54 protein-coding genes and 1 tRNA gene (2 of these 55 cut by a window edge) are annotated in these 57050 nt (G+C 42.4%); 22 read left to right on the forward strand and 33 right to left on the reverse strand.

What is annotated here, in order from left to right:
- The 7 genes in view from NTZ93_03970 to NTZ93_04000 are tightly spaced (at most 37 nt apart) and all read left to right on the forward strand, a layout consistent with a single transcriptional unit that may run on beyond the window.
- Positions 1-517: the final stretch of a methionine--tRNA ligase gene (locus NTZ93_03970; GenBank protein MCX6816998.1), read on the forward strand. 899 nt of this gene lie to the left of the window's left edge; the window shows 517 of its 1416 coding nt (coding positions 900-1416); its start codon lies beyond the left edge, outside the window; the stop codon is at positions 515-517.
- A gap of 37 nt (positions 518-554) precedes the next feature.
- Positions 555-1376: a TatD family hydrolase gene (locus NTZ93_03975; GenBank protein ID MCX6816999.1), complete on the forward strand. Its 822-nt coding sequence runs from the start codon at positions 555-557 to the stop codon at positions 1374-1376.
- Positions 1373-2860, forward strand: a complete 1488-nt coding sequence (locus NTZ93_03980) for a glycosyltransferase family 2 protein (GenBank protein ID MCX6817000.1) — start codon at positions 1373-1375, stop codon at positions 2858-2860. Before NTZ93_03975 ends, NTZ93_03980 begins: the two co-directional genes overlap by 4 nt.
- 19 nt (positions 2861-2879) lie before the next feature.
- The gene (locus NTZ93_03985) at positions 2880-4304 is read left to right on the forward strand and encodes a hypothetical protein (GenBank protein MCX6817001.1); all 1425 of its coding nucleotides are present in this window, start codon (positions 2880-2882) and stop codon (positions 4302-4304) included.
- The gene (locus tag NTZ93_03990; protein ID MCX6817002.1) at positions 4301-4684 is read left to right on the forward strand and encodes a hypothetical protein; all 384 of its coding nucleotides are present in this window, start codon (positions 4301-4303) and stop codon (positions 4682-4684) included. The genes NTZ93_03985 and NTZ93_03990 overlap by 4 nt, the downstream gene beginning before the upstream one ends.
- A gap of 3 nt (positions 4685-4687) precedes the next feature.
- On the forward strand, positions 4688-5782 hold the full coding sequence (locus NTZ93_03995) for an MraY family glycosyltransferase (GenBank protein MCX6817003.1): 1095 nt from the start codon (positions 4688-4690) through the stop codon (positions 5780-5782).
- On the forward strand, positions 5728-6654 hold the full coding sequence (locus tag NTZ93_04000) for a UbiA prenyltransferase family protein (GenBank protein ID MCX6817004.1): 927 nt from the start codon (positions 5728-5730) through the stop codon (positions 6652-6654). Before NTZ93_03995 ends, NTZ93_04000 begins: the two co-directional genes overlap by 55 nt.
- A gap of 238 nt (positions 6655-6892) precedes the next feature.
- On the opposite strand, the gene NTZ93_04005 is transcribed toward NTZ93_04000, so the two are convergent.
- Together NTZ93_04005 and NTZ93_04010 are read right to left on the reverse strand one after the other, a co-directional pair.
- Positions 6893-7141, reverse strand: a complete 249-nt coding sequence (locus NTZ93_04005; protein ID MCX6817005.1) for a hypothetical protein — start codon at positions 7139-7141, stop codon at positions 6893-6895.
- A gap of 41 nt (positions 7142-7182) precedes the next feature.
- Positions 7183-8058, reverse strand: a complete 876-nt coding sequence (locus tag NTZ93_04010; GenBank protein ID MCX6817006.1) for a PEGA domain-containing protein — start codon at positions 8056-8058, stop codon at positions 7183-7185.
- 50 nt (positions 8059-8108) lie between these two features.
- On the opposite strand from NTZ93_04010, the gene NTZ93_04015 reads away from it, so the two are divergent.
- Both NTZ93_04015 and NTZ93_04020 read left to right on the forward strand, forming a co-directional pair.
- Positions 8109-8179 (forward strand) — tRNA-Cys (locus NTZ93_04015).
- A gap of 3 nt (positions 8180-8182) precedes the next feature.
- Positions 8183-9364: a glycosyltransferase family 4 protein gene (locus NTZ93_04020; GenBank protein MCX6817007.1), complete on the forward strand. Its 1182-nt coding sequence runs from the start codon at positions 8183-8185 to the stop codon at positions 9362-9364.
- Here the strand turns inward: NTZ93_04020 and NTZ93_04025 are convergent.
- Positions 9351-10526, reverse strand: a complete 1176-nt coding sequence (locus NTZ93_04025) for a glycosyltransferase (GenBank protein ID MCX6817008.1) — start codon at positions 10524-10526, stop codon at positions 9351-9353. The genes NTZ93_04020 and NTZ93_04025 overlap by 14 nt on opposite strands.
- Positions 10523-11536 carry a pesticidal protein Cry7Aa gene (locus NTZ93_04030; protein MCX6817009.1) on the reverse strand — a complete coding sequence of 338 codons (1014 nt, stop codon included), beginning with the start codon at positions 11534-11536 and terminating at the stop codon, positions 10523-10525. Before NTZ93_04030 ends, NTZ93_04025 begins: the two co-directional genes overlap by 4 nt.
- Positions 11537-11570: 34 nt before the next feature.
- Between NTZ93_04030 and NTZ93_04035 the strand changes: the two genes are divergently transcribed.
- Together NTZ93_04035 and NTZ93_04040 are read left to right on the forward strand one after the other, a co-directional pair.
- Positions 11571-12797 (forward strand): glycosyltransferase, encoded by a 1227-nt coding sequence (locus tag NTZ93_04035; GenBank protein ID MCX6817010.1) that lies wholly within the window; start codon positions 11571-11573, stop codon positions 12795-12797.
- 62 nt (positions 12798-12859) lie between these two features.
- Positions 12860-13525, forward strand: coding sequence for a M23 family metallopeptidase (locus tag NTZ93_04040; GenBank protein ID MCX6817011.1), 666 nt, complete (start codon positions 12860-12862; stop codon positions 13523-13525).
- Here NTZ93_04040 and NTZ93_04045 read toward each other — a convergent pair.
- From NTZ93_04045 to NTZ93_04070, 6 genes are all read right to left on the reverse strand, one after another.
- Positions 13522-13662, reverse strand: a complete 141-nt coding sequence (locus NTZ93_04045) for a hypothetical protein (protein MCX6817012.1) — start codon at positions 13660-13662, stop codon at positions 13522-13524. The two genes, NTZ93_04040 and NTZ93_04045, sit on opposite strands and share 4 nt — an antisense overlap.
- Positions 13655-14266, reverse strand: coding sequence for an HIT domain-containing protein (locus NTZ93_04050; protein ID MCX6817013.1), 612 nt, complete (start codon positions 14264-14266; stop codon positions 13655-13657). The genes NTZ93_04045 and NTZ93_04050 overlap by 8 nt, the downstream gene beginning before the upstream one ends.
- A gap of 65 nt (positions 14267-14331) precedes the next feature.
- Complete coding sequence (gene groL / locus NTZ93_04055; protein ID MCX6817014.1) at positions 14332-15960, reverse strand: chaperonin GroEL; 1629 nt, start codon at positions 15958-15960, stop codon at positions 14332-14334.
- A gap of 12 nt (positions 15961-15972) precedes the next feature.
- On the reverse strand, positions 15973-16281 hold the full coding sequence (locus NTZ93_04060; protein ID MCX6817015.1) for a co-chaperone GroES: 309 nt from the start codon (positions 16279-16281) through the stop codon (positions 15973-15975).
- Positions 16282-16382: 101 nt separating this feature from the next.
- A complete protein-coding gene (locus NTZ93_04065; protein ID MCX6817016.1) occupies positions 16383-17627 on the reverse strand; it encodes an adenylyltransferase/cytidyltransferase family protein in 1245 nt (414 codons plus the stop codon).
- Complete coding sequence (locus NTZ93_04070) at positions 17611-19071, reverse strand: extracellular solute-binding protein (GenBank protein ID MCX6817017.1); 1461 nt, start codon at positions 19069-19071, stop codon at positions 17611-17613. Before NTZ93_04070 ends, NTZ93_04065 begins: the two co-directional genes overlap by 17 nt.
- Before the next feature lie 27 nt (positions 19072-19098).
- Between NTZ93_04070 and NTZ93_04075 the strand changes: the two genes are divergently transcribed.
- Positions 19099-20805: a VanW family protein gene (locus NTZ93_04075; protein ID MCX6817018.1), complete on the forward strand. Its 1707-nt coding sequence runs from the start codon at positions 19099-19101 to the stop codon at positions 20803-20805.
- On the opposite strand, the gene ruvB is transcribed toward NTZ93_04075, so the two are convergent.
- Genes ruvB through ruvC form a run of 3 tightly spaced genes read right to left on the reverse strand, consistent with a single transcriptional unit; the run spans position 20802 to position 22862 of the window.
- A complete protein-coding gene (gene ruvB, locus NTZ93_04080) occupies positions 20802-21791 on the reverse strand; it encodes a Holliday junction branch migration DNA helicase RuvB (protein ID MCX6817019.1) in 990 nt (329 codons plus the stop codon). The two genes, NTZ93_04075 and ruvB, sit on opposite strands and share 4 nt — an antisense overlap.
- Before the next feature lie 2 nt (positions 21792-21793).
- Complete coding sequence (gene ruvA / locus NTZ93_04085; GenBank protein ID MCX6817020.1) at positions 21794-22369, reverse strand: Holliday junction branch migration protein RuvA; 576 nt, start codon at positions 22367-22369, stop codon at positions 21794-21796.
- 4 nt (positions 22370-22373) lie between these two features.
- Positions 22374-22862: a crossover junction endodeoxyribonuclease RuvC gene (ruvC, locus tag NTZ93_04090; GenBank protein MCX6817021.1), complete on the reverse strand. Its 489-nt coding sequence runs from the start codon at positions 22860-22862 to the stop codon at positions 22374-22376.
- Positions 22863-22891: 29 nt separating this feature from the next.
- Here ruvC and NTZ93_04095 point away from each other — a divergent pair, with 29 nt between their 5' ends.
- Together NTZ93_04095 and NTZ93_04100 are read left to right on the forward strand one after the other, a co-directional pair.
- Entirely contained in the window at positions 22892-24979 is a 2088-nt protein-coding gene (locus tag NTZ93_04095; protein MCX6817022.1) for a valine--tRNA ligase, read from the forward strand.
- Positions 24967-25419: a hypothetical protein gene (locus NTZ93_04100; GenBank protein ID MCX6817023.1), complete on the forward strand. Its 453-nt coding sequence runs from the start codon at positions 24967-24969 to the stop codon at positions 25417-25419. Before NTZ93_04095 ends, NTZ93_04100 begins: the two co-directional genes overlap by 13 nt.
- Here the strand turns inward: NTZ93_04100 and NTZ93_04105 are convergent.
- The 8 genes from NTZ93_04105 to rpmH all read right to left on the reverse strand — a co-directional run bounded on the left by NTZ93_04105 (position 25400) and on the right by rpmH (position 31911).
- Positions 25400-26143 (reverse strand): 50S ribosomal protein L25, encoded by a 744-nt coding sequence (locus NTZ93_04105; protein ID MCX6817024.1) that lies wholly within the window; start codon positions 26141-26143, stop codon positions 25400-25402. The genes NTZ93_04100 and NTZ93_04105 overlap by 20 nt on opposite strands.
- Positions 26144-26226: 83 nt before the next feature.
- The gene (locus NTZ93_04110) at positions 26227-29292 is read right to left on the reverse strand and encodes a DUF4012 domain-containing protein (GenBank protein ID MCX6817025.1); all 3066 of its coding nucleotides are present in this window, start codon (positions 29290-29292) and stop codon (positions 26227-26229) included.
- 242 nt (positions 29293-29534) lie between these two features.
- Positions 29535-29954 carry a ribonuclease HI family protein gene (locus NTZ93_04115; GenBank protein ID MCX6817026.1) on the reverse strand — a complete coding sequence of 140 codons (420 nt, stop codon included), beginning with the start codon at positions 29952-29954 and terminating at the stop codon, positions 29535-29537.
- Positions 29951-30475, reverse strand: a complete 525-nt coding sequence (locus NTZ93_04120; GenBank protein MCX6817027.1) for a KH domain-containing protein — start codon at positions 30473-30475, stop codon at positions 29951-29953. Before NTZ93_04120 ends, NTZ93_04115 begins: the two co-directional genes overlap by 4 nt.
- Complete coding sequence (locus NTZ93_04125; GenBank protein MCX6817028.1) at positions 30459-31247, reverse strand: YidC/Oxa1 family membrane protein insertase; 789 nt, start codon at positions 31245-31247, stop codon at positions 30459-30461. Before NTZ93_04125 ends, NTZ93_04120 begins: the two co-directional genes overlap by 17 nt.
- Positions 31248-31250: 3 nt before the next feature.
- A complete protein-coding gene (gene yidD / locus NTZ93_04130) occupies positions 31251-31448 on the reverse strand; it encodes a membrane protein insertion efficiency factor YidD (protein MCX6817029.1) in 198 nt (65 codons plus the stop codon).
- Entirely contained in the window at positions 31430-31768 is a 339-nt protein-coding gene (gene rnpA, locus NTZ93_04135) for a ribonuclease P protein component (protein ID MCX6817030.1), read from the reverse strand. The genes yidD and rnpA overlap by 19 nt, the downstream gene beginning before the upstream one ends.
- Positions 31768-31911: a 50S ribosomal protein L34 gene (rpmH, locus tag NTZ93_04140; protein ID MCX6817031.1), complete on the reverse strand. Its 144-nt coding sequence runs from the start codon at positions 31909-31911 to the stop codon at positions 31768-31770. Before rpmH ends, rnpA begins: the two co-directional genes overlap by 1 nt.
- Positions 31912-32020: 109 nt before the next feature.
- On the opposite strand from rpmH, the gene dnaA reads away from it, so the two are divergent.
- The 4 genes from dnaA to NTZ93_04160 all read left to right on the forward strand — a co-directional run bounded on the left by dnaA (position 32021) and on the right by NTZ93_04160 (position 36521).
- Positions 32021-33433, forward strand: coding sequence for a chromosomal replication initiator protein DnaA (gene dnaA / locus NTZ93_04145; GenBank protein MCX6817032.1), 1413 nt, complete (start codon positions 32021-32023; stop codon positions 33431-33433).
- A 164-nt stretch (positions 33434-33597) separates the two neighbouring features.
- Positions 33598-34728, forward strand: coding sequence for a DNA polymerase III subunit beta (gene dnaN, locus NTZ93_04150; protein ID MCX6817033.1), 1131 nt, complete (start codon positions 33598-33600; stop codon positions 34726-34728).
- A 44-nt stretch (positions 34729-34772) separates the two neighbouring features.
- Entirely contained in the window at positions 34773-35804 is a 1032-nt protein-coding gene (locus tag NTZ93_04155) for a hypothetical protein (protein ID MCX6817034.1), read from the forward strand.
- A 45-nt stretch (positions 35805-35849) separates the two neighbouring features.
- The gene (locus tag NTZ93_04160) at positions 35850-36521 is read left to right on the forward strand and encodes a hypothetical protein (GenBank protein MCX6817035.1); all 672 of its coding nucleotides are present in this window, start codon (positions 35850-35852) and stop codon (positions 36519-36521) included.
- Here NTZ93_04160 and NTZ93_04165 read toward each other — a convergent pair.
- Genes NTZ93_04165 through NTZ93_04180 form a run of 4 tightly spaced genes read right to left on the reverse strand, consistent with a single transcriptional unit; the run spans position 36514 to position 40747 of the window.
- The gene (locus NTZ93_04165) at positions 36514-38364 is read right to left on the reverse strand and encodes an ATP-binding protein (GenBank protein MCX6817036.1); all 1851 of its coding nucleotides are present in this window, start codon (positions 38362-38364) and stop codon (positions 36514-36516) included. The genes NTZ93_04160 and NTZ93_04165 overlap by 8 nt on opposite strands.
- The gene (locus tag NTZ93_04170) at positions 38361-39068 is read right to left on the reverse strand and encodes a hypothetical protein (protein MCX6817037.1); all 708 of its coding nucleotides are present in this window, start codon (positions 39066-39068) and stop codon (positions 38361-38363) included. Before NTZ93_04170 ends, NTZ93_04165 begins: the two co-directional genes overlap by 4 nt.
- Complete coding sequence (locus NTZ93_04175; GenBank protein MCX6817038.1) at positions 39065-40147, reverse strand: PrgI family protein; 1083 nt, start codon at positions 40145-40147, stop codon at positions 39065-39067. The genes NTZ93_04170 and NTZ93_04175 overlap by 4 nt, the downstream gene beginning before the upstream one ends.
- Positions 40148-40150: 3 nt before the next feature.
- A complete protein-coding gene (locus NTZ93_04180) occupies positions 40151-40747 on the reverse strand; it encodes a nucleotidyltransferase domain-containing protein (GenBank protein MCX6817039.1) in 597 nt (198 codons plus the stop codon).
- A 152-nt stretch (positions 40748-40899) separates the two neighbouring features.
- On the opposite strand from NTZ93_04180, the gene NTZ93_04185 reads away from it, so the two are divergent.
- Both NTZ93_04185 and NTZ93_04190 read left to right on the forward strand, forming a co-directional pair.
- Positions 40900-45372, forward strand: a complete 4473-nt coding sequence (locus NTZ93_04185) for a hypothetical protein (protein ID MCX6817040.1) — start codon at positions 40900-40902, stop codon at positions 45370-45372.
- Between the two features lie 4 nt (positions 45373-45376).
- Positions 45377-46735, forward strand: a complete 1359-nt coding sequence (locus NTZ93_04190) for a hypothetical protein (protein ID MCX6817041.1) — start codon at positions 45377-45379, stop codon at positions 46733-46735.
- Here the strand turns inward: NTZ93_04190 and NTZ93_04195 are convergent.
- The 3 genes from NTZ93_04195 to NTZ93_04205 are packed head-to-tail and all read right to left on the reverse strand — an operon-like array spanning position 46732 to position 52945.
- On the reverse strand, positions 46732-48153 hold the full coding sequence (locus NTZ93_04195; GenBank protein ID MCX6817042.1) for a hypothetical protein: 1422 nt from the start codon (positions 48151-48153) through the stop codon (positions 46732-46734). The genes NTZ93_04190 and NTZ93_04195 overlap by 4 nt on opposite strands.
- Complete coding sequence (locus tag NTZ93_04200) at positions 48110-49063, reverse strand: Fic family protein (GenBank protein ID MCX6817043.1); 954 nt, start codon at positions 49061-49063, stop codon at positions 48110-48112. The genes NTZ93_04195 and NTZ93_04200 overlap by 44 nt, the downstream gene beginning before the upstream one ends.
- Before the next feature lie 27 nt (positions 49064-49090).
- On the reverse strand, positions 49091-52945 hold the full coding sequence (locus NTZ93_04205; protein ID MCX6817044.1) for a hypothetical protein: 3855 nt from the start codon (positions 52943-52945) through the stop codon (positions 49091-49093).
- Positions 52946-53005: 60 nt separating this feature from the next.
- On the opposite strand from NTZ93_04205, the gene NTZ93_04210 reads away from it, so the two are divergent.
- Positions 53006-53284 carry a type II toxin-antitoxin system HicB family antitoxin gene (locus NTZ93_04210; protein ID MCX6817045.1) on the forward strand — a complete coding sequence of 93 codons (279 nt, stop codon included), beginning with the start codon at positions 53006-53008 and terminating at the stop codon, positions 53282-53284.
- Positions 53281-53502 carry a type II toxin-antitoxin system HicA family toxin gene (locus NTZ93_04215; protein MCX6817046.1) on the forward strand — a complete coding sequence of 74 codons (222 nt, stop codon included), beginning with the start codon at positions 53281-53283 and terminating at the stop codon, positions 53500-53502. The genes NTZ93_04210 and NTZ93_04215 overlap by 4 nt, the downstream gene beginning before the upstream one ends.
- Here the strand turns inward: NTZ93_04215 and NTZ93_04220 are convergent.
- The 5 genes in view from NTZ93_04220 to NTZ93_04240 are tightly spaced (at most 42 nt apart) and all read right to left on the reverse strand, a layout consistent with a single transcriptional unit that may run on beyond the window.
- A complete protein-coding gene (locus tag NTZ93_04220) occupies positions 53490-54107 on the reverse strand; it encodes a hypothetical protein (protein ID MCX6817047.1) in 618 nt (205 codons plus the stop codon). The genes NTZ93_04215 and NTZ93_04220 overlap by 13 nt on opposite strands.
- Positions 54107-54508, reverse strand: a complete 402-nt coding sequence (locus NTZ93_04225; GenBank protein ID MCX6817048.1) for a hypothetical protein — start codon at positions 54506-54508, stop codon at positions 54107-54109. Before NTZ93_04225 ends, NTZ93_04220 begins: the two co-directional genes overlap by 1 nt.
- Positions 54505-56505: an ATP-dependent Clp protease ATP-binding subunit gene (locus tag NTZ93_04230; protein ID MCX6817049.1), complete on the reverse strand. Its 2001-nt coding sequence runs from the start codon at positions 56503-56505 to the stop codon at positions 54505-54507. Before NTZ93_04230 ends, NTZ93_04225 begins: the two co-directional genes overlap by 4 nt.
- On the reverse strand, positions 56502-56747 hold the full coding sequence (locus tag NTZ93_04235) for a hypothetical protein (GenBank protein MCX6817050.1): 246 nt from the start codon (positions 56745-56747) through the stop codon (positions 56502-56504). The genes NTZ93_04230 and NTZ93_04235 overlap by 4 nt, the downstream gene beginning before the upstream one ends.
- A gap of 42 nt (positions 56748-56789) precedes the next feature.
- Positions 56790-57050 carry the 3' portion of a hypothetical protein gene (locus NTZ93_04240; protein MCX6817051.1) on the reverse strand. Its footprint extends 144 nt past the window's final position, so only the last 261 of its 405 coding nucleotides appear in the window; its start codon lies beyond the right edge, outside the window; the stop codon is at positions 56790-56792.

Genomic DNA, 57050 nt, shown 5'->3' on the forward strand with positions numbered 1-57050 from the left:
GGCTAAGTCATTAGGCAATACGATTGATCCGGAAGAGGTTTTAAACCAGTACGGTGTGGATGCTGTTAGGTATTTTTTACTTAAAGAAATTCCCACTCAATCTGACGGCGATTTTACTCACGAAAGATTTAAAGAAATATATAATGCTGATTTGGCTAATGGTTTGGGGAACTTGGTTTCCCGGGTGGCCAAAATGGCGGAAAAAGACGGTTTGAGCGGAATTAAAGATTATGTGAAGAAAATCACTATTAGCGATGACCTTAATCGTTATGAATTTAACCAGGCATTAATTAAATTGTGGGAAGAATTAAGAAGTTTAGACTTAGAAATTTCTCGGTTTGAGCCATGGAAGAAAACGGCTGCCGAGCGAAAAAATAAGTTAATTGAGCACTCCAAAAAGTTATTAAGCTTTTCCTGGCAGCTGCAGATATTTTTGCCGGAAACAGCCAAAAAAATTGAGAAAATATTCAGCGGGAGTAAAATAAAAATAGAAAAAGGTCTTTTTCTAAGGCTATAAAACGAAGTAATTAGGTTAGATAAGATATAATTAAGGCATGTTTGTCGATACGCATTGCCATTTGAATTTTGAGGCGTTTGCCAAAGACTGGCAGAGCGTGGTGGAAGAAGCCAAGCAATCAGGTGTGAGAAAAATGATCCTGGTCGGGACAGATATTAAAACCTGTCAAAAAGCCATCGAGATGGCGAGGGAAACGGCTGAGCTTTACGCCACCATCGGCTTTCATCCCCATCACGTTAAGTCTTTGGTCGGTCTTGCCTACGCCCGAGTCCAAATTTGCCAAATTACTGATCAATTAAAAAAACTGGGGAAAAATAAAAAAGTGGTGGCTATTGGTGAGTGCGGTCTGGATTATCATGTTTATCGGAAAACAAAATATTCTTCGGAGGTAACTGAAGAGGAAAAAACTTTGCAAAAACAATTGTTCGGGATGCAAACCCAGTTGGCAAAAGAGTTAAAATTACCGCTCATTATTCATAACCGCGAGGCCGGGGAGGAAACCCTGGATACTTTAAATCATTTTTGCAAGAATGACGGCAAATACCCCCGGGGTGTATTTCACTGTATCTCCGGCAGTAAAAAGTTGTTGAAAAAAATTCTGGAAATGGGATTTTTTGTTGGCGTGGATGGAAATATTACTTACAGCCAAGAAGTGCAGGAGTTAGCCAAAAATGCGCCCCTGGACAGAATTTTACTGGAAACTGACGCACCATATTTATCGCCCAAACACGACGGCAGCCGGAATTTTCCCCAAAGTGTTAAAATAGTCGCACAGTTTTTAGCGAAACTAAAAGGCACTTCAATTAATCAAATTGAGACGCAAACCACTAAAAACGCAGAAAAACTGTTTAAGTTATGAGGGGTTGGCTAGTAAACCACGAAAAAAAAGTCTTGCGGGCTTTAGAAATGATGCCGGGGTTAATTTCCTGGTCGTTGATTATCTTCCCTATCTGGGGGGCTTTTTTAGTCCCGACTCTGGTCGCATATTATATTATTGCTTTTGATGTTTACTGGCTTTACCGGTCAATTTGGACAGCCATGATGTCACTGTTGGCCCATTTTAGATTAAAAGCAGCTCAGGAATTTGACTGGTTAAAGGAAACCAAGTCGTTTTTGGATTGGCGGAAAGTTCATCACATTGTGGTAATCCCGACTTATAAAGAACCCGGGCATATTTTGGAAAGAACTTTAACGGCTTTGGCCAAACAAACATACCCACGAGAAAATTTAACGGTGGTCATGGCCTTTGAGGAAAGAGAAGGAGAAGAAGCCAGACAAAAAGCAAAACATTTGCAAAGAACTTACGGAAAAGAATTTGGAAATTTTTTAATAACTTTCCATCCGGATATCAGGGGCGAAGTTAAAGGGAAATCTTCCAATACAGCCTGGGGGGCAAAAATAGCCAAAAAAATGTTAGTGGATAAGCAAAAAGCGGACATTGATTATGTGACGATTACTTCCAATGATGCCGACGTCATCCTCCACCGACAATATTTTGCCTACTTAACCTTTAAATTTTTAGATGACCCGAGGCGGTATCAAAAAATCTGGCAATCGGCCATACAGTTTTATAACAATATTTGGCGATTGCCGGCAATCACCCGAGCCTACAACCGGGTGTCCAGCGTGGTTCAGACGGGCGTGTTAATGCGGCGTGACCGGCTGATGAATTTTTCCACCTATTCCATCAGTTTAAAACTGGTGGATAAAGTCGGCTATTGGGATGTGGACGTCATCCCGGAAGATTACCGGATGTTTTTTAAGATTTTTTATGCAATTAGGGGTAAGGTGGAAGTAGATCCAATCTTTTTACCTTCTTTTTGCGACGCGGCCGAATCAACCAGCTGGTGGAAAACAATGGTAAACCAATACGAACAGGTGAAACGCTGGTCTTGGGGGGTCAGCGACGATGCTTACATTATTTATAAATGGCTGACGGTGCCGAAAATGCCTTTTTGGGAAAAAACAATTAGGTCTTTATATGTGATTAAGGATCATATTTTGTGGCCGGTAAACTGGTTCGCGATTACCCTGGGGGCTAATATTCCTCCACTTTTGAATAAAGAGTTTGGGCGAACGATTATCGGGAAAACCTTACCGCAAGTGTCTTCAGGAATATTAACTTTGTCTTTGGTGGCCTTTGCGGCAATATTTTTCGTTGACTGGCAAGAAAAACCAAAAGCCCCCAAAGAATTAGCCTTGTGGAAAAAGATTTTCAGCCCGCTGGAATTTGTTTTGCTGCCGGTGGTGGGATTTTTCTTTACCGCCCTGCCGGGATTAGACGCACATACGCGACTGCTTTTGGGAAGATATCTGGAGTACCGGGTAACAGAAAAAGTGTAGGGGTAATGTACAATAAGCTATGTGGCAGAAGTTTGTTCATTGGATTGAGAAAAATGAGGGCTTAATTTTAATTTTATTGCTGGTGATAATTTTACGGATCCCCTCTTTATACGAACCATATTGGTACGGCGACGAGGGAATTTACCTGACCTTAGGGCAAGCGTTAAGAAAGGGGTTGGTGTGGTACCGGGATATTCACGATAATAAGCCGCCGATGCTTTACCTAGTGGCGGCTATGGCCGGTAATTTATTTTATTTTAGGTTAATTCTGCTGGTTTGGTTTGAGGCAACGGTGGTGGCCTTCTTCAGATTAATGCAGTTAATGCTGCCTGGCAAAAAAGCGGCCTGGTATTGGTCAACTTTGATGATGATTGGCTTAATCACTTTGGTTGAAGGAAATATTGCCAACGCGGAAATTTTTATGGCGTTACCCACAATTATCGGATTGCTGTTGGTTTTTGGGGGAAGACGGTTGTTAGCGGCAGGCTGTTTTTTCTCAATGGCGTTTTTATTTAAAGTGCCGGCAGGATTTGATTTTGGGGCGGTTTGGCTCTGGCTAATAATACTTGAAAAAAACAGACTTAAAAATGTTTTCCGGCTGTCACTGGGATTTATTTTGCCAATTTTGGGGACGATGGGGTATTACGCAATTGCCGGCGGCTTGGAGCCTTATGTCCGTTCGGCGCTCTTTCAAAATATCGGCTATTTAAGTTCCTGGAACAATAGCCAATCCGGTCTGGGCGGGCGGGCACTAATCCTGATCGTTTTGCTGGGGATAATCTTTATTTTAGCTAAAAAATTCAAACTAAAGACCAAGCTTAGCCTCACAATGATGTGGACGGTGATGGCTTTATTTGGGGCATTATTATCAGCCAGACCATATCCACATTACTTAATTCAACCAGCTATACCGGGAGCAATTTTAATCAGTTGGTTTATTTTTAGCCAAAAGAGGGTTGTCAGGCTGATGATTTTGGGCTTGGCTGGTGTCACGATTTTGGCATATTGGCAAATCCATTTTTGGGGTTACCCGATTTTGGCCTATTATAAAAATTTCGGTAATTACGTTTTAAAGAAAAAATCAACCGAGGATTATCGGAATTGGTTTGATGCAAAAGTTAATCAGAATTATAAAGTGGCAGCAGAGATAAAGGAAAAAACCTTAAAAGAAGAGCGCATTTTTATTTGGGGAGACGAACCGGGGATTTACGCCTTAGCGGAAAGGCTGCCCATTGGCCGCTACACGGTTGCCTATCATATAATTGATTTTAACGGCTTTAAAGAAACCATAGAGGCATGGGATAAACAACCGCCGAAAGTGGTGGTGGTAATGGAATATGAAAGCAAAAAATTTCCGGAAATGGATAGCCGACTAAGCACTAATTATGTTTTAACTAGTGAAATTAACCAGGCATTAATTTACCGCCGAGTCGAAACAAAATGAAAACACTGAAGCTGGATTTCAAGACAGTAAAAAAACAAGTGGATACTTTGGCTTCCGACAAGGCTGCAAAAAATGGTTTAAGGCTGCTTTTTGCGGCTCTGGGGGTGAGTTGGTTATGGCTAGGGGGCTGGTGGCATAAATTACCGCCGGAAGTGCCGTTGTTTTATAGCCTGGCTTATGGTGAGGGCCGGCTGGCCGACAGATGGGAATTATGGTTGTTGCCGGCCTTGATGCTCTTAGTTGATTTAATCTCGATTAAAGCAGCAGGAAATTTAATTGAAAAAGACAAATTACTGGCGCAAATATTAGTGTGGATAGCGGCAATCATAACGACCATGATGTTAATTGCTTTGGTAAAAATAGTTTTTTTAATTACCTGATTTATGCCCCTGATTCAATTAATTAAACCGTTAATTGTGGCTGTAATTTTAAGTTGGCTAAGTACCGGGGCAGTAATTAAAATTTATAAAAAATTGAATTGGCTGGATGATCCCAAAAAACAAAAACACCCTAAGGTGGTGCATCAATATCCGGTGCCAAGGGGTGGCGGTTTAGCTATTGCTTTGGCCATTATTAGCTGCAGTTTATTATTTCTGCCCTTAGATAAACATTTGACCGGTATTCTTTTGGGAACAGTGGTTTTGGCAGTCTTGGGGACAATTGACGATGTAAAAAACTTAAATCCATATAAACGGTTACTTTGGGGTTTCGTCGCGGCCGGCATAGTGGTAGCGGCCGGCATTGGCGTACCTTATATTTCCAACCCCTTGAAGGCCGGGGCAGTGATTGATTTATCCCAACCACAAGTCCAGGTTTTCTTTTTCGGAAAATTAAGAACCATCTGGGTTTTAGCTGACATCATGGCTTTAATCTGGATTGTAGGAACAATGAATTTTGTCAATTGGGCTAAGGGGGTAGACGGACAGTTGCCGGGAATTGTGGTGATCGCCGGAATTATTGTCGGTTTGTTAAGCTTAAAGTTTGCCGGGGATGTGACCCAATGGCCGGTAATTGTTTTGGCTTTGATTTTGGCCGGAGCTTATTTAGGATTTTTAGTTTGGAATTTTTATCCGCAGAAGATTATGCCGGGGTACGGCGGCGGGGCTTTGGCCGGTTATTTTTTGGCAGTGTTGGCGATTTTATCAGGAGCAAAAGTGGCCACGGCAATTTTGGTTTTAGGCGTACCGATGATTGATGCGATTTACAGTGTTTTAAGGCGGGTTTTGGCCGGAAAATCTCCGGTTTGGGGCGACCGGGGACACTTGCACCACAAATTAATGGATTTAGGTTGGGGGAAAAGGCGAATTGCTGTATTTTATTGGCTGGTATCCGGGGTTTTGGGTTGGTTAGCCCTGAAATTGAATAGTCAATATAAACTCTATACAATGATTTTATTAGGAGTAATTATCGGAGGAGCGCTTTTATGGTTGAATATGGCTACCTACTTCTTAAAGAAGCCCGGCCAAGACAAATCCTGAAAAATTTAGCCTTGTTCACCGGTTTAATATTTTCCGGATGGCTGTTTATCGCGGAAAAGTTTTGGATAGTGGCCATGTCTTTTGTAGTTTTTTCAATTCTGACCGGGTCGATTTATATTTTCAACGACATTATTGATATTAAGGCTGATAAAAACCATCCGTTTAAAAAATTCCGGCCCTTGGCGAGCGGTAAACTGCCGATTCCCATCGCCTTATTTTTTAGTCTGGCGGGAATATTAATCAGCCTAACCTTGGGTTGGTCACTGTCTTATTTTTTATTTTTAATTATGATCGGCTATATAGGATTGCAGCTACTATATACTTTGAGTTTTAAACATAAGCCTATTCTTGACGTGATGACGATTGCGATGGGGTTTGTGATCAGGGTTTACGGCGGCGCCCTGGTGATCAGCGCCCATTTGAATGTATGGCTGCTCTTATGTATTATTTCTTTCTCATTATTTTTGGCGATCGGAAAGAGGCGAAGTGAATTGACTTTATTACAAGGGCAGTCGGCCAGCCGCCTGGTTTTAGGACGATACCCAGAGAAACTACTGGATTTGTATACGGCGATGTTCGCCAATACCACCTGGTTGACTTACGCTCTATTTACTTTTATGTTTCCGGCGTTTGAATTTAAGGGCAGAGTCCTAACTTTGTTATCAACCCTACCCCACACTTTCCGCTCAGAAAAATGGCTAATGGCCACAATTCCTCTGGTAATTTACGGAGTTATGCGTTATTTGCAATTGATTTACGAGCGTAATGAAGGCGAATCGCCGGAAAAAATTCTCACTTCAGACAAAGGAATGTTAATCACGGTAGTGATTTGGGGATTGATGACAATCGGAATTCTTTACGGGTTAGGATAAAGATTTATTGATTAAATCGAAATGAATCTTCGACGGATTGAATCACGACCTCCCATGCATTTAAGTCATCTAAAGATATTCTGCTGAGTGATTTTGGTGAGTCAGGATTATTTATCTCATCTTGAGTGATAGATTTTTCTCCTTTTAGGGCTAAGCTTTTCCCAGAGACCGGAATTGAAACAATTATAGGAGTTGCCTCTTCTTCTATGCCAGCAATGGAAAATATTTGTACTTCTATTCAATCTATCTGTCTACTAATTTGTTTATGCTGTCTACTAATTTGTTTATGAAGGAGGGGGTATTTGGCTCTAGCAACTGGTGACAGCAACCCGTATAGCAGTTTATCCCCAAAATTCCGTTCATCAGGGATGGGTTGACCATGATCTAGTAATAACTTTCTGGCTTGCGCGGTAAGAGCCGTTATTTTCTCAACTTTTGGTTGATTTTCCTGATTGAAAGCCTTAGCTTCCTCTAGTAATAATCCCATACTATTCTCCTTGGGCAGGAAAATTAATAAATCGTGTTTTCTTACTCGTATTTTTCGGCGTACTTGCCGGAAATCCAGCCTTCTTTACCGGTAGCATATTCGATTTTGTACCAACCGGATTGGCTATCAACTAAAGGAAATTTCTGGCCATGGTCAACTTTGGTTAGTTCTTCGCCGCTGGTTGACGGCTCGCTTCTGACCCTTACCCAACCGGTATCAGGAGCGTTAATCTGAACGTAGGGCCGGGCCAGTTCAGCTGAACCGGTGGCGGTTTTGGGCGAGGGCTTGGGGGTGGCTTTAGGCGAGGCCGCCGGGGTGGCTTCAGGTATTTCTTCCTGAGGAGCAATCTCCGCCAAACGAGCTAACTGAACAGAAGCAATTAATTTATTCCCTTTAACGGTTTTGGCTTTAATAGTTTTATCCTTAAACCCAGGTGAGGAAATTAATAAAACGTGGTCACCTTCGGAAATTTTATCTAAAGAAATCGGGGCAAAGCCACGGGGTTCGCCGTCCAGATTAACCACGGCGCCGTCGGGAGTAGTCACGACAGAGATGGAACTAGAACTTTTATCGGCAATTGGTTCAAAAGACAAAATTTCGCCGGAAGACAAGTCGGCAGTTAAGGCTAATTCGCGATCAACCACAGTGAGAATGCCCGGGCTTAAAGTAACCCGTCCTTCCCAAGGATTCAGGGCTTGTCCGGAAGACTCAGGCACAATTTTTAAAACATAGTCGCCGGATTTTAATTTTTCGTTATAATAAGGCGTTTGGCCTAAATGCTGGCCGTCAAGAAAAACAGTCGCCTGGGGAGTAGTAGAAACAGAAAGGGCAGCCTGTTTCCGGCCGGGGAAAGTACAACCGGAGAAAAAAACTATAAACAGCAATAAGCAAGTAGTAAGTAGTGATTTTTTCAGCATCGGGAAAATTTTAACAATAAATCTGATAAAATACAAATAAGGTTTGTTATGGCCTGGTGTCCGAATAGCTAGGAAGCGGTCTGCAAAACCGCGTACGTGGGTGCAAATCCCGCCCAGGCCTCTTATGCATATTGTTCAAATTTGTCAACGTTTCTATTATGGTCATGGACAAGAGATACATGTATATAATCTCTCTAATGAGTTAGCTCGACTGGGGCATAAAATTACTATTGTTACTTCTGATATCAATGCTTCTGATATTTTCAAAAAAGACCTAAAATTACATGAAAATATTAATATCATGATTAGTAAAGCCATAAAGATAAAATATCCAACAAACCAACTATTGTTCCCAAATTTAGGAGAAGAGTTACTACAAATGAATAATGTCGACATTATTCATGCTCATGGGGCAATGTGTTATTCGTCTCTTGTTGGTTTGACTATTGCTAAGACTAAGAAAATTCCTTTTGTCTTTACACCACACTTTCACCCATGGAGATTCTTTGAACAAAGGCCATACCGTTATATACGAGAGGCTTACGAAAAAACTTTTACTATTCCAATTATGCGGGAATCATCGGCAGTGATTGCAGTTTCTCCATTTGAAAAAAATTATTTAGTTGTGCGTCGTAAGCTTTCTCAGGAAAAAATTCATGTCGTTGCCAATGGAATTAACGCTTTTTACTACCCCTCTGTTGTGTCGCGACGAGCGGTTCGCCAGCACCATGATATTCCAGAAAATAAACGATATCTTATCGCTTTTGGTACAAAAACTGATCCTCGAAAAGGAGTTGATCGTACACTCCAGGTTTTTGACCTAATCAATAAAAAAATTCCTGAAACACAACTTATAATCGTTGGCTGGAAGTATAAAAAGAAGGCTGACCACATTGCAAATCTAATGGATGCCTTGCCTTGTAAAAAAAACGTCACAACCCTTGGTTATGTATCTGAGGATGAAAAAGTGGCATTAATAAAAATGAGTGACGTCCTCATTTCCCCCACAAGCTATGAAGCTTTTGGAATTATTCTTGGAGAAGCGATGATGTTAAAAGTTCCAGTCGTAGTGACCAGAGTTGGCGGGACACCCTTTATTGTTCGACATCGAAAAACTGGACTTACCGTCGGTAGATATAATAGCATTAATAAATTTGCACAATATACACTAGAATTACTCCGAGATAACAAGCTACGTGAGCGTATGGGAGAAGAAGGAAAACGACTGGTTAAAAAATACTTTACGTGGAAAAAAATTACAAAGGATGTTAATCGAGTATATTTAAGTGTACTTAAAAAGCAATAAGTGCCTTATGGCGATTGATTATCAGCTTAAACAGATTAAGGTGCTGAAGAGCAACGTTAGGCCAAGTCATTAACCGACCAAGACTATAAGCATTCTTCTCTATTTCCTGCCTTTGTTTTGGATTTTGCCAATAATAAATTACTTTCTGGGCCAGTGCCTGATAATTACGAAAAGGAACTAAGATCCCCCGGTTATGGGAAAGAACTTCTCGGGCATAAAGATAAGGCGTGGAAATGCAAAATTTCCCGGCTCCAAGCGCATAACTTAAGGCTCCGGAGGCAGATTGTTGAGGCGATAAATAAGGTGTGACATAAATATCGATTGTTCTTAACCATAAAATTAACTTCTCGAGGGAAAGATATTGATTGATAAATTTAACATTATCTCTAATGCCTAATTGTTTAATCATTTTTTTAAGGGATTGGCGATAAGCTTCGCCGTCACGCTGAAGGACAACAGGATGGGTTTTCCCGATAACCAGGTATAAAACCTGAGGAAGGTGCTGTTTGATGATGGCGACCGCTTTTAAAGAATATTCAATTCCTTTGCTTTGAGTAATCAGATTGATGTTGCCTAAAATTAAACGCTTGGCCAATTTCTTTTTTCGTTTATATTTGTCTGTGGAGCAGTAAGCTAAGTCCGGAATACCATGAGGAATAACCACAATTTTTTGTGTCGGGATGCCATAATCTTTAACTAATTTTTGCCGGCTTTGATTGATCATGACCGTAACCGCTTGTGATTTGGCAATGATCTTTTTCAGAATCAGGCCGTGGCGAGACCGAGGGTCATCGGAAAGGCTGTGAATAGTGGTGACGAGAGGTAATTTTAAAGCATTAATAAATGGCAGTAAATAATCACCACATTGGCCACCGAAAAGGCCAAATTCATGCTGAAGAGAAACTAAGTCTGCCCCGGAATGATTAATGAACTCGGCCGCTTTAAGATAGTCGTGGGGCTGAAGGTGGTTTAAAACAAACTTAACCTCTTTGGGATAATCCAGACTTTCTTGTCCCCGGTTGACAGCAATAATTTTAGCTAAGTGATAAGGATTTAAGAGATTAACGGCATTAGTCAGGTTTTTAGTATAAGTGGCAATGCCACAGTGCCGAGGAATATACGAGGATACATAAATAATCCGCTTGGCTAAATTTTTTATCATGATTTTTTTATGGCGGCCACAAGAGAGGCAAGCTTGACTGATTTGGCACCAATACGGTTGTCAGCGGCGCCATAATAAATATAAAGAGTCCCGTCTTTGACGACTGCACCGGTGGGAAAGACAACGTTATTGACAGTGCCGGTTTTTTCCCAATAAATGCGGGGTGAAAACAGAGGTTCTTTTAATCGACCGAGAACTTTAGTGGGATTTTTAAGATCAAGCAAGGCGGCGCCGGCGTGATAAATCTTCCCCAAGGGTGTATCTTCAACCGCATGATAGATAATTAACCAACCGTCTTTTGTTTTAATCGGCGGACAGCCGCCGCCAACATTGCGGCTTTCATACCAAAAAAGAGGCTCAAGGACAATAAAATTGCCTAAATTTTTTAAATAATGACGCCAGAAATGTTCTGATAACTTCGAAAAATCTTTAAAGTAAATTATTTGAATTCCAGGCAGAATCCGATGAAGCATGGCAAATTTATGATGGAATTTTTGGGGAAAAAGAGAGGCGTCTTTTTCATAAAGTAAAACATCTTGCCCTTTTTTTTCTTTGTAGAACATCTCGAACATGCGATACCGCTCTTTAATTTTTGACTCACGGAAAATGTCTTCGGCCTTATCATAAGAGATTGCCGGCGAAATCAGGCCGTGTTTAGCAAAATGAATAAGGTCCTGACTGGTAGCATAAGCAATGCGGGCGTTTTGGCCATCATAAGCAGTATAGAAAAGATAATATGTTCCTTGAAAAAAGGTAATCCGGGGATCTTCCACGCCTTTTTTTTCGTATTCGTTTTCAGGAAAGAGAATTGGCTTGGGTAGTCTTTTAACAACCTTGTTGTTGACCAACTGGCAGTAGCCAATGGAAGAAATGTCATTTTGGTTGATTGCCCGATAAAACATGTGGGTAACGTCATTAACCTGAATGCAGGCCGGATTGAGAACAGCTTTGGCTTCAAATTCCCGATGGGTTTTCTCTAAAATTATTCCCTCGTCTTTAATTTTTAACATTACTAATTATAGCTTATCTGATAAAATACAGGTTATGCTAAAACAAATTGCGATGATTTCCTACCATACCTGCCCTTTAGCAGCCGAGGAAGGTAAAGAAACCGGCGGAATGAATGTTTATGTGCTGGAGTTATCAAAAGAACTGGCGAAACAGGGGTGGAAAGTGGATATTTTTACCAGAGCGCAAGGTTTAAATTGCAGTAAAATCGTTAATTTCCGGCCAAACCTAAGGGTAATTCACTTAAGCGCCGGGGTTCGAGGGTATATTTCTAAAAAAGAGCTGCCCCGCTACATTGATGAATTTACCCAAAAAGTGATTAATTTTATCCACAAAGAAAAAATCAGCTACCGTGTTTTACACGCTCACTATTTTATGTCCGGTTTAATCGGGGCGAATTTAATCAAAGAAGCGTTCCCGAATTTACCTTTAATCATGCACTTCCACACCCTGGCATTAATGAAAAATCTGGTGGCCAGAGACGAAGGCGAAAGAGAGTCAGAATACCGGGTAAAAAGTGAGTTTAAACTGGTTAAAATAGCGGATAAAATTATTGCCTCTAGTCTAAACGACAAAACCTTTATCAGTACGCTTTATAACTGCCCGGATGAAAAAATCAGAGTGATTGCTCCGGGCGTAGACATAAAGTTATTCCACCCGATAGCCAGAGAAAAAGCCCTGAAATTTATTAAAGAACCGGAAACAAGTAAGATTATTCTTTTTGTTGGCCGGGTGGAGCCGCTAAAAGGAGTGGATGTGTTAATGTATGCTTTGAAAATCTGTTTAAAAAAACGGCCGACAGTCAATTTCCGCCTGTTAATTGTCGGGGGGAATAACCGAAGCCGGTATTTTAACTGTAAGGAGTTAAAAAGACTGAAGTCTTTACAAGAAACTTTAGGTTTGGGTTCAATTGTCAAGTTTGTTTCCCAGCAGAAACAGAAAGAGCTGCCTTTTTATTACAACGCCGCCGATCTGGTAGTGATGCCGTCATATTACGAAACTTTCGGCATGACTGCCCTGGAGGCAATGGCCTGCGGCGCGCCGGTGATTACCACCGATACTTCGGGGGCGTCGGAAATTATCGGCAAACAGCGCAATTTAATTATCCCTGTCAGCAATCCTTTAACCCTGGCATCAGAGATAATATTCAGTTTAAAGCAGAAAAAGAACTTACAGACGCAAAAACAAATGTTAAGTAAAGTCAGATATTTATCCTGGAAAAAAGTGGCCCAAGAAACGGCTAAATTATACCGGGAGCTCTAACTTGACTTATAGGCCTAAAGTGCTATAATGCGTCTATTCCTCCAAGTATTGGAGGATTTTTTATGATTTTAAAAAGGCTGATTTTGCTGTGCTGGTCAATGCTCCTGATGGCATTAATGCTACCCTATCAGATATTTAGGGTGTTTGTGCCGGCTACCAGGAGAGGACGGCCGGGCAGCCACCCAATCTCCAAGTTTTTTAGGCATACATTTGAGAACAAAAAAACCAGGCAGGTGGTCGGGGCGGGTTTGACCATAATCCTCATGTTTTCCGGGTTAATGAGTAATATTGCGGCGGCTAATGAACCCTTAAAAACAGACGAAACGGTGATGGTCAGTCCTGATAGCCAGATTGAAACTAAAACGTCTTTACAACACCCAATTAAGGGGGTACTTGCTCAAGGCTTTCATGGTCTGCACAAGGGTATAGATATTTTAGCACCGCTTGGGACGGAAATTAGGCCAATTAATAGCGGCCAGGTGATTGAGATTAGTTTTGGCCGGATTGGCTGGGGCAATACGGTGGTAGTGGAACATGAACAGGGATTGAAGTCACGTTATGCCCATATGAGAGATATCAACGTTGTTGAAGGACAAGCTGTTGATAAAGAAGTGGTTTTAGGAACTGTCGGTATGACCGGCTGGACGACTGGGCCCCATCTGCATTTGGAAACCTACCAATATGATAAAGCGATTGATCCGCAAAGCGTGCTGCCGGAATTTCCTTAGAAAATTACCTTAATACCGACGGCTTGTTGGTTGGCGGAAATTAAAGAGATGGCCAAAACCGCCAAAGCGATCAGGAAAAAAACAATGGAAGCCAGAGCGGATAAAAGATATTGCTGGAGTTTGGAAAGTTTAAGCATATAAATTTTTCCATTTCTTTTCGAGCTTAATTATATCCTCTTGCGCTTGTTTCATAATTTCCTGGTTCTGCTCCATTTGTTTCCAATCCCCGCGTTCTGGTGTTCCCAGCGCCCGGGCAAATCTGTCACGGAAAAAGCGCGGAACGCCTAAACTAGTTTGAACCAGCCACATTTTTCTGTCGATAGAAAAAAACAAATATTTTCCCTCTTTTTTAAAGGTTTTAAGTAAGCTGGCTAATTGGATTATCGGTATCAAATTGGTTTGACCCTCTGGAACAATTATCTCCGGCTCTCCCTGAAAAGGTAGCAGGTGAACATGGGAGTGAAAAACGGTTTGGCCAATCACCCCATGCTCAAAACTACTCATGACTTGATATTCTTTTTTTAGAAAGGCGGAGGCCTTATGATACAAGTTTAAAAATTCTTCAAATAGTTTTTGAGGGTAGGCGCCAACGCAGGGAAAATGGTCTTTAGGAATAATCAAAATGTGACCTTCTACTAAAGGGTGAATGTCACAAACAACATAAAAGTTTTTGGTAGTTTTTAAAAGATGACTTAGGGCTGATGAATGAGGATCGCAGTGAGGGCAATCTTTAACAAACATAGTTTATTCTACCAAAAACCCCGGCGGAAAACCGGGGTTTGGAGTTTAATATTAAAAAGCGTACATTACATCCCCATACCGCCCATGTCGCCCATGCCCGGAGTGGTATTTTTCTTGTCCTCACTGGGTTTGTCACAAATCAGACACTCGGTGGTCAGAATCATGCTGGCGACCGAGGCGGCGTTTTGCAAAGCCGTCCGGGTAACTTTGGCCGGATCCAGAATTCCCTGGGCCAACATGGAACCGAATTCCAGGGTGAGGGTGTTAAAGCCAAAATCGGCCTTGCCTTCTTCGACTTTTTTAACCACCCAGCCGGCATCAACGCCGGAGTTTTCGGCTAATAGTCGAACCGGTTGCTTTAAGGCATACCTTAAGATATCCAGACCGATTTTTTCATCGTCGTTGATTGTCTTAACGCTATCCAGGACTTTAGCGGCCCGAAGCAGGGTAATCCCGCCACCGGGAACAATACCCTCTTCCACAGCGGCTTTGGTGGCCTCAACGGCGTCTTTGACACGTTCCTGAGTTTCTTTCAGCTCAATTTCCGTGGCCGCACCGACATTAATGACGGCGACCCCGCCGGAAAGTTTAGCCAGACGCTCCTGCAATTTTTCTTTATCAAAGTCCGAAGTAGTCCGGTCGACTTCTTTTTTAATCGAAGCAATCCGGGCCTGAATCGCGGCTTTGATGCCTTTACCGCCGATAATCCGGCAATTGTCTTTATCAGCCCAGACTTTATCCGCCCGACCGCAGTCTTCAACCGTAACGCTGTCTAATTTCCGGCCGGTATCTTCGGAAATCACGGAACCGCCGGTCAAAATCGCAATGTCTTCCAACATGGCTTTTCTCCGATCGCCGAAGCCCGGGGCCTTAACGGCCAGTAAATTAAAGGCGCCGCGCAATTTATTAACGACTAGGGTCGCTAGGGCTTCGCCTTCAATTTCGTCGGCAATAATCACAATGTTTTTGGTGACTTTGACCGCGCCTTCCAAAAAAGGTAAAAGGTCGGCAATCGCGGTGACTTTTTTGTCGGTAATTAAGATAACCGGGTCATCAATTTCCGCCTCCATTTTGTCGGCATTGCTGACAAAATAGGGAGAAACATAACCATTGTCAAACTCCATACCTTCTTTGTGATCAATGGTCATCTCAAAGCCCTTAGATTCTTCGACTTCGACCACGCCGTCGCGGCCGGCCATTTTTAACGCTTCGGCGATTTTGGCGCCGATGTTGGCATCAGAAGCAGAAATAGTGGCCACCTGTTTAATTTCCTGGTCGGTTTTAACCGGCTTGCTGATCTTTTTAACTTCGGCGACAATGGCTTCCACACCCTTATCAATGCCTTTTTTAATGAGCATCGGGTTGGCGCCGGCAGTGACATTTTTCATTCCCTGGGACACAATTGCCTGAGCTAAAAGTGTCGACGTGGTGGTGCCGTCACCGGCAACATCGTTGGTTTTGCTGGCTGCTTCTTTAATTAACTGAGCGCCCATATTTTCAAATGGGTCTTCCAGCTCAATTTCTTTGGCAACGGTGACGCCGTCATGAACAATATTGGGAGCGCCCCATTTTTTGTCCAAAGCGACGTTGCGGCCTTTGGGGCCCAAGGTGATAACCACAGCCTTAGATAAAATGTTGACACCCTTTAAAAGTTTTTGGCGGGCATCATCGGAAAAAATAAGTTGTTTTGACATACTTCGACTCCTTTATTTGACGATTATGGCTAATACGTCTTTAAATTCAATAAATAAGATTTCGTCTTTGTCAGTGAGGCCTAATTTAACTTCGTTGCCGCCCCATTTTTTGTAGATAATGGTGTCGTTGACTTTACAAGGCGCGGGGCGCTTAGCGCCGGAGTCGGTTACTTCTTCGGGTCCAATCGCCAAAACTTTGGCTTGCTGGGGTTTTTCGTCGTGGGAATCGGGTAGATAAATACCGGAAGCGGTTTTTTTCTGTTGAGCGACCGGTTCAACTAAAATATAGCCGGCAGTGGGCTGAAAATTGGGCTTAGCCATAAAAATCCTCCTTAAATCCGCCAGCTGGCGGATTATCACTCTATTATAACAAGTGCTATTTTAAGGGCGTAAAGATTTCTTGTCAAGGGCAGTTTCCAATATTATTGAGATTTTATTATTTTGGTGGTGGAGATTTGGGGGTTGTGAGGCAGGACGATGACGACGCGGCCGCCGGAGCACTGCATAGTCCGGCGCTTGACGGCAAGGTTTGGAGTGCTACTAGAAACAGCCAAAATATCCGGCTTAATTTGATTAATTAAAGCGCTATGGTCTTCGTCAGAATCGAATTTTTCCGGAAGAGGAAAAACTTCATCGCTAAGCTTTAATTTTTGTAAATTTTTTATTCTTACTTCTAATTTATTAATTGGCCGGCCGGGACCTTTAAGCTGGCGAACACGCTGGTCGGCTTCGACGCCAACTAATAAAATACCGCCTTGGTTTTTTGCGGCCAAAAGCAGTTTTTTATGCTCAATGTGTAAGATGTCGAAAACGCCGGTAACGAGAATTATTTTTGTAGCCTTATGATATTTTTTTAAAACAATCTCTCCGGTCGGCCGGGGATGAAAAAAAGCAAAGTGACGGCCGATTTTTTCGTGGGTAATTTTTCGCTTCATGTAAAAGTATTGAAATTTAAAAGCTAAAGATTCAAAAAAATCCATTAATAATCCAATAAGGTCCGACCTTTTTTCAGATTTGTCTTTTAAGGTCGGACCTTGAGGAAAGGAGGGGCCTTGGAAAAAGTTGGGTAAGTATTGTTTGTACCATGAGTTGGCTGTTAAAAAATTTTGATAGGCTTGGTCACGATTATACAGCGGTTTTAATTGGCAAAGCTCATGGGCGGTATATAGGTTTTGTTGGGCTAAGATTAAAGCGGATTCGTCCAAAAAAAGATTGAGACAAAAACGGTTGTTAATTTTGTGGCCGCGGCGAAGACGAAAAAATAATAAAGCAGTTAATAATAAACGAGCTAACCAAAGACGGTTTTTACTAGTAATAATTAATAAATCAATGTCGTCATTTTCAATGCTATTATTCATGCTTAAAGCGCCGGTAACACCAACTAATTTTATCCAGGGAATCAGGGAAAAAAGCCACTTAATTTGCTTAAGTTTCTGCCACTTTAATTGACTAAAGTGCCAACGTTTTTTTCTTAAACTCACCAGTTTTTGCCGACCGGGAAGATGAAAATAGGAAGAAGTTGTCCAATAAGGAGACACCTTCGCATTCGCAAAGGAGTCTCCTTTAATGGGGGAAAATTTAATGACTTCTTCTCTGGTTAAGGGATAGTCAAAAATATCGGCATAGGCAACGGGGGCTAAAATTCCCCGATTAGTTAGCCACGCCATATTGCGACAACACCTGGGAAACTCCTTGAGATAAGTTTTTGGTAATATCGGTTTCGGACTGGTTTTTAAGATAACCATTAATGGCGTCTTCATAATATTTAATCAGTTTAGTGTCCAAACCGTTATCAGAAGTGTTAGCAGCCATCGGCCAAGATTGGGCGGTTAAGCCAGTAGCAACAATTGCCCCCAAATACGGGTCGGCTTGAAGCTGGCTGGCCATGTCCTGACGAGGATAGGGTTCACCGAAAAGCCTAGATTGAGAAGCAGAGTTATAGAGTTTAATTAATGCCTCACGGGAGCTTAAATATTTAACAAAATCCCAGGCGGCAGCCTGATTAGCGGATTTTTTGGAAACTCCTTCAAGCCAATAGGTGGCCCAATTAACATTAGTGCCGGGCAGTTGAGGAACAGGATAAAGTTTAAAATTTAATTTGGGATTGGTCTGTTTAATTTCCAGGGCGCGCCAGGACGGGGCAATTATCATGGCCACCTTACCCGTAGCAAAAGCCAGGGTAGAGTTGGGCAAGGCGTCACTCCAAGAACGATCCTGGGTGACAAAAAGGGTATAAAATTTTAAGGCAGAGGTGACGGCTTCTGTATCGGCCTTACCGGGATTGCCGCCGTTTTGCAAAATCATCAGGCCTAAAATATCGGAAAAATTATCCACGTTGCTGGCAGCGCCTAAGGCGACGCCGGCCCGGGTGGGAATCCCCCGGGCATCTCTAGTGGTTAAATTAAAAGCGGTTTGGCGCAAGTTATCCCAGGTGGCCGGCACCTTTAAAGAGGAATCCTGACTAAAAATATCTTCATTAACATATAAGGCCAAAGCATCAAACATTAAAGGGACGCCGTAGTAATGTCCGTTAAAGAAAACGTCTTTTTTAACCACCGGGTAAAAAGTCGTGTCAAATTCATTAGGAGAATAAATGGTGTCCGGGATCGGGGACAAGTCAGTTTTAAACATCGGCAGCCAAGTATTGTGCCAGCGGAAAATATCCGGGCCGCCGCCTTTAGCCAGGCTGGACTGCAACCGTTCGCGGTAGTCCTGAGACGATTGAAGCAGGTACTGAATGGTGACGTTGGGGTGAGTGGATTGATAGTCGCTGATAATGGAGGCCATTAAATTTTCCGGCTCCCAGAGACCCCAATATTGCAAGGTAATTGTCTCCGGAACTTTGGGTTTTTGAAATTTTGGCAAAATCACCTTGGTGACTAAAAGAAAGAGTAAAAATAAGAGGGCAGCACCGATTAATAACGGGAAAATGTGCTTGAAAAACGGCTCGGAAACCTGATTAGGGGCGGCCGGCTCGCCTGGTGGCGGGGTGGACGGCACTCCTTCGCCAGAGGTTTCGACGGGCAAGGCCGGGGCGGTTAACGAACCTCCTTCGCCAGGAGCTTCGGCGGTTGAGATCGGAAAGGGTGGTTCAACAACGTCGCTAGACATTATGTTATCATCTTAACAAGAGCGATTATGAGAAGCAAATTAGTTTATGTCTGGGCGGGAATATTAATTGGTTTAAGCGGCATTATTTCTTTATATCATTTGGCTTACCTGAATAAAATTTACCCTTACGTCTCAGTCGGCTTAGTAAATATTTCTAACTTAACTTTGGACCAGGCAGAAAAAAGACTGGCCAGTTTTTCCCCTTCAAAAATACCCGTGATTAAGTTAACTTTTGGCAACCAGGAATGGCCGATAAATTTGGCGGAGACGCAAATTAAATATGATCCAAAGGCCACAGCAGAAGAAGCGTTTTTAAGAGGTAGGGGTCAAGGAATTGTTAAAGATTCGACAGTAAAATGGCAACAGTGGTTTAAGCCGAAAAACTTAACCATGAATTATTCAGTTGACGAACAAAAGTTACAAGAATTAATCGACGTGGTCACCCAAGCCGTGGAAGAAAAACCAATAATGCCGGCATTAACCTTAAACAACGATGGAAAAATTAGTTTAGTCCCGGGCAAGAATGGCCGCTTGGTGGAAAAAGATATTTTGGAACAAACAATTTTAAATCAAATCGGGCGGTTAAATTTTAATAACGTGGCCATCCCGATCAAGTTAATTACAATCGATGTTTCCGGAGAAGAATTAAGCCAAGCGCAAATAAAAGCAGAGGCAATAAAAGATAAAACCTTAACCTTAAAATATGCCGACTTTTCCAGAGAGATCAAGGGACAAGAGCTAATTAATTTAATCAGCTGGCATAACGACTGGGATGAAGAAAAAATAACAGAGATAATTAATAGTTTGGGGCAGGATATAAACCGTGAGGCACAAAACGCGATGTTTCAGTTTGCCAACAACCGGGTGACAGAGTTTAAGCCAGCGCTACCCGGACTGAAAGTTAACGAAGCAGAAACACGGAAACGAATTATTGATAGTTTAAACACTTGGCAGCCGGTAGAGGTGGCGGTCGAGACAGAGGAGCCGAAAATCAAAACAGAACAAGCTAATGACCTGGGGATTAAAGAATTAATCGGCAAGGGTGAATCGTATTTTTATCATTCGATTCCCGGCCGCATCCACAATATCGCTTTGACCGCTGCCAAATTAAACGGGGTTTTAGTCGCGCCGGGAGAAACTTTTTCTTTTAACCAAACCGTGGGTGATATTTCCGCGGCGACCGGTTACGAAGCGGCTTACATTATTAAAGAAGGCCGGACAGTGCTGGGCGATGGCGGCGGAGTTTGTCAGGACTCAACTACCCTCTTCAGGGCGGTTTTGAATGCTGGACTGGAGATTGTCGAGCGCCGGGCCCATGCTTACCGGGTTGGTTATTATGAAAATAACTCCGCTCCGGGATTTGACGCCACTGTTTTCGCTCCATCGCCGGACTTTAAATTTACCAATGATACCGGGGCGTATGTTTTAATTCAAACCACGACGGATACGGAGAAACTGTATTTAAAAATGGAACTGTACGGCACCAATGACGGCCGGACAGTCACCATCAGCAACATCAGATTGTGGGACCAAACGCCGCCGCCGCAACCGCTTTATCAAGATGACCCGACGTTACCGGCCGGGCAAGTAAAACAAGTGGACTTTGCCGCCTGGGGAGCGAAAGCGGCGTTTGACTGGAAAGTGGCAAGAAATGGCGAAACCTTGCGCCAAAAAACTTTTTATTCTGTTTACCAACCCTGGCAGGCAGTGTATTTAAGAGGGACAAAAATTTAAATTAGCTTTTGCTGTTCTAGACTGGCCGGTGGGTTTTTGCCAAAATGGGAATAGGCTTTGGGGGTGGCAAAACGGCCGCGGGGGGAACGCTTTAAAAATCCAATCTGCATTAAATAGGGCTCTATTACCTCTTCGATGGTTTCTTTATCTTCACTAATAATCGCGGCTAAAGTTTCCAGGCCAACCGGACCGCCTTGATATTTATCAATTAAAGCCCTTAAAAGCCGACGGTCGTTGGCATCCAAGCCCATTTCATCAACTTCCAAAAGCGCCAAAGATTCATCTAAAACCGCTTTGGTAATCCCCGATTCGCCTTGAATTTGGGCGAGGTCACGACAACGCTTTAAAAGTTTTAAAGCAATCCGAGGGGTACCTCTGGCCCGGCGGGCTAAACTCTCGGCTGCGGCCGAATCGAGATTAATTTTGAGTTTGTGACTGGCGTTTTTAAGCACCTGCATTAAGTCTTCGGGCTCATAAAAAGTTAAGCGGTGAACAATACCAAAGCGGTCACGCAAGGGAGCGGCAATTAAACCGATCCGGGTGGTGGCGCCGATAAGGGTAAACTTGGGTAAATCCAGTTTTAAAGTTCGGGCGGACGGACCCTGGCCGACGATAATATCCAAGTGATAATCCTCCATCGCCGGATAAAGCGTTTCTTCAACGATTTTGGGTAAACGATGGACTTCGTCAATAAAGAAAATGTCACCTTGGTTTAAGTTGGTTAAAATTGAGGCCAAGTCCCCGGCCCGCTCCAAAGCCGGCCCGGAAGAAGCACGAATATTAACATTTAATTCTTTAGCAATTAAGTGAGCCAGGGAGGTTTTGCCCAAACCGGGCGGGCCGTAAAGCAAGATATGCTCAACCGGCTCTTTTCTTTTTTTGGCGGCAGATAAAGCCACCCGTAAAGCTTTTTTAATTTTCCCCTGGCCAACAAAAGTATCCCAGGAGTCGACCCGGAGATTGGGAAATAAATCTTGTTTATCCATAATTATTTTTTGCCTAATAATTTAATGGCTTGAGAAATCTTCGCCTCTAAGGTGGGTTGGTCGCTAACCTGATTCAAGGCTTCGCGGGCTTCTTGCCGGGAAAAGCCCAGGCTGGTTAAAGCATTAACCACGTCTTTAGTGACGCTGGTATCGCTGGTTAAGTCCAGCTCTTTTAAGCTACCGAGCTTGGATTTTAATTCAATAATAATTTTTTGGCTATTTTTGCGGCCCAGGCGAGGCACAGTGGTAAAAAAATCAACGTCGGCCTGATTAACCGCCTGAGTAATGGCGTTGACACCTTTGTCCATAATATGAATGCCAGTTTTGGGGCCGACACCGGAAACAGAAATAATTAATTTAAATAATTGAAGTTCGTCTTTGGTGGCAAAACCATAAAGATCCAGAGCATCATCACGAACATGGGTGTAGATAAATAAAGTGCGGGGTTCGGAGTACGGAGCGCGGAGTGATTCAAGAAGTTTTTGAATGACAAAAACTTTATAACCAACACCGTTAACGTCAAGAATAATCGATTCGCTGTCTAAAATTTCCGCTTTGCCGGTAAGTTTGGCGATCATTAACTTATTTTATCTTATTTCCCAACTTATTACTAAAGGCGTGGGTGAGAGCAATCGCCAGAGCATCGGCGACGTCATCGGGTTGAGGAATAGTATTTAATTTTAAAATTGATTTAACCATTTGCTGGACCTGAGTTTTTTCGGCGCGGCCATAACCGGTGACAGCCATTTTTACCTGCAGAGGAGTGTAAGAAAAGATTGGCATATTAAGCTTTTCTGCCGCAAGCAAGATAACCCCCCTAGCCTGCGCTACCTTAATGACCGTAGTTTGATTTTTAAAGAAAAACAGGCTTTCGACGGCCACGGCAGCGGGTTTAATTTTACTTAGTATTTTGGTAAAGCCGGCAAATAATTTTAAGAGCCGTTGAGATTCGGACAATTTAAGGCTGGTTTCCAAACAGCCGTAATCGCCTACCTGACAGTCGTTGTTTTTTTCGGACACGACTCCCCAACCGATTCTGGCTGTACCGGGATCAACACCTAAAATAAGCATAAGATAATTATAATGGTAAAATAGAATTTATGGATAAACAGTATCAGCCGAAAGAGTTTGAGGCAAAAATTTACCAGATGTGGGAAAAGTCAGGCGCGTTTAAACCGACAGCGAAGGGTAAGCCGTACACGATTATTATGCCACCGCCGAATGCGAATGATCCGTTACACGTAGGCCACGCAATGTTCGTGACAATTGAAGATATTTTTATCCGTTATCATCGGATGTTGGGTGAAGCAACTTTGTGGCTGCCGGGAACCGATCATGCCGGAATTGAAACTCAATATGTGTTTGAAAAGAAACTGAAAAAAGAAGGCAAAAGCCGCTTTGATTTTGACCGGGAAACTTTATACCAAATGATTTGGGATTACGTGCAGAAAAATAAAACTACAGCAATTGATCAAATGAAAAAATTGGGGGCAAGCGCTGATTGGACCAAGCTAAAATTTACTTTAGATAAAGATATTGTCGATCAGGCATTGGACGCATTTATTAAATTATATAAAGACGGGTTGGTTTACAGAGGCTTGAGGCTCGTTAATTATTGTACCGGATGCGGAACAGGTTTTTCTAATTTAGAAATAAATCACATCGAGAGAACTGAACCACTTTATTACTTAAAATACGGCCCATTTACTTTGGCAACAACCAGACCGGAAACTAAATTTGGGGATACGGCGGTAGCAGTTAACCCAAAAGACAAGCGTTATCAAAAATGGATTGGTAAACAAATTGAGGTCGAGGGACTAGCGGGAAAATTTAAATTAAAAGTAATTAGTGATAATTATGTCGACATGAAGTTTGGCACAGGAGTAGTAAAAATTACGCCAGCCCATGATTTTAATGATTATGAGGTGTGGCAAAGACATAAAAACGAAATTCCTCAACCAAAACAAGTAATCGACTTTAATGGCAAGCTAAATGCTTTAGCCGGCAAGTATCAAGGGATGAAAATTAATGAGGTTAGAAAAGTGATTGTTGAAGATCTAAAACAAAAAGGATTGATGGTAAAAATTGATGAAAATTATCAGCATGCTCTGGCTGTGTGTTACCGCTGCGGCCGAACAATTGAACCATTGCCCATGGCCCAGTTTTTCATTAAAGTTAAGCCTTTAACCAAAAAAGTCTTGGCTTCCTTGAATAAGGGTGAGGTAAAAATTTATGGATCAGGCAGGGAAAAAATTCTTCGTCACTGGTTGGCTATTTTAGACGACTGGAATATCTCCCGACAAATTGTTTGGGGTATTACTATTCCAGTTTGGTACTGTAATAAAAAGACTAATGATCCGGGTCAGTGTTTTGTGGTTAGTCAAACAAGGCCAAAAAAGTGTCCCAAGTGTGGGGCGACTGAATTCGAAGCGGAAACTGACACTTTTGACACCTGGTTTTCCTCTTCTCAATGGCCCTTCCTTACACTTAGGGCAAGTCCTGACAAGAATGATTTTGAACGTTTCTATCCAACCAGCTTAATGGAGACAGGTTATGATATTTTGCCGATTTGGGTAATGCGAATGTTAATGATGGGTTTGCATTTAACCGAAAAAGTGCCATTTAAACAAGTTTATTTACATGGCTTGGTAAGAGATGAAAAAGGACAAAAGATGAGTAAAAGTAAAGGGAATGCGATGAATCCGCTGGATGTGGTAGAAAAATACGGAGCCGATGCCTTAAGAATGGCTTTAGTGATGAGCACGACAGCCGGACAAGATAGCACCGTAGGTGAAGGAAAAATCCGGGGAATGCGAAATTTAACAAATAAGATCTGGAATGCAACAAGATATGTGCTTAATATGCCTGAGCAAAAAGGACAATCGAAATACGAAAAAGAATTGAAAGAAAATTTAAAAATAAATATTAAAACTGTTACTGGTAGATTAAACAAGTTAAAACCTGGACAGGCCGCAGAGTGGATTTATGATTGGTTTTGGCATACTTATTGCGACCGTTATATTGAGTTGGCAAAAAAAGGGCTAATCGGGAAAAAATTAATGATTGAGGTTCTGCAAACAAATTTAAAACTCCTCCACCCGTTTGTGCCGTTTGTGACCGAAGCGGTTTGGCAACAATTGCCGGGAAATAAAGAAAAGTTGTTAATAAATTCAAGATGGCCAAAATAAATTCCAATAAGGAGACACCTTCGCATTCGCAAAGGAGTCTCCTTTTAAAATATTTAATAACTCTAGGCAAAAGTGTTTACCGGCCGGTAAAACCGATCCGCCAGCTGGCGGATCCCCTGTTGAAAAAAATAAAAATTGTTTATTTGTTGGTGGTTTTGTTAATTGTCGGAATGATCGGCAACTATCAATATTGGCAGGAGAAAAGAGCGTTCCAGGCCAGCCAAAAACAAAAAACTGTAATTCAGCAGGAAATTGTTTCATTGGAAAAAGAGCTAGAAAAAAAACCGGAATACCGGGATGTTTTATTAAAATTAGCGCTATTAAATTACCAGATTTTGGAGACGGAAAAAGCAAAAGAGTACTGGAATCGGGCAAATTATCTAGATCCAAATAATTTAGAAGTGCAAAAAATCGGAGAGGTTATTTCTTCTCAGCTTTAGGCTCGGACTTAGTTTCAGGCTTGGCAGCTTCTTTTTTAGGCTCAGGTTTGACACCAGGCTTAGGCTCCTTCGCCAAGGCTTCGGCGCCCGAAGCGGGTTTGGCTTCACCTTCAGCCGGAACAGCGGCTTCGACAACTGGCGCGGCAACGACTTCTTCTTTGGTCGGCTCTTCAATCTTAACTACCAACTCATCTAAGTTCTCGGACATTATTTTAACTTTGGCGGTATCGACCTTAATATCTTTCAAACTAATCCCCTGGCCGATTTCTGCCAATTTAGAAACGTCAATCATGAATTTTTCCGGTAAGTCCCGGGGTAGGGCTTCAACTTCTGTCTCATGAATTAGCTGAATGAGAACGCCGCCCTTGGTGGTGGCCGGGGCAATGCCGCTAACCTCAACCGGAATGGCGACAACAACTTTCTTGGTCAGGTCAACCTGGTGAAAGTCCGCGTGTAAAATTTCGTCAGTAACCGGATGTTGTTGAACTGAATGAATTAAGACCGGGCGTGGCTTTGCTTCTTTGATTATTTCCAGGTCTAAAATGGCGGTTTCTCCGGCTTTGGCGAAAACCGCCTTAAATTCTTTGGCAGGAATTTGAATGGATAAAGATTTAACATCTTTACCATAAATATTGGCGGGAATAATCCCCTGGCGGCGGAGTTGTTTAACCTTACGGCCGGAAATTTTTCTTGGTTCAGCTTTTAATTTCAGATTGTTTGGCATAACGAGGATAATAACATAATAAATACAAAAATTCCATTAAGGTGACGCCTTCACATTCGTAAAGGAGTCACCTTTCCCATTTTTTACCTCTCGGTAAAGTCGACGGTAAAAATGCGGTCCAGGCTCATGTCGGATTTAAAAGTAACCACCTGGGGAGAAATTTGCCCGACCGGATTAATGCTCGTAACTGACAAAAAGCTGGGGTAGTTAATGATGGCTTCCAGCTGATCATCAATAATCCCCGGCTGTTTCGGGATAACGAGAGCGAGCCGGCCCTGACGATTAGTTAAATTAAGCGGTTGGGTTAAACGATAAGTTATTTCCACTTTTAAAGAGTTTTTAACCGGCACGGTAACCGGAAAGCCAATAACAAATTTATCATTAATTGTTTCCTGGTCAACGTCTTTCAGATTTAATTTATTATCGCCCATTTTAACGGAGATGAGGACTGTCCCCTGAGGCAAGTATTCCCGCAAGTAGCTGCGGTAAATTCCACCAGGCCAAGCATCGGCCGGACTTTGATTTTGATAATCAATACTGGTGACGGCTAATATTTCTTTGGTTTTTAAAATAGTTAATTCCTGCCGGATTAACCGTTTAAGAAAATAATTGGCCTTATTAATGCCTAAGTTTGCCTCGACTAAGTAGGAGTAGTCGCTGGTCACCGGCAATTTTGTGGCTAAATTTAGCTGAGGAGAATAAAGCGCGCCGGACCAATTTTCTTGCAGCAACAGCTTTTGGCTATCAGCATCGTGAAGATAAATTAATAATTGCTTTTGGGCCAAAGAGTTTTCAAATGCCTGGCTAAATTTAAGCAAATCTTGGGGAGAAGAATTTTTCATGCGAGTAAAAATTTCCCGGGCCAGGGCGCCTAAAAAGTCTTTTTTCTGAGTCGAGCCGGGGAAAAAATCAATTTCCGAGTGATATTCGGCCCGCTCAAAAAGATTGTCAGCAGTCACCTCTTCGTTGTAGTCAGGGAGGGTAATCGGACCAGTGGCCCGAAGCATTTCTTTGACTGCCGGAAGATTGACGGCAATAACGCCGTCAACGTTACGATTAGTGGTTTTACCTAAAAACCATTCGGCTCTTTGGGCAGAAATCGGAAAATCCGGATCCCAGTTAGAATCACGGAAATACCAGGTGTTTTGGCCTAAAAATTTAGCAATCGGCTGGGGCGGTTGAACATACCCCTTTAACTGGCCATCGGCACTGTAAATATCTTCAACCACAAAGTCCAAAAGTTTGCCTTTTTCAAAAGTTAATAACCCGTAAGAGCCAATAAAGCCGCCGGTGGGCCGCAATTCGCTGGAGTTTTGAAAAAGCAAAAGATAAACTTTTTTAGAATCCTGGGCAATAAAACCCGGAATTAAAGGTAAAAGTGTCCGTCCCTGATTAATTTGATCGCGAATAGATGGCAGGCTGGTAGTTAAGGTTTGAAGTTTAAGCGTCAGCGGGGTTAATAAGGCTGAGGCTGATTCTCTGCCTGACTGTAGCTCTGATTCAACAAAGGAAAATTCCGTATATGCCTGATCAAGATTGAGCTGAATGTCTTTAAGGGCTTGGCTGATGTTGCCATCCTGATGTTGAAAAATGATTTGCGCTAAAATCGTCCCGGCTTCGCCGGTTTTGGCTAAATGAACGGCCCCCTGACTAAGTTTGCTGCCGATAAACAATAGGCCGTCAAGGTTGGAGATTAATTTTGGGCCGCCAATAATTGAAGCCAGCAACCGGGAATGGCTTAGATAACTGCGGCTGGCGTCAAAGTTTTTTTGGGCCCGGAGACTTAATTTAGTCATTTGGTTTACCTGACTGAAGTCTGGCAGGGCGGCAATTTGTTTCAAGCTGGAGGCGGCCCTCGTTCCGGAAATAAGCAAAAGAGTTGGCGGGGCAAAAAAATACAACACAAGGAGAACAATAAATAATAATAAATATTTATGGCGGCGAGAAAGATGAATCGGATGAGGCCGTAAAGACAATTTGATGGCTTTCTTAGGACGAAAAAAATTAAAGTTAATTTTGGGGAAAGTAATTTTAGGAAATTTAAAAGGCGGTTTGACAGGCTTAGTTTTAGTGGGGGGCGGAGCGGGCTTAATCCCCAACTCTTCGGGAGTATAAAGCGGCTCAGGGGAAATTGTTTCTTCGGAGGATTTTTGTTTTTCCGCCTGAAAGGCTTGACCGCCTTCCAACCATTTAATGGTAGCTAAAATGCCTTGGTCAAAACTGACTTTAGGCGTCCAACCAAGTTCTTCCTGAGACTCCAAAATTTCCGGCGATAAATTGACGTCAGTTTCCTCTTGGTGGGCCGGAACAAATTCAATCGACAGGTTTTTATCGGGCAAGACTTGTTTTAATTTGTAAGTTAAATTTAAAACGGTGGTTTTTTGGGGATTAATTAAAGTAAAAATTCTAGCCTGAGAGCTTTGAGAAAACATGGCCTTGGTCAGGCCGTAAACAATATCAGTGATGTAGGTCGGGTAAAGCGATTGAAGGCCCTGGCCAAAAATTTTTAATGGGCCGGCTTGCTTAACGGCCAAAAGCAGGCGGTTAATTTCACCGTCAGCAGTTAAGTTCATCCCCGGTCCGTAAGCAAAGCCCAGACGGACAATCCGAGCATCAAGCTGGTAACGATTAAGATATTCAAAAACAAGGGCCTCGGAAAACCGTTTGGCTTCGTGATGAGAATAAATTTCTTCATTGGTTTGGTTAGATCCAAAATAATGAGCTAAGTCGGTTGAAGAAAGAAAGCCGGAAAAAAGATCGGCATTAGAAACAAGTAAAAATTTACTGGATTGTTTTTTAGCAATTTCCAGCAGCTCCCGCGTACCAAGCGAGTTAACTAAAAGAGTTTCCAGACTGAGGTCACGACCGGAGACATAGGCTTCAAACCCTGCCAAATGAAAAATATAATCCACTTTGGGAATGGTGGCAGAAAACGGTTTGTCTAAATCTTGTTCTAAAAAAATAAAGTTGGGTTGATGAAAAAGATTTTTAAGATTGGCCTTTTTACCACTAATCCAGTTATCAACAGCATAGACCCGACAGTTTTGGGCTAATAAAGTTTCGCAAAGTTGGGAACCGATAAAACCAGCGGCACCGGCAACTAAGGCCGAGGGAAGATGAGGAACTGACTGAAGTTTTTGTTTAGGCATAGGCAGGATAAAACTTCTTTCTTTCATGTTAGCGGATAATTGCCCCAAGAACAAGGTGCTATTTGCGGAGAATCGTTTTAACCTATTCGGTTAGTACTTTTTTCTAGGACTGCTTTACAGGCTAAATTTGTTTTTAGTGATTAGTCTGTTAACTAAATATTTTTTCGTTAGCACTCTTTTACATGAAATCTTCTTGAGTCAAAAAAGTTAGTTTTAAAAAACTAAACAAGGAGAAAAAGGGTCTAGATTAGGTGGTCGAGGGCAAGGTTGACTAGGCGGTCGGCGGCGGTGTTTTTTTCGCGGGGAATGTGGGCGTATTTAATTGAACCGCCAACTTTAGCTTCCAGCTCGCGGAGAAAAATAATTTTTTGACGCAACTGGGTGTCTTTAATTTTCCATAAACCGTTCAGTTGGTTAACCACAAGTTGCGAGTCGAGGTGAAAAACGATTTCTGATTGATGATTAACGAATTCTGATTTTTCAGAAAGCCACTCCAGGGCGACAATAACGGCTTGGTATTCAGCCAAATTGTTGGTGGCAATTCCGATAGTTTTACCAAAAGAGTGAATAATTGTTCCAGAAGCGTTTTTAATGACAAAGCCTACGGCTGCCGGGCCAGGATTGCCCCGACTGCCCCCGTCGGTATAAATATTGAGAGTCATTCTTGTTTGGGCCCCACTTCGCTAGAAGGGGCCTCCTTCGCTGAAGCTACGGCGGCCGAAGCAGGTTTAACAATTAAGTGGCGATTGCGGCCTTCGCCTTCGGATTCAGTGGCCACCTTAGGATCGGTGCTTAAAAAGGCGTGAATCGTGTGCCGCTCAAAAGGATTTAAATTAAATAAAGCCATGGGCTGACCGGAAAACTTAACCCGTTGGGCAGTGTCTTGGGCCAGCTTAATCAAGGTTTCTTCGCGTTTTTGGCGATAGTCCCCGATGTTCACCACCAACTTGCACCACTCGCCTTTTTGCCGATACAACAACAGATTTAACATTAGCTGTAGAGCGCTGATGGTGTCGCCGTGATAGCCAATCAGCATACCCATTTCCTGATCAGCCAACTCTAAGTCTAGTAAGTAGCTGTCCGGCTCAGGAGAAGAAATGGTAATTTTGGTTGGTTCAACCCCCAACTGACTTAAAAGTTGTTTGGTTAGTTTGGCAATATTTTTTTCAGTGCTTTTTTCCATAATTTAAGGTTAGTTGCTGAACCAGCATAATAAGAGAGAAAACCAACCAATAAAGCACCAACCCTGAAGGAAATTTAAAACCAATAAAAATTGTCATTAACGGAAACAAATAAAGCATTTGCGTCTGCATGGCAGTGGCCATGTCGTCGGCTTGTCCGGGGGTTTTTTGAGCAACAACGGCATTTTTTTTGGCAGCCGGCATCATTAATTTGGAAGAAAGAAACTGGACAACGGCGGCGGCAATTAAGAAAATGCCGGGAAATTTGTCAATGGTCAGGCCAAGGATTTTAATGGCGGGAATAGAAAATAAGTCCGGCTGGGTGAGGTTAAGATATAAAAACCGGGAATTTAAAGAAAAATCCAGGGGAAGTTTTAAGACAGGATAAAGAATATTATTAAGATTAGTAACGAGGTCTCCCCGACTTTGCAAAACCTGATTAAAGGCCTGATAAAGAGCAATTAAAACGACAATCTGAATAATTTGGGGCAGGCAGCCGGCGGCTGGGTTAAGACCGTGGCTTTGAAAAAGCTCTAGTTGTTTTTTAGCAAACACTTGTTTGTCTTTGCCATATTTTTCTTTAAGTTTCGCCAGCTCGGGTTGAAGTTCTTTCATTTTTTGGCCGGTTTTCAAAGAAGGAAGAGTGAGGGGGGTTAAGACCAGCCGGATTAAAACAGTCAAACCAATAATGGCCAAGCCAAGATTGTGGCCCAGTAATTCGTATAAAAAAATCAAGGCGTTAACTAAAGGATGATAAAAAAAGGTGTTCCACATAGTTTAATTCAAGGGGTCGTAACCACCCTTTGACCAGGGGTGACACTTAATAATTCTTTTAAGGCTCAAAAAGCCACCTTTTAATATACCATATTTGGCAATAGCCTCGTAGGAATATTGAGAACAGGTAGGAATAAAACGGCAGGAGCGGGTCCGCCAGCTGGCGGATTGGTAAAAACGGATTAATTTAAGAGCGAGCATGATTGTAGCAACTGCAAAAGATCGGCCTGAATGACAGAAAGCGGCCGGTTAAGAATTGTGGTGTTGGCTAAAAATAATAGTTCTGTGTTGGGCTTAAGCTTGGTTAAATATGGCCTAATGGCTTCACGAACCAGGCGTTTGTGGCGGTTGCGAACAACGGCCAGGCGGCTGACCTTGACGGGAACAATAATACCAATTAAGGGTTGGTTGTTTTTTCGAGAATTAATTTTTAAAGTAAAGAATTGAGAAGAAAAGCTTTGTTTAGATTTAAGTAAAATCGGGAGGCGGTGGCCTGGTAGGCGATAAGCGTGAGAAAACATTAAACAGCCAATTTCTGGCGGCCTTTAAGCCGGCGGCGCTTGAGAACTTTACGACCAGAAAAAGTTTTTAATCGCTCACGGAAGCCGTGCGTCCGACGCCGGCGGATTTTAGAGGGTTGATAGGTGCGTTTAGTCTTAGCCATTAGGTTAAGAATAATATATTTTGATGAATTTGGCAATCTGGTTTGTATCTTTCGGGTTATCTTGGTGTTGACAGGGTGTGGATAACTTTATATCTTTAGTCAGACGACTATGGACAAGGGTTTTTTGTGGACGGCGATTTTATCAGAGATGGAGCTTAATTTGTCTCCGGGAAATTTTGCGACCTGGATCGGGCCGATTCGTTGTTTAGGTTTAAAAGAAATTAATAAAAACGGGTTTTGCCTGGAATTGGGTTGCCCATCGGTATTTCATAAAAACCAGGTGGGAGAAAGATATTTAGGCCAAATTCAGGCAATGGCGGAAAAAAATCTGGGAAAAAGGTGCGAGATTAAGCTGAATATTGAGCAAAAAGAGGAAAAAAAAGTCAAGAGAGAAACAAATGACTTGTTCTCCGTAGATGCAGCGAAACTGGCGGACGAGGCCTACCGGCGGACAGCGGCAAAAGCCGGATTGACGTTGGGATTTACTTTTGAAAACTTTGCGGTTTCTTCCTCAAACGAAGTGGCTTACGCGGCAGCCAAAACCGCAGCCAACAAGCCCGGGGAAATTTACCATTTAATTTTTATTTTCGGGGGGGTGGGGGTGGGAAAAACCCACTTAATGCAGGCGGTGGGACATGAGATTTTGAAAAAAAATCCGGACACCTCTTTGGTTTACTGCACCGGAGAAGAGTTTACCAACGAAATTATTGAGGCAATCCGGAATAAAACCACGGCCTTGTTCCGGCAGAAATACCGTAAGGCTAAGATGTTGTTTTTAGACGATGTCCAGTTTATTGCCGGCAAAGAAAAGGTCCAGGAAGAATTTTTTCATACTTTTAATGCCGTGCAAAAAGAGGGGGGGCAAATAATTTTAACCTCTGACCGCCTGCCAACAGAGATTTCCGGACTGGAAGACCGCCTAAGGTCAAGGTTTGAGGGGGGATTAACCGTAGATATCCAAAAGCCGGAGTTTGAATTAAGAACAGCGATTTTATTAATCAAGGCCCAGCAGAAAAAAATTGAGCTGCCAATGAGAGTGGCCCAGGTGGTGGCCGCCAACGTCGAGTCTGTCCGGGGACTAGAAGGAATATTAATGCGACTGTACGGCGAACAACAGACAAGAAAAGAGCCCTTAACTGAAGAGTTGGCCATGGCTTTGTTAAACAGGATCAACGGGGAGGCAAAACAACTCAAAAACAGACTGAACCCGAAACAGATTTTAGGGGCCGTTTCTGATTATTACCAGGTAAAACCGATGGATTTAAGGGGGGAAAGCCGGCTAAGGGCGTTGGTTTTAGCCCGCCAGGTGGCGATGTATTTATTAAGAAGGGAGTTGTTCTTACCGCAAACTGCCGTAGGGGCGCTTTTGGGTGGAAGAGACCACACCACTATTATTCACGGAGAGGGGAAGATTGCTAAAGATTTGGGAACAAACGAACAGCTGAGGCTGGACGTTACCAACATCAGAAAAAATATTTATAAACAAAGTGGACAACAAGGAGGGTTATCAACCAACCAATAGGTTTATCCACAGTTTATCAACAAAAAAATCCACCGAAAAAGACGGGGTTGTCAACCGGTATTTTTAGCAGTGAAATAAGGGGAAAAATCGATTATAATACACTTATCAACAAAGACTATTAATATTACTACTATTTTTAATTCTAATTAGTAATAAGGAGAGATATGAAAGTTTCTTTACTGCAGGAGAATTTAGCCAAAGGAGTGGGGGTAGTCAGTCGGGCAGTAGCCACAAAAACACAATTGCCGGTATTGGCAAATATTTTAATAACAACTGATCAAGGGAAGCTAAAATTAACCACAACAAACTTAGAAACAGGAATAAATCTATGGCTAGGCGGAAAAGTAGAAAAAGAAGGGAAAATAACGATCCCGGCCAGGATTTTAAACGAAGCAATCAGCTCATTGCCTGCCGGGACAGTGGAGTTGATAGCCGAGGCAGATAAGTTAAAAATTAGCTGTGGGAAATACAAGGCGGAAATTAACGGAATTAACGCGGAAGAATTCCCGGCGGTGCCGAGTTTAAAAAACAAAAAAACCAGCGGGCAAGGGATTAAAATCGACAGGGAAATAATTGAGACAGGAATAAATCAGGTGGCGGTGGCAGCGGCAACGGACGAAGGCCGCCCGGTGTTTACGGGAGTAAAAATGGAATTAGGAGAAGGGGGTTTACGTTTAGCGGCAACAGATGGATACCGCTTAAGCGTTAAAACAATCAGCGGACTGAAGGGGATAAAAAAGAAAAAAGAAATGATTGTGCCGGCGCGAGCATTAATGGAATTAATCAGGGTTTTAGGGGCGGCGGAAACGGAAGTAAAAGAGGTAATTTTTGAGGCAACAGAAGAAGAAAAACAACTGATTTTGTCTTTTGGTGAAGGCGAGGTGGTAACGAGGCTGTTAGAGGGGGAATTCCCGGACTTTGACAAAATTGTACCGCAGACACACACGACCACAATTGAATTAAATACCGAAGAATTAACCCAGGCGGTGAGGGCGGCGGCGGTGTTTGCCAAAGACAGCGCCAATATTGTGAAGTTTAAAATTACTGACGGCGGGCTATTGATTTCAGCCAATACGCCTCAAGTGGGAGGCAATGAAGTCGAAGTGGCGGGCAAAAAAACCGGAGAGACGGGGGAAATTGCTTTTAACAGCCGCTATTTAATTGAGATGCTGAATGCGATTGGGGCGAAAGAACTAAAATTAGAAATTTCCGGGCCATTAAATCCGGGAGTGTTTAAGCCGTTAGGCGACAACAGCTTTTTGCATATTATTATGCCGGTGAGAGTTCAGGCGTAGTAAAAACTTGACTTGGGGCCTATAATAGCTTTTGGATTTTAAATATGACTGGTATTCCGGAAATTCTCCAGTCTGCCCCGCAAATTAGCCAAAAGGCTCAGGAAATTGGTTCATTGGGAAATATGGTTCATTTGGCGCTTGAAACAAGAAAGGCCCTAGCTGACCCAAATCTTTTTAGTTTTCTTAAAGATTCGGGTCACCCATATGGATTGTTATTGCTAAATCAAGCTGGTTCTGCCCCCATTGGATGGTCTATTGTATTGTCAAGTTCTTATGCGATGAGTCAGACATGGCCTGGTTTAATGGATGAGCGGAGTGGGAAAGCTTCTTCTGTGGCGAGCGAAATTGCAATTCCCAACCCGACAATAAGGGGGGCTGTCTCTTTATTTCTTTCAAGTAGCGTAATCGCTTGGTCGTCGTTGGATGGCACTAATAGTGGGAGGGAAAGCAACTCTGAGGATAGTTCTGAAATGAGTTCTTCCTCGTCTCATCCTTTAGAGTTTTCGGATGGCCTAAGCGGGGCTGTAAAAGGCGAAACTAAAATAGGTAAAAGAGGCATTAGTCTTGGGGCGGTAGGGATAAATTTAACGAAATTTTCTGGGCAAGAACCATATGGGATTAAAAATTCTCAGGGAGAGCAATTGGCGGAAATTAAGCCTCAGGACTCTTTAGCCTTTATTCATGTAAATAGAGAGTCAAAAGAATTAAGCAAAATGTCGCCATTGGAAAGAGTTCAAAAAATAAAACAGGATTTAATTGGACTTTTTGGATTAATGGATAATGAAGAATTATTTAATGGTCTAAAACCGGAACAACAAGCGGTTTTAACTGCGGCGCAATCGGCAGTAATTGTGGGAATTAGCCATTTGGTGCCAATGTTTAGGAGAAAAACCGGTTTGCCGTTTTGGAAGTTGGATGTTTTACCTCAAGCAGTACAACAATTTCATTGTTTAGATTCACAAATGGTATCGGATAAATTTGGCGGGTCGAGAAAAGTTAAACCCGAGGACGTGGAGATGATGGTGCTGACGCCGGAGATGAGGCGAAAACTAGTGGCAGCGCGGGGGCAAATTTGACAGACGTAGATTAAAACCCTATAATATTTATACTGCCTAAAATATATGTTTAATAAAGAATCATTATTAGAAGCTGCAAGGCAACGTTTGGCAAAAAAGGAAGATGTTCAAAAAGAACGCGACGATAGAATAAATGAACTTTTTGAAAAAGAGGTTGGGGAATTTTTTGAAAGAAAAAAAACCGCATTATTAAATGAAAGTCTCCCGGCGGTATTTACTCCATTAATTACAGAAACTAGGAATACGATTGAGCAAAGGGAGGGCCTTCAGCTTGATGAAAATTGGAGATATTACTTATATATTTCCGAGGGGGGTAAAAATAAGCGCGATAAGGTATATGACCCTGGCTATGGTTATCCCAAAAAGCATTATCAATATGGAAGCGGTCATTCTAGGGATGTTCTTTATCAAGCTTGGGTTTTTGGAAATCTTGGTAAAAAAGTAAAAATGGGAATTACCATTGAACTAACAAAATACGACTATAGTAAACTCGAAGGAATATTTGTAAGTTTTGACTACGACGAAACCTCTGGTCATATAGTGTTTGTTGCTGGAAGTCCCTATGATGGGATAAAGAGCGCACAGAGAGAATGGGATGGAAAAGCAAAGACATTTAATGAATTTACTGAGAATTTAACAACTGCCTTAGATGAAAGAAATTATGCTTACTTTTTTATGGCGGAATCAGGATCAAAGAAATTTGTTCATTCTATTTAATTCTATCTTTTGAAAGTGGAGATGATGGTGTTGACACCGGAGATGTGGCGGGCACTGGTGGCGGCACAGGCGTAGATTTTTCCAGAAGCTCGGCGGGGTTGGAGGTAATCAGACTGTGTTCATTGGGGGAGGCAACGACTTTTAAGGCAACGTGATTTTGGCCGGCAAAAATCAGGCCATGGCCGACAGCGGCGGCCAGCAAAAGGTGCTTTTCGCCCTCGGAAAGAAAAAAAACAGAGCCAAGTTTTTCAATCGAGGCCGTAGACTGTTTCATTAAAATTTGAATAGAAGAATTGGTAACAATCGCCTTGCCGTAATCGGAACCCAAGAAGTCCTCGACATCTTGGGTAACGGTGGTTAAACCTAAATAATACTTACGGGCGCGCTTGGCCATGGAGTACAGAAAGCTGGCCGAGTCAGGATATTTCATCATGTACCAGGCCTCGTCCACAATTAACAAGCGTTTTTTTAAGTCCTTTTTAATCTTGGTCCAGACGAAATCGAGAACCATAAACATGGCGACCGGGCGGAGGGCGTCTTCCAGTTCTTTGAGGGAAAAAACAGTGAAAGTATTTTGTAGATTAATATTAGTGTGCTGGTCAAAAATCCCCCGGAAAGAACCTTTGACAAATTTTTCCAAACGGGCGGCGAGGTTTTCAGCGGCTGACTCTTCCATGCCGATTAAAACTTTGTATAAATCTTCCAAAAGGGGTGGTTCATTTTTCTGGGTGCCGGGGTCGGGGGTAATGTTTTTTTGCTTGTAGGTTAAAATAATCGCCCGATCCAAAAGGGCTTCTTCCTGGGGGGAAAGTTGGCCCATAATGACTTTAAAAAGCGAGTGTAGAGATAAAACTTTTTGGCTGAGTTCGTTTTGACCCTCTTCATAAATTTGGGATAAATCAAAGGGATTAATTTTAGCCTTGGAGTTAAAAGAAAAATCAATGTATTCGCCGCCGACGGCAGAGCAGAGTTTTTGATATTCGTTTTCCGGGTCGATAATAATAATTTCGGTTTCAAACATCAGGCTGCGCAGAGCCTCGAGTTTAACCAGATAAGATTTGCCGGCACCGGACTTGGCAAAAATAACTGAGTTGGCATTTTCCAAAGAAAACCGGTCAAGAATAATTAGGGAACCGTTGTGCTCATTAATGCCGTAAAGCACGCCCTGGTTTTGGGTTAATTCCGAGGAAGTAAAAGGAAAGGTGGTGGCTAAAGAAGTCGTGTCCATGTTGCGGGTAATCATCAGGCGGTCGTGGGCCAAAGGGAGGGTGGTTTGGAAGGCGGCTTCCATTTGCAGGCTGGCGGACTTGGCAATAATTAACAACGAGCCGAGAGTGGATTGAACGGATTGGGTGATTTTGTTTAATTCATCCAGGGTTTTGGCGGAGACAGTGACATAAAGGCCAAACTGAAAAAAGCGCTCGGCGCCTTTGGCTAGTTGCTCCTCCAGTTTTTTGGCGTCTTCCAACTTAACTTTGGTGCCGATTTGGGCAATCCGGCCGCGTTCGACATCCGACTGAACTTCAGCCTCCATTTCACCAATTTTCCGGCGCAAGTTGTCCATAATATCTTTGCCTTCAACCGGATAGATGTACATGGAAATATCCAAGGAGTGCTCAAAATTAATTAAAGGGGCCAACCAGTTGGCGTTAACAAATCTTGGGTATCCGGAAACAAACAAGGTGCGAAAATAAGTGTTGGCGATCTTAAGGTGATTAAAGTCAACTTCCAGGGCGCCGGGGGCAATAATGTCTTTAACGGTAGTGATGCCCTGGGAGAATTTATCTTGCGGGCTGACGGTTGGCGGGGTAGGTGGTTTTTTTTTGCCAAAACTTAGTTTCATTTGGCACCATCCTTCTTAATAACTTCAGGATTGACGTTGGCGCTAATAATCGGAGCGTCGTAGCCGGCGTTTTCAGGAAAATCGACTGAGCCGGAATCGGGGTTGTAGCTTAGATAAAACAACTTGATTAATTCCGGGGTGGTGAGTTGGCGGGCTTTTAACCCCAAGCGGGTGAGTTGGGAAATTAAGTGATCGCGCTTGGGAATAAGGCTGGTGCGGGCTTTTTGCAGAATATAGTCTTTGGGCAGAGTGGGGCTGGCTTTTTTTGAGCGCAAGACAGAACCAAGAGCGGAAGAAAGGCCCAACTCCAGGCTGGAAAAAGGAATCACTAAATAAAACTTTTTATCCAGGACTTCATTTTCCGAGACGGTTTTTTTAACAAATTCGTAATACTGGTCCAGCTGGTTTTTCAAAAGCGGGTTGGAAATTTTTTGTTTTTGGCTGTTAAGCAAAACCAGGTAGGCATTAATGTCTTTTTTCTGACTTTTAATCACTAGCTGAATTGGGAAGGTGAGGGAATTTAATAAACCGGCATAGGCATAGATAGTGGCGTCCTGTTCGGTTTCGGACAAAAGGGAAAAATTAACGGCGGTGGTTTGGAGAATGACACAACAGGAGCCATCTTTTAACAGCACCAAATTATCCCGGATATCTTCAATATCCAGATGGTCTTGGGTGCTACCGACATTAGGGGCAGAGATCATATGGCCTGAATTTTTAAAGGCGGAATAATTTCGCCTTTAGCTTCGAGTTTAATTATAGCGAACTTTTGGTTGTCTTGTTCGGCCTGAATTTGGTAAACGCCGTCAGTAAGGGGAGTGGCAATAAAAAACTGGCCGAGTTTATTAGATTTAAAAGCGCGAACAGGGAGATTTTGCTTGTCGCGGATTTCAATAATCACGTTGGCCACAATTTTTCCGGCTTTGTCTAAAGTAATGCCGGCAATCAGGTTGGGTTTATCAGGTACATGGGGTAAAACTATGCCGGTGGCAAAAGTTGGCCCCACTTCACTGACTGTTTTGTTGCGAGGGAGTACGGGCTTAACAAAGGGCCGGGCGGCAACTTTAGGTGCCTTCGCCAAGGCTTCGGCGCCCGAAGGGGGTGTAATAATCTTAGCCTTAATAGGCATGGGTTTAACGGTTCCCGAAGGAATAGCAGCCTGTTTGGTTTCTTGGGGGGCAGTAAAAATAACGGCGTGGGGCAAAAGACACATTTGCGGAGTTAATAATTTACGGACACGGATGCCTTTAACCGGGGATTTAAAAGGCGCAGAGGGTTGAGGCCGATCATCAATAACGAGAGCGGTGGGGGAGAAACCCAGGGCGCCAAAAAGGCTGGTGACGTGCTCCAGATAGCGGGACTCCGCCAGGTCAAAGGCGGTGGTGGGAGAAGACGGGAGAGTTTTAAGATATTCGGCCACATCGCCGGGTTGGCTGGTTTTAAGATTAGGTTCCGGCGGAGGCGGAGGATTGGGAGAGAAAATGTCTAAGGGCCGGCTTTGGAGGCGGTAGATAAATTGGGTGGGGCGGAAAAGAGCGGTAAAAAAATTTAACAGCCACAGATCAAGGGGCCGGTCTTCAAAGGGGACAAAGGCCAGAGCAAAACCAAACAAAGCAAAAAACGGGGCGAGAGTCCATTTAAACAAAAAATTTATCTGGGAAGAAAAAATCAGCCAGGCAAGCAGCAGGCCAAAGGCTAATTCCAGAAATTGTTTTAAAGTCATGTCGCCGACGAGGCGGAACTTGTAAGTGGTAATGGACTGAGGAACAGCGTGTTGTTGCATAGGTTAACTATAATGTTTTTTTATTTTATTTTCAGGTTCATAAAATGGACGATTAACATTAATAATATTTATGATTGGTTGAGTTAAAACGCGCTTTAAAAATCCAGCCTTTTTCTTTTCAGAAAGAAATTCCTCGGGGGAGTAAAACGTATAATTAATTTCCCGGCCAAGGACTTTTTCAAGATGATTAAAGGATTTATTTAAGCGATCGATATTAGGAGAGCCAACAATGATAAGGTCAATGTCGCTGGCAGCGGTTAGTTTATTTTTTGCGGCGGAGCCATAAATACAGGAGTAAACAATGTTGGGAGTTTTATTAACCACCTCTTGAATTAATTTGGTTGGGCCAAATTGCTTGATTGCCAGATTTTGCAAGTCAATAAGATAAGGGTGGAAGTGATTTAAAGAATAAATTTTTAAATTGCCTTTAATGGAAAAATTTAAGATTTCCCAACAAGCCAGTTGGTTTAATAAGCGGCTAATGGTTGAAGCCGGCCAAGAAAGCTTTTTGGCAAGCTCTCGAACATAAAAAGGCTTTTTCTCTAGAAAAAAGACGCTTAAAATTCGATAATGTTTATTGGACAAATTTAATTGTTTCATGTTATGAAACAATTGTACCAAAAAATAGAATACCTGTCAATGCAGTGTGTATTTTTGCATTTCAACTGCAAATTTACATAAAAACGATTAGGTTTTTAAACCCTTTGTTTATAGTTGAAAACAGGCGGTGATTAAAATAGAATGAAAGAGATATGAATGACAAAGGAATAGAAACAAGTGAGGTAATTAAAGGCGCAGCAAAACATTTAAAAGAAGCAACCCTTCCGACGGGAATAAAGAAAGAAACAGAAACCGGAGAAGTTAAGTTTGAGGAAACCAGGCAAGAGGGGGAAATTTTTGACAGGGCATTTAATAATGAACCTTTGACTGTGGCGGACGTAAGGTCTTACTTGAAAGCTTCTAAAAAAGAGTTGGCGGTTTTGGAAAAAATACCGGATTCAGTGAAGTTTAGTTTGGGGCCAGACGTGGCAGGGCAAAATAAAAGAAAAGAGCAGTTAAGAGAAATATTAAAAATAATCGGAGTCGAAGAGGTTCAGGTTGAGGGAGAAAATTTTACAGCAGATGAAATATGGGATGCGGTTTGTTATGAGTTTCGATCGGAACATAATTTTAGCGGCAAAAAAGACGAGGCGAAAGATTTATTAGGGGATGTTAGGGGGGCAGTAATTAAAAAACAGGCGAAGAAGATTATTGATAAGACGGGGAACAATAATGCGGAAAATATTTTAAACATTGCGACGAGTTTGGTAGTAGAAGAGGTTGATCCACTGTCTTTGAGAGAAAAAAATTTACGGAGACCATTTAAAGAAACTTTATTTACACCACACGAAAAACAGAAAATACCAAATGTGGCAGAGGCAATTGTTAGAGACGTGATTGTAACGAAAAAAAATTTGGAACGGTGGCAGGTAGTTAATACTTTTTTAACCCAAATAGCTGAAGGGAGAACGGGGCAAATAAAGGAACCAGAGCCGGGAGATCGGCAATTACCATATCAATTAAGTTTTGACGAGTCCAGAAAAAGAATGGTGATTGATCATTTGCCAGATAAAGACGTAGACGAGATTTGTGAGGTGTTAAAAGATACAGACATGATGGTGGGGAGGGCACAAGATCAGGTGATGCAGGGGGTTCAGGGGTATTGGGGTTGGACGGCTGAGGTAGTGATTAGGCGGGCGCATGAAATTTGGTCAGAAACATCAAAATCAATTCAAAAAGACCTAAGCGGGATGATGACCCATCTTTCGGAAGTAGGACACGGGCATTTTATTGCCGCTGCCCTAGAAATACCAGATGTGGGTAAAATTTTAGCCATGCTGGATTGGTACCAGCAACGCGATTCGGCAACCAATAGGCCTTTGCCGATGCCCGAAGTAACAGATGTTGTAAAAAATGTTAAGAAAAAAGCTAAACTATTGGGAATTCCCTCCAGTAAGGTTGATTTAGCCTTTTTCTTAACCCAACTATTACAAACCGGGCACTGGATTGGGAAAGTTGGTTTAAAGCATAGAAATATTTTGGAAAGATACGGTTTGGAAGAAGAGGCAACGGGTTTGCCGATCGGAACGTTTGATAAAATTTTACCGCAAGTTGGTGGTCGGGTACGAGAAGATATGCCTAAAATAGATATGGAGGATATGTCGAGAGAGGAGAGAATTAATTTTGAGTTGCAAGTGCGGGATTTTAGTGAAACCGTGGTGGGAACCTGTTTGGATTGGAGTGCGGAACACCTAAAGAGAATACCCGATGCTGCTTTACAAGAAGATGTTTTATACAGAATGAAGGTGGGGGAGCCGCCGCTTTATAGGCCACCAGAAGAGATTGATGAAAGAATTGTAGCGGCAATTCATGAAAAACAAATGTTGTTTAAAGAGGATCCGAAAAAACCCTTAGCAAAAACAAAAGAATTGTTAGAAGAAAGTTATTTGCACCGGGAGCAATACCGGTGGCTGTTTGTCTGGGCAAGCTTCGGCGGACTATATAACGAATGGAAGGGAAAGACAGGGGTTGAAGGAAATTGGGCGCGGCGACTAGGGAAACAAGCAGTGGAAAAACAATATTTAAATCCAATAAAACAAGAAGACAGGCAAGCCTTAATTGATTGGTTGCAAAACAAGGATTTTGCCAAAGCAACCTTGGCAGAAGCAGGAATGGACCCAGGCTGGATTACTGATGAGGTGATAGTGGAACTCTTTACGGATGACAACATGAGGCGAGTGAACGAATTCAGACAAGGAATTATGGAGAGCCAAAATGAAAAAGTGAAACTATCGGATTTAAAGAAAGAAATTGAAGTATTTAGTAGGCCGGGAAATAGGCTAACCCCAGAAGAAAGAAATAAGTTTTTGGCTACAGCATTGGAGTTTGTGTTAAGGGATAAAAGGACCTGGAATGTGGATATGGGGATAAATAACAGTAGGTTTAGCGATCCGAATTTAAATTTAGCCAGAGAAGTTAGAGAAAAGAGTGAATTTGGGGCAAACGAGGCCCATATATTAGTAACGATGGAAGATTTCCGTCAACAAATCCACAACACTTTTGGGAAAATCTTAGGGAACATGGCCTTAATTCATTTGGAGCAGGAATTCCCGGATGTTAAAAAGTATATGGCAGAGTTAACCAATGCTTATGGAGACGATGGTTTGACCAGGCAGGGGACATTAACCGGCCCCTGGATGGCAATGGAAACGTCTTTAAGTACCAGGGCGGGGAATATGATTACGGATTATTATTTGTTGGGGTACGAGGCAACAGGAGGAGATTGGGTAACAAGCCAGCAGCATCTTTACGACAGGTTTGATATCAACAGAATTTTCCACGAACATTTTCATCCGGTGGTGGGAACGGCGCGAAGAATTTATGGAATACAGACATATGAAAACTGGATTGACGATATTTTAGCAAAACAAAGGGCGGTACCGTCTAATGCGTTGGATACAAGATGGGAACGACTTTTTATAAGCATGCCGGATTTGCAGAAAATAATTACACTGTTAATTATTGGAGGAGAGGGAAAGGGGATGTATTCACATTGTGTAAAAAGAATTTTGAAAAATGGAGGGGAAGGAGAAATTATTTTACGAGATGAATCTGATTATTGGTTGGCAAGAACAGAAAGAGAAGCGGCAAAACTTTATCATCCGGCAACAATAGCAACACTAAGGCAATTGATTGAACAAGCCAGTCATGGGGATACGGATGTGGATAAAGTAAAAAAGGCCATGGATAGTTATGTGGCAGCGGGATTTTTAAGACGCATTGAAAATGATAAGTTTGAAAAAATTGGCTTAGGCGATTTGTTTTCTGTGGAGTTTGATACTTATTATGTTGATGCAAAAAGAACAGTTATGCAAAGACAGAGATTCCCAATTGATTTTATGATTGATTTTGGTCAGCAAGTGAGAGGCGTGTCCGTGGAATTTGCCGCCGCCAATGAATATCCTTATCCAACAATGTTTTGGGTTCATGCTAAAACCCCCGGCTTTTGGGATAAAGAAATTGAGAATCTAGAAAGAACAATTAAAGATTTAGACAAAAAACAACCGAATTATCAAGAAACGTTAAATGAATTGGAAAAAACCTTAAAAGACTATGGGAAAAATAAGAAACAATGTGATGAATTATGGGAAGGAATTGAAGAACAATTGGTTGATGGCAAAAAGATTGAAAAAAAGATGGGGTTTAGGGAGATGATGTTGACTGGTTGGTTAATCGATCCGGAGACGCCTGAGAGTGAGATGCCAAAAACTTATTGGCAATGGAGAAACAACGCTTTGTCTTATTTTGGTTTAGACGAGGAAGGATTAGCAAAAAAGTATGAAGGGGGATTTAGTGAGTACTTGAGTGACTATTTTGATAAACTTAAGATTAGAATTGCTGAAACAGGCGATCAATTCTTGGGAAGAGAGTTGGAATTAAGAGAAAGAGTGTTACGAAGAGAGGGACGGAAAATGGCAAAAAAATTAAAAGATGATCCAGCGCCAAAAGTGTTGGAGCAGGTGTTGAGAGCTTATAGCGAGTGGTTGCTTGAAGATATTGGTGAGAAAATAGGGAGATGGAAAGAAAAAGGGGTATTTTTAAGCGATAAACTTAAATTAAGAGCATCAGTTGAACAGCATCATATTGATGGGAAAATTACAAAAGATGTTAGAGACAAGATTTTACAAGAAATTTTAAGCATTCCTTATCGGGATATAAAGGGTGGGATTAGTTTGAATTATGCAGTGAATAAAGATTGGTTTTCACTACCTGCCACTGTTATAGATTTTGTTGCAGGGCTTTTTGATAAACAAAATAAACGGGCTAATAATACGAGCTATCAGTATTTTCTGACAGCCATAAAAGGAACTCCGGCCGGTTATGGTTTAAGTTTAAGCATGCTTCCGGCAGCAACGAAAATTATAAGTAGTGCCGTTAGTACTCTTCCGACTATTTTATCTTCACATTCAATAAACATTGGGGTAAAAATTTTAGCAGTTACGAATCCGGCCTGGAGTCTTTTTTGGCAGGTTCAATTGGTATCAATAGGATTTGCACTGGGAGTAAAAGGGATTAATTGGTTGACAGGTTGGCGACGAGACGAAACAACTAATAAATGGATACATGGACCGTGTGTGGCTGATTCTGACTCAACTATTTATTGTAAAGAAAGATTAGGACACTAAAAATATGCCCGGAGAATCAAGAATAGAGGGAATAATAAGAAAGCAAGAAACAGAGAAAGCTGAGAGAGTTCTGCCACGAGAGGTTAGGGAACGACAGGAACCCAAGCAGGCGAATTTAATTACAGCCTTTAAAGAAGCGGCTGATGTTTTGAGTGATGATGAAGCCATGAGAAAATTGGCAGAGAACCCTAGATTTTTTACCAAAGACTGGTTTCATAACAATAAAATTAAGGCTAAGTTTATATTGAAAGCGGCCGGTTTAGGGGTACAAAAATTTTTAGAACAAGAGCAGGATAATATTAAAGCAGATTGGAGGGGGATTAAAGAAAAGACTGCTGGTGCTAAAAAAGAGGCCGGTGAGGTTTGGACAGAAGAAAAAGAAAAGAAAAAAAGAGGACTTTCTCCTGAAGAGAAGAGGAAAAGAAAAATAATGATTGCCGGGATGATCCTTTTAGGAGTTGGAGTGGTGGGGTGCTTAATAAATGCGTACGGGGCGGGGTTGCTGATACATCATAACGACGGGAATAAGGGCGGAACAGGAAACGAAAACCCAACACCTACTTTAAAACCAGAATATAAGCCATATTTTGACGCGGCCCAAGGGGAGTTGGCAAAATATAGGCAACAAGGACCGATTATTGGTCATATGCTTGATCCAATGGCGATTGATGATTCGGAAACGAGATTAATAACAGCTTTTATTCCTGGTTGGTTTTGTCAACCAGAACAAATAAAAATCTGTCAAGAAATGTTAGGAGTAGACTTACACAGTTATGGTTTGACTGATAGTAAGGCTGACCAATTATTGTTTTTTTCAAAAATGACTCAGGATTGGGATCAAAAATGGCTACCACTGCTTGAGGCGAATCCCAATTTATCCCAGGCGGTTAAAGATTTTTACAAACCAGAAAATAGAGACTTTTTAAAACAATGGTATTTAGACCACTTTCCGTCTAAGTCTCCGGCGTTTTTAAATCAGCAAAGAACAGTAGCGGACAATATGTTTGCCAGATTTTTGGAAACAGGAAAACTTATCCCAAGAAATTTTTCAATGTTAACGTACAGTCATTTAGCTGGAGCGTTTGTAGCTAATCTTTATGAAGGAGCAATGATGATTCAAATGCCCTTTTTTAAAAATGGGTTTATTCCGGCGCCAGAAGTGACTAGTCCGGGATTTTATCCGGCGCAGGTCCGTGAGGCGATGGCGAAGATGGAAAAAATAACAAAAAGAGACGACTATACCTTGAGCGAGATTGAGCCTTACTGGAGGGTTATAAATACCTTTTATGCAGAAGAAGAGGAAAAAGTTGAGAAAAGAGAGGGTTTAGTAAATAAGCCTGGAGCTTTATTGGGAAGAATTTAGCCAAGTAAGCCACCAATGAGTGGAATTTTTCTTAAGGCACCACCAACTTGTTCACCAGTGCCAGCACCTAGGGGAGATTCTGCCTTGAGAGCCTGATTAATTATTTGTGGAATTTGTGCCGCTGTCATGAGAACTCCTAGAGATAAAAGGCTGGCTAAAGAGGCCATGGCAATTTGAGGATTAGTTGAAAGGAAGGTGGTAATCCTAAAAGGATCAATGTCTTTAAAATTAGTCCCAGCGATACCAGCATAAGCAGAAAAGAACAGGGCTAGATTGGTCATAAAATAAGTGGCGGGAAAGATTAAGGCCGAAGACAAGATTGATTTAAAAATATTAAAAGGAGATTGATTGCCAGCGGGAATAGCGCCAGTTAATAAGGCAAACGGAGAGACTATGGTGATTAATAAGAGGGCGATATAAGCAGTAAGCATATTGAAAAAAATCTTAAAACTAACAGATAAAACAGTAATGGCAATGACCAGGTTAAGCAATAAAGCAGGACCGCTAGTGGATATATGCAGTAAGGCATCAAAGGCCGTTGTTAAATTAGAGCCAAATCCAGCCGCAGAAATAAGATTAACAGGAGTGGCATCACCATTCCAAAAAGGACTGGCTGCCGGGTTAATGGCAGAGATAATAGCAACAAGTTTGTCGTGGAAGATGCTATAGATTAAGTTATTGCCAAGATAGGCAACGTCAACAATAAAACCACAGATGGCGAAGCTAAAAGTAACTAAGATTAAACTGATAATAATTTTGGGTAGGGCTAATTGAATAGAGATGACAGTTTGGGGGTTTAATTTGCTGCGAAACATAATCATAAAGCCTATAATAACAAAAATAACCACAAAGAAAAGATAGGCAATGTTGCGGCAAATGACCCAAATTTCAATAATTGGTTTAATAAAATCGAAGCCGCCGCCTTGAGCATAAGCCGGGGTGGCAAGATTGAGTCGATTGCCATAATAGGCCAGGTAGTCTTTTGAAGAAACAGCCGGTCGTTGATACATTTGATCCATTAAGGTAAATAGGTTACCAGTTGCCCCTTGGGAAATAATTTTTCCATCTTTGTCTCTGGCGCCTACCGCCAAAACTGTTACCCCATTGATTAGAGTAGAAATCATTCCTTGAGTTCCACCTGGCATAATAACGTCTTCACCAATAATATATTTCTGGAGATTCATGCCGGGAGCGGTCATGGCATCAATAAATTGAGAAGAAGCCCGGGCGGGAGTGGGGGAAAGAAAACGAAAAATGAAAAACGAAAAAATTAAAATAAAAGCGAGAGAAATTTTTTTGAGAGGAGTAGGCATTAAAATTAGATTAGCAGAAAGAAAAAGGGTTGGCAAGAGATTAAGGGGAAGGAGAAAATATCTATCTTTTTCTTTCCCTTGTTGCAAGGTAGCGTTTAATTGCATCTAGTGAGGTTAACCAGTTTCGTTTTTCTTTGTGGGCCTCGAGTTTTCCCTGGCGGGCTAATAAATTCAGATATTTTGCGGAAAAATGGGTTTTGGCGGCAATTTCTGTCAAAGGGGAAAATTTTTCCCGCTTTTGAGTAATGGGCGTTAAAGTTTTAAGATAAATATCCAAAGACCGTTCAACTGCTTGGGCGACAAAACGAATCAGGGGTTGATAATTATCCTTGTCCGCTTGTTGTAAAACCTGATAATATTTTTTCCGGTCGTTTTTCAAAATAACAGCCAGAGGGTAGCCTTTTCTCATTAAAACGACATTCATTAATAATCTGGCGGTACGGCCGTTGCCGTCTAAAAATGGATGGATAAAGACTAACTGATGATGTAGTTTGGCAGCCAGCTCAATCGGATGCAGGCGGTGGCGATTGGCCCGAAACCAGTTAATAAATTTGTTCATGGCAGAGGGAATGATGTTAGCGTCAGATGGGATATGGTCAGTTCCGGTAATAAAAACATTACTTTGGCGGTAGCGGCCAGCCCAGTCTTCATCAGTTTTTTTCATTACGAGATGATGAAGATTGCGAATTAATTTCTCGGAAATAGTTAATTGATTTTGTGGCTGGACAAGTTCGTATAAATATTCCAAGGCCTCGTGGTGGTCTTTGGCCTCCAAGTGGTCTTTGAGGGGTTTATTTTTAACGGTAATGCCCTCATTGATAACCCAAAAAGTTTCTTTTAGGGTCAAACTATTGCCCTCGATGGCATTGGAGTTGTAAGTCATCTCAACTTGGAATTTTTCCCGGAGTTTTCTAACGGCGGTAGCCGGCAAAGGCCTAAGTTTTTGTAGTTTTACCAGTTTTAAGTCAATTCTTGGGAATAATTCCTTAATATGGTTTACCATGATTTTAATCATATACCATATTAGTGGTTTGTCAAGAGATTAGGGGGAGGATAAGGTAGGGGTGAAAGTGACACAGTGTTTGGCCCAGGCGGAAGAATTCCAAATGTTTGTCTGAGCTTCAATGGTGCTGCAGACGGTTTGTGGTTGAGTAGGCGCGCACATGGCCGGGTCGTTGTGGCAATAAACAGTGTCGGCACAAAAAGTATAGTTTGTGCCTTGGGGAATGTAATAATATTGGCTGTTGGTAAAAATATCCGGGAAGTAGGCGGTGAGCATTCCCCAGAGTTTTTGTTTATCGGCATCGGCTAAATTACTAAAATTATTAATATTGACGCTAATAAGATAATTGGCATCATCTTTACTTAAATTTGGCGGCGCACCAGTCATTAATCCGTTAAGCTTGTTGTAAATTTGAGTGAGCATGCTGGTTTGTTGTTCACTGTTGCTAAATAGTGTTGCGGCAGAAGATTGAGCATCGGATAAATTAACCTGAAAATTACTAAATTGTTGTTGGTAATTTTGATCAGTGGGATTGAGATTTTGCGCAGTGGTTAATAAATTACTGACTCCGGAAAGTAGTTGGTTAAGAGGACTGTTCCAGGAATTATAAATTCCCTGCATCTCTTGAAAGTGGGTTTGACAACGTTGGTCGTCGACCGCACAAGTATTTTTCGGTTCTTCCAGGGGTTTTTTAGTTAAATCATCGTTAAGGTTGGTTTGGATATTGGTTAGTTTAGCTATAATTTGAGTTAAATCGTTATTTTGACTGGCGGATTTAAAGTTGTTAGAAATATTTTCCAGCAGAGTTGTTTGATTCTTAAGGATGGTTTTTGTGGCCGCTAGTTCTTCAAGATAATAATTAGTGTTATTAATTTTATCCTGGCTGAGTTTTTGCAGCATGTCTAAAAAAGGAATGATAGAATTGACGAGATTAGGGTTGTTCGGTAGCAGGTTGTATAGGCTACTTTTTTGATCAGAGGGAGTGGAAAGATTGGTTTGTAAGCTCATCATTGTTTGAGAACCACCCACGATTTGAGGTTCTTCAGGCGGCGGTAGAGCCAGGCCAAAATTGGCGGGAGTAAGATTGTCCCAATCAAAGACATAATTTAGAGCGGTAGTATTGCGGAGGGCAGAGGTGGTTTTGGGCGGATCAATCAAATCAACGGTTAATTGACTATCCTCAAAATCCATTGTTAGACGAAGAAAATTATTGATATTGAAGACATCTTGGGTAACGTCAAATTTGGCGCAACATTGATAATTGTTATCGGAAAGTTGATGGCAATTGGTGTTGATGGAAAAATTAGTGGAAGTTGGGCCGGCGTGCCATTCACCCATCATCGGCACCCAAAAAGCGGAGTAAATGACAAAAACAGAGAAGATTGTTAAGCCGGCAACCATGGCAACTGAGGCAATGGTGGCAAAAGTGGCCATAGCGCCGGCAACAGCAAAGGCAGAAATACCTAATCCGTGGGCGAGGATAAAGATAGCGTTTTCAGCCATAATAGCTAACCCGGAAAATAAACCGCCAAGGCTAGGAATTAAGCTGATTAGCGGAAAACTAAGCGAACCGATTAAAGGTAAAAACTGCATCCAGGCACCATGGATACCCAATAAACCCAATAGTCCTTGAGTGATCCAGCCAACAAAATAACCGGTCCAACCAAGACTGGTCCATCGGCCCAGAGTCATCGCGCTTTTGCCGGCAATAGCGCTATAAATGGCATGTGCTCCCCACCAGGCTCCGGCGCCGGCCAAAGCACCGAGAGGATAAGCAAAATAAAAGGGAAGCCCCATTCCCATAAAAATAGGACCTAAAAACTGGATGCCTAAGAAAAAACCGGGATTGAAGAAGTTTTTAAGATAGGGTTGGGTTTTACTCCAAAGGTTTTTTAAACTATTTAACCATGGTCTTTCCAGCAACGCGTTAGAGTAGGCGTCACCGACGTAAAACGCTCTGCCAAAAAACCCACGGATTTTAAAAGCGAGGGCGTTAGGGTTTTGAATACTGAAATGATTGATGAATTCTCTGCCGAAAATTGTCCAAGTGGGTTGGGTTAAAATTTTAATAATCGGTTGCAAAATCTGTTTATTTAATAAGTTTCCCCAAGCGCCTTTGGTTTGCCACAAATAATCGGCGCCGGCAAAAACTCCGCGTGTTAACCAGGGATTCCAGCCGTAGCGAGCCTGCATTAATGGCGATAAAAGGTCGCCAACAACAAAACCGTTGATTGGCAATCTGGCAAAAGGATGATCGTAGAGCCATTTAGCAAAATTGGAAAGAGGCCCCGGGCGGAAATTGGCAATGCGCGAATCAATATTAAGAAAGTTTTTTTCTAACTCCCCGCGATAAAAATTTTGTTGCGCAACAGATAAATATGGATCAGTGGCCTTAGCAAGAAGCTCATCATATTTATAAACCCATTCAATTATTGTTGGGTTGGCCGCCATTTTTAAGCCAGTGTTGTAAAAGGCGCCCGTGCCGGCAAAAATAGGGGTAGCAATCGCGCCGCCGACATTAATAGGAATACCGTAGAGATTAAAATAAAGATTGGGGGTAAGCAGGCTGCCGAACCGATAACCTAAATAGCCGGAAGACAGGGTGGTGGGGCTAAAAACACCTTTAACAAAAGATTGGATTGAGGCGCCGCCGATGCGGGCGGTGGTCATATAGCGATTGGAGCTAAAAAATTCGATAGCTTGAGCACGGAGAGCATTGAGGCCAGGAATGGTGTTAATAATTTTAGTGGCGGTAACACGTAAAACATTTAAAGCCAAACCGGCGGTTAAGTCCCAAATGGCACCGCCAACTAAAGTTAAAAGAAAAGAAATAGGGTCGCGATTAGTGTGACGGAGGCGACGAGCAGTATTGTTTAATCCTCGGCCAAAGATTGCCTTAAAAAAATTACCGTCTTGTTGATTAAGCAAATTCTTGAGATCGAAACGTGCCTGTTTGATAAGTTTTTTATCTCCGGACTTTCTAGCTTGCTGAAGAGAGATCAATGCCTTTTTAAATTCGTCATTTTTTTTATTAACGTGTTTTTCCCATGGTGATTTTTCCTCTCCGTGTTGACGAAAGTCATCGCTAACATTGCCGGAAAATCTATCTAAACCATCGGCCAGTTTTTGGCTGAATTGGGTGGCACGCAGCAACGGACTGAAAACAAAATCTTGTTGAACGGTACCGGTTTGGTGATTGGTATAGGTAACGCGCGAAATTAACGGGGCGCCGCCGCGGGCAAGAATGCCGAAAGTGGCCTTGGCGGGTAGATATAAAACTTTAAATGCCGCCTGAGCGGGAAGAGAATTAAGATAATAATAAATGGCGTTGGGGTTAAGAGGATTTTTCATCCAGGCCATTTTTCGACGAATACTGCCTTCACGACCCTGGCTCATTAAATTGCCAAGCGGACCCAGGGCGGAGAAAATCATTTCATAAACGCCTTCGTCAAAATAAAACTTGGCTAGTCCGCCGCGATACAACGCCAGACTGCCTAAAAGATTAGCGGTGAAAGAGTGGGAGTAGGCGGCGGCGCGGTGAACAGAAGAGCCTTCTTTGGCAAAAGAATCATAAACATACCCCTTGAGGTCGTTGAGCCAATTTTGGAGCGCCGGGGCATTTTCGGCAGTAATGTTGTTTTTTGGGGCGGCCTGGGTTTTAGGCTGAACAAATTGTTTAGTGGTAACAACGGGGATTGTTTGATCGGCGGGGGTTGGAGTTGTTTGCGGCTGGACTTTTGGCGGCGGCGGGGCAGGGGAGGTGATAGTTACGGGTTTATTGAACAACTCGGATGGGTCTGGTGGTGTAGAAATATCAAAAATTGGCGGTAGGGGCGGTTTAGGGGGAGGAGAATCGGCGGCGGTATCGGTGGGGGGATTTTTAGGCAGAACCATTACTTAAATATTAGCAGAAAATCAGGGAAGTTTTGAGGAGGTTATGCTATACTTACTTATATGGATACTAAAGTTTTAAATTACCGTATTATTATCGAGCCGGAAAAGTACAAAGACGGCGGTGTGGTTTATGTGGCACACTGTCCCACTTTGGGGATTTCTGATTATGGAGACACAGTGGAAGAAGTATTGATCAGTATTAAAGAAGGAATTCAGTTAGCGGTTGAATGTTTGGCAAAAAAGAATCAGGAAGTGCCGGTGGATAGTTTGGAAGATCAAATTATTACTTCAGCCAAAATTTCACCGCCAGCAAATTTACATTTTTCTTTAGCCGCATGAAACTGCCACGTAATGTTAAAGGTAAGCAATTAATCAAGGTTTTAAAAAAATTAGGTTTTAATATTTGCGGACAGAGAGGCAGTCATGTCAGATTGACACATGCGGATGGCCGTTGGACACAAGTGGCGGTCCACCCCAAACCGATTCCCCGAGGAACGCTGCGGTTGATTTTACGTCAAACAAAAATTAGCCCCAAAGAACTAATTCAGTTGCTGTGATGTGATAAAAGAAGTTTAAGCGGAAGCAGGAGGACCAGATTAATTATTAAGGTGTAGGTGAAAACAGTGGCAAGGGAAGAGAAAAAATTAGCGAGATAGGGCAATAGGGCTATAGGGAAAGAAAGACGGGTGAGCTGAAGAATTCCGAGAAGGAGAAGAATGAGAATTACCGGCACGCCGGCGGATTGAAGATCGGAGGGAGAAGAGAAGAGGGTATTGGAAACAGCAAACATTAAATAACCAAACAAAATTAACCACCAACCGCCGGGATTAAATTTAATTAATAACCATAAAACCGTAGCTCCGGTGATAAGCGGAGCTAGGCCGATTAAAGTCATACGGAAGGGGTCGGTTTGGCCGATTTGGGCCGAGCCGAGAGATAAATGATTGTCTTTTAGTTCGGGCCGCAACTTTAATTCGCCGGTGCGAATGCCAAGAATCTCGGCCATTAATATATGGGACATTTCGTGCAAGAAAATTCCGGGGAGTAAAATAAAAAACAATAAATTTAAAGGTAAAAGGCGGAACAATCGGGATAAAAGGGCCTGAGAAGAGAGAAAGAGGAAGACGGCGGCGAGAATAAAACCAGCAAGGGCGAGTAACATTATTTTTTTATTGCTTTCAAGAAATCGTCGGGTTCGGATAATTGGAAAAATTGGCTTTTCCAGGCCAAGCGGGTACCGACAAGAGTAAAAAGAGTGATTAGGCCGGCAAAAAAAGGCTTGAGGTTTTTCAGAAAATACCAGGAAGCAGCGGCGCCGGCAGCTAAGATAGACAAGAACGAAAAAGCAATAATGCCAGCGAGATTGGTTCCCACTACGCTCCGATTAGCAATCGGAGCTTCGCTAGGGACAGGGGTGGATTGAGCTCGAGCTTGGGGCATTTGACCGAGCATGGTTTTTAGTTTTTGCAGCTCGCGTTCATCCACCCGGACTTTGCCGGTATTTTGGCAAGTGGGGCAGCCGACGCCGTTGCAGTTGGGGCAAGTGAGAATTTGGTAGGTCATTTAATTTTCTCCTCAGTCCAATTAATACTATCACCGCTTTTGAGTTTGCCGGCGATGATGAGTTCTGCTAATGGCTCTTCGATTTTTTCCTGAATTAAACGTTTTAAGGGGCGGGCGCCGAACTCGGCCACATCGCCGAGTTTGGCTAATTTATCCAGAGTGGTATCGGGAACTGTCAGGGTTATGTTTTTGGCTTTCAGGCGGTTGATGACCTGGTTTAACTGTAGTTTAGCGATTTGTTTGATTTCCGCTAAACCCAACTTATTCATTAAAATAATATCATCGATGCGGTTTAAAAATTCCGGCCGGAGGTAATGGGAAAGGGCTTTCATTAAGTCTGTTCGAGATACATTAAGGTCGGTCGGACCTTGAAGATCAGAGACGTCGATGTTGGAAGTCATAATAATAATCGTATTTTTAAAATCAGCTAAATGACCTTGGGAGTCGGTTAAACGGCCATCCTCCAAGACCTGCAAGAAAATATCAAAAACTTTAGGGTGGGCTTTTTCCAGCTCATCCAAAAGAATCAAAGAATAAGGATGCTGGCGAATGGGGTTGGTGAGTTGACCGCCTTCTTCGTAGCCAACATAACCGGGAGGAGCGCCGATTAATTTATCGGCAGTGTGGGCCTCCATGAACTCGGACATATCCAGGCGGACCATGGCTTTTTCTGACTGGTAAACAACGCGGGCCAGAGCCCGGGCAGTTTCCGTCTTGCCGACACCGGTGGGGCCTAAAAGCAAAAATGAGCCGATTGGCCGGTTAGGGTCTTTGAGGCCGGCGCGCGAGCGTTTGATGACATCAGCGATAGCTTTAACGGCCTGATTTTGGCCGATGATTTGCTTCTGAAGCCGGGTTTCCAAGTTCATTAGCTGGATTGATTCTTCCTGAGTTAAAGAGGTAATAGGAATGCCGGTTTTTTGGGAGAGAACAGTTTTCAAGTCTTCAACGGTAATGGCGGCTTGACCATTGACCTTAGCACCGGAAGTGGCTTCATCGAGAATATCAATGGCCTTGTCCGGTAAAAATCTGTCCTGAATATAGCGGGTGGACAAATCAACACTGGCCTCAATCACGGTGTCATCAATAGTAACGCCGTGGTGTTTAGTAAGCTTGGCGGCAACGGCTGTTAAAATTTTAATGGTATCGGCGCGGCTGGGTTCATCGACTTTGACGGGTTCAAAGCGGCGCTCCAGGGCGGGATCTTTTTCAATATAGCGGCGGTATTCGTCGGCAGTGGTGGCACCGATGACATTTAAATCACCCCGGGCCAGGGCGGGCTTTAAGATGTTGGCGGCAGTCATGGCGCCGCCGGCCGAACCGGCGCCCATAATCATGTGGATTTCGTCAATAAAAATGATAATGTTACCGCTGGTTTTAACTTCTTTAATTAAGGCCTGAAGCCGGGTTTCCAGCCCCCCTTGGTAAGAGGTGCCGGCCAGGAGGGTGGTGAGATTAAGAGCGTAAATCTGAATGTTTTTTAATAAATCCGGGACTTGATTTTGGGAGATTTTTAAAGCCAAGCCTTCGACGATAGCGGTTTTACCGACGCCGGGGTCGCCGACCAAAATGGCATTGCTTTTAGTGCGGCGGGCCAAGATGCGGATGAGCTGGTCGATTTCTTTGGCCCGACCGATAACGGCATCAATTTTGCCGGTGGCGGCTTTTTGAGTCAGGTTTTCGCTAAAGTTTTTCAATGTAGTCATTGACCCCGCGGAGCCTTGGCGAAGTGGGGTAAGATTGGTGTTTGGATTTTTTAAGATTGCCTGACGTAAGGCTTTTTTATCCAAAGGATCAGTTAAAAAATCATTTAAAGGAATTAAGAAATGAGCCGGTTCGACTTGAGGAGAATTGAGGATTAGAGACTCAGAGTAGGCTAGATAAATAATTTTTTTCAGGTCGGGGGAGAAGGAGGCCTCGGCTAAAAGCGTGTTGGCGAGAAGCTGTAAAGAATCAGGAGAGAAGTTGGGGCTAATATCGACGGCGTTGAGGGTCATAAGATTTTCCAGACAACAAAAATAATTACTAAGGCGACAGTAAGCAGCGCCGCTCGTTTTATAATAAAAATATTTTTAAGAATTTTCCGGGTTTTCAGGTCAATAAAATCAGGCAGATTAAAGGTAATAGGTTGGTCATCCTGAAGGGCGTAGACACCGCGGTAATCGCAGGCGGGACAACCCTTGCCTTGGCATTGGTCGCAGGTAATCACCGAAATCGGCTGGGCAGGTTCGAAGGACATACTTATAATTTACAATTTTTAAGTCTCAATTACCAATGAAAACTATTTTTCAAGAAAATAATAAGAAAATTTATTTAAATCAACGCCAATGGCTTTTAATTTATCGATCGCAACTTGTTTAATTGTTTCTGAGGGTTGGGTGAGTAAGCGGATGCGAAAACTTTGTTTATCAAAATCGTAAATAATTCGATATTCGCTGGTTTCAATCGGGAGCTGAGAATACCAAGGATATTGTTGGTGAAGTTCGGTTAAGGCTTGACTATATTTTAAATCGTCCGGAGTTTGTTGGGTAGAATCCTGGGG

This window comes from Candidatus Beckwithbacteria bacterium (assembly GCA_026397255.1).
Taxonomy (GTDB): Bacteria; Patescibacteriota; Microgenomatia; order UBA1400; family CG1-02-47-37; genus JAPLVF01.

Bases quoted from the DNA above. Each gene is read 5' to 3' on its own strand.
- NTZ93_03975 (MCX6816999.1), top strand. From the start codon at position 555: ATGTTTGTCGATACGCATTGCCATTTGAATTTTGAGGCGTTTGCCAAA.
- NTZ93_03980 (MCX6817000.1), top strand. From the start codon at position 1,373: ATGAGGGGTTGGCTAGTAAACCACGAAAAAAAAGTCTTGCGGGCTTTA.
- NTZ93_03985 (MCX6817001.1), top strand. From the start codon at position 2,880: ATGTGGCAGAAGTTTGTTCATTGGATTGAGAAAAATGAGGGCTTAATT.
- NTZ93_03990 (MCX6817002.1), top strand. From the start codon at position 4,301: ATGAAAACACTGAAGCTGGATTTCAAGACAGTAAAAAAACAAGTGGAT.
- NTZ93_03995 (MCX6817003.1), top strand. From the start codon at position 4,688: ATGCCCCTGATTCAATTAATTAAACCGTTAATTGTGGCTGTAATTTTA.
- NTZ93_04000 (MCX6817004.1), top strand. From the start codon at position 5,728: ATGGTTGAATATGGCTACCTACTTCTTAAAGAAGCCCGGCCAAGACAA.
- NTZ93_04005 (MCX6817005.1), bottom strand. From the start codon at position 7,141: ATGGGATTATTACTAGAGGAAGCTAAGGCTTTCAATCAGGAAAATCAA.
- NTZ93_04010 (MCX6817006.1), bottom strand. From the start codon at position 8,058: ATGCTGAAAAAATCACTACTTACTACTTGCTTATTGCTGTTTATAGTT.
- NTZ93_04020 (MCX6817007.1), top strand. From the start codon at position 8,183: ATGCATATTGTTCAAATTTGTCAACGTTTCTATTATGGTCATGGACAA.
- NTZ93_04025 (MCX6817008.1), bottom strand. From the start codon at position 10,526: ATGATAAAAAATTTAGCCAAGCGGATTATTTATGTATCCTCGTATATT.
- NTZ93_04030 (MCX6817009.1), bottom strand. From the start codon at position 11,536: ATGTTAAAAATTAAAGACGAGGGAATAATTTTAGAGAAAACCCATCGG.
- NTZ93_04035 (MCX6817010.1), top strand. From the start codon at position 11,571: ATGCTAAAACAAATTGCGATGATTTCCTACCATACCTGCCCTTTAGCA.
- NTZ93_04040 (MCX6817011.1), top strand. From the start codon at position 12,860: ATGATTTTAAAAAGGCTGATTTTGCTGTGCTGGTCAATGCTCCTGATG.
- NTZ93_04045 (MCX6817012.1), bottom strand. From the start codon at position 13,662: ATGCTTAAACTTTCCAAACTCCAGCAATATCTTTTATCCGCTCTGGCT.
- NTZ93_04050 (MCX6817013.1), bottom strand. From the start codon at position 14,266: ATGTTTGTTAAAGATTGCCCTCACTGCGATCCTCATTCATCAGCCCTA.
- groL (MCX6817014.1), bottom strand. From the start codon at position 15,960: ATGTCAAAACAACTTATTTTTTCCGATGATGCCCGCCAAAAACTTTTA.
- NTZ93_04060 (MCX6817015.1), bottom strand. From the start codon at position 16,281: ATGGCTAAGCCCAATTTTCAGCCCACTGCCGGCTATATTTTAGTTGAA.
- NTZ93_04065 (MCX6817016.1), bottom strand. From the start codon at position 17,627: ATGGCGTGGCTAACTAATCGGGGAATTTTAGCCCCCGTTGCCTATGCC.
- NTZ93_04070 (MCX6817017.1), bottom strand. From the start codon at position 19,071: ATGTCTAGCGACGTTGTTGAACCACCCTTTCCGATCTCAACCGCCGAA.
- NTZ93_04075 (MCX6817018.1), top strand. From the start codon at position 19,099: ATGAGAAGCAAATTAGTTTATGTCTGGGCGGGAATATTAATTGGTTTA.
- ruvB (MCX6817019.1), bottom strand. From the start codon at position 21,791: ATGGATAAACAAGATTTATTTCCCAATCTCCGGGTCGACTCCTGGGAT.
- ruvA (MCX6817020.1), bottom strand. From the start codon at position 22,369: ATGATCGCCAAACTTACCGGCAAAGCGGAAATTTTAGACAGCGAATCG.
- ruvC (MCX6817021.1), bottom strand. From the start codon at position 22,862: ATGCTTATTTTAGGTGTTGATCCCGGTACAGCCAGAATCGGTTGGGGA.
- NTZ93_04095 (MCX6817022.1), top strand. From the start codon at position 22,892: ATGGATAAACAGTATCAGCCGAAAGAGTTTGAGGCAAAAATTTACCAG.
- NTZ93_04100 (MCX6817023.1), top strand. From the start codon at position 24,967: ATGGCCAAAATAAATTCCAATAAGGAGACACCTTCGCATTCGCAAAGG.
- NTZ93_04105 (MCX6817024.1), bottom strand. From the start codon at position 26,143: ATGCCAAACAATCTGAAATTAAAAGCTGAACCAAGAAAAATTTCCGGC.
- NTZ93_04110 (MCX6817025.1), bottom strand. From the start codon at position 29,292: ATGCCTAAACAAAAACTTCAGTCAGTTCCTCATCTTCCCTCGGCCTTA.
- NTZ93_04115 (MCX6817026.1), bottom strand. From the start codon at position 29,954: ATGACTCTCAATATTTATACCGACGGGGGCAGTCGGGGCAATCCTGGC.
- NTZ93_04120 (MCX6817027.1), bottom strand. From the start codon at position 30,475: ATGGAAAAAAGCACTGAAAAAAATATTGCCAAACTAACCAAACAACTT.
- NTZ93_04125 (MCX6817028.1), bottom strand. From the start codon at position 31,247: ATGTGGAACACCTTTTTTTATCATCCTTTAGTTAACGCCTTGATTTTT.
- yidD (MCX6817029.1), bottom strand. From the start codon at position 31,448: ATGCTCGCTCTTAAATTAATCCGTTTTTACCAATCCGCCAGCTGGCGG.
- rnpA (MCX6817030.1), bottom strand. From the start codon at position 31,768: ATGTTTTCTCACGCTTATCGCCTACCAGGCCACCGCCTCCCGATTTTA.
- rpmH (MCX6817031.1), bottom strand. From the start codon at position 31,911: ATGGCTAAGACTAAACGCACCTATCAACCCTCTAAAATCCGCCGGCGT.
- dnaA (MCX6817032.1), top strand. From the start codon at position 32,021: ATGGACAAGGGTTTTTTGTGGACGGCGATTTTATCAGAGATGGAGCTT.
- dnaN (MCX6817033.1), top strand. From the start codon at position 33,598: ATGAAAGTTTCTTTACTGCAGGAGAATTTAGCCAAAGGAGTGGGGGTA.
- NTZ93_04155 (MCX6817034.1), top strand. From the start codon at position 34,773: ATGACTGGTATTCCGGAAATTCTCCAGTCTGCCCCGCAAATTAGCCAA.
- NTZ93_04160 (MCX6817035.1), top strand. From the start codon at position 35,850: ATGTTTAATAAAGAATCATTATTAGAAGCTGCAAGGCAACGTTTGGCA.
- NTZ93_04165 (MCX6817036.1), bottom strand. From the start codon at position 38,364: ATGAAACTAAGTTTTGGCAAAAAAAAACCACCTACCCCGCCAACCGTC.
- NTZ93_04170 (MCX6817037.1), bottom strand. From the start codon at position 39,068: ATGATCTCTGCCCCTAATGTCGGTAGCACCCAAGACCATCTGGATATT.
- NTZ93_04175 (MCX6817038.1), bottom strand. From the start codon at position 40,147: ATGCAACAACACGCTGTTCCTCAGTCCATTACCACTTACAAGTTCCGC.
- NTZ93_04180 (MCX6817039.1), bottom strand. From the start codon at position 40,747: ATGAAACAATTAAATTTGTCCAATAAACATTATCGAATTTTAAGCGTC.
- NTZ93_04185 (MCX6817040.1), top strand. From the start codon at position 40,900: ATGAATGACAAAGGAATAGAAACAAGTGAGGTAATTAAAGGCGCAGCA.
- NTZ93_04190 (MCX6817041.1), top strand. From the start codon at position 45,377: ATGCCCGGAGAATCAAGAATAGAGGGAATAATAAGAAAGCAAGAAACA.
- NTZ93_04195 (MCX6817042.1), bottom strand. From the start codon at position 48,153: ATGCAATTAAACGCTACCTTGCAACAAGGGAAAGAAAAAGATAGATAT.
- NTZ93_04200 (MCX6817043.1), bottom strand. From the start codon at position 49,063: ATGATTAAAATCATGGTAAACCATATTAAGGAATTATTCCCAAGAATT.
- NTZ93_04205 (MCX6817044.1), bottom strand. From the start codon at position 52,945: ATGGTTCTGCCTAAAAATCCCCCCACCGATACCGCCGCCGATTCTCCT.
- NTZ93_04210 (MCX6817045.1), top strand. From the start codon at position 53,006: ATGGATACTAAAGTTTTAAATTACCGTATTATTATCGAGCCGGAAAAG.
- NTZ93_04215 (MCX6817046.1), top strand. From the start codon at position 53,281: ATGAAACTGCCACGTAATGTTAAAGGTAAGCAATTAATCAAGGTTTTA.
- NTZ93_04220 (MCX6817047.1), bottom strand. From the start codon at position 54,107: ATGTTACTCGCCCTTGCTGGTTTTATTCTCGCCGCCGTCTTCCTCTTT.
- NTZ93_04225 (MCX6817048.1), bottom strand. From the start codon at position 54,508: ATGACCTACCAAATTCTCACTTGCCCCAACTGCAACGGCGTCGGCTGC.
- NTZ93_04230 (MCX6817049.1), bottom strand. From the start codon at position 56,505: ATGACCCTCAACGCCGTCGATATTAGCCCCAACTTCTCTCCTGATTCT.
- NTZ93_04235 (MCX6817050.1), bottom strand. From the start codon at position 56,747: ATGTCCTTCGAACCTGCCCAGCCGATTTCGGTGATTACCTGCGACCAA.